This window comes from Aestuariivirga sp. (assembly GCF_047602625.1).
Taxonomy (GTDB): Bacteria; Pseudomonadota; Alphaproteobacteria; order Rhizobiales; family Aestuariivirgaceae; genus Aestuariivirga.
Map to the genome: position 1 here is coordinate 787,787 of NZ_JASGGV010000001.1, position 56,140 is coordinate 843,926.

Below are 56,140 nucleotides of genomic sequence, written 5' to 3' on the forward strand. Positions count from 1 at the left end.
CGGGTGAAGGAACTTGACCCGCAGATGTTCACCAAATCCGGTATCATGGTGGGCCTGGGCGAAACGCGCGAGCAGGTGATGCAGGTGATGGACGACATGCGCTCCGCCACAATCGATTTCATCACCATCGGCCAATATCTCCAGCCCAGCCGTAAGCACGCCGCCATCGACCGCTTCGTGACGCCCGATGAATTCAAGGGCTATGAAACGATAGCCTATGCCAAGGGCTTCCTGATGGTGGCGGCCAGCCCGCTCACCCGCTCGTCGCACCATGCGGGCGAGGATTTCGCGCGGCTCCGCGCGGCGCGGCAAAACAATTCCGGGCACTGACGAATGAGCACTTTCAAGGTAAGCCGCCACGTTCCTTACACGGTGGACCAGATTTTTGAAGTGGCCAGCAATGTCGGCCACTACAACCAGTTCATTCCGCTGGTGAAAAAATCCATCATCACCAACGCGCAGGACCTGCCGGACGGCCGCCGCAGCTTCATGGCGGACCTGCATTTCGCCTACAAGAAACTCGGCATCTCCGATGTGCTGCGAAGCCATGTCACGGTTGATCCCGCCACCCATTCCGTGAAAGCCACGTCGAACGAGGGGCCGGTGAAATCGCTTGTTTCGGAATGGCGGATCACGCCTGGCGCGAATGGCGGTTCGGATATCACTTTCATGGTGGATTACACGCTCAAGAGCCGGTCGCTGCAATTTCTGCTGTCCGGCATGTTTGATCTTGCGGTGCGCAAGATCATGAATGCGTTTGAGGAGCGGGCAAAGAAGCTCTACGGCTCGCCCGCCGCCGCCTGAGCAAGCCCCAGCCGCAGCGCTGCTGCGACGGATGCCAGCCTGATCCCTTCGCGCGTGAGCGGCCCAAGCGTGAGGCGGGTGTGAAGCGTCGGATGCTTCTGCCGCGCCGCCGCCAGATGCACCAGCCCCACGGGCTTCAACTCCGTTCCGCCGCCCGGCCCAGCGACGCCCGTGACAGACAGCGCCAGCGACGCTGATGGAAAAGCCCTGAGCGTCCCCTCCGCCATGGCGCGAGCCACTTCCTCGCTGACCGCCCCTTGGGCTTTCAGCAGGCTTTCAGGCACGCCAATGAGCCGCGACTTGGCTTCGTTGGAATAGGTGATGAAGCCGGCGTCCACCACGTCGGAGGAGCCCGGAATGGCGGTGAGCACACCGCCGATCAATCCCCCGGTGCAGCTTTCCGCTGTGGCGATGTGCAGGCCCCGCATGCGGCACGCTTCGAGCAGGGCCTGTGCATCACGCAACAAATCGGCGCTGAACATCATGGCAGCCGCACCGTTGCCGTCGCAAAGGCCATGATGCCTTCGCCGCGCCCGATGGCGCCCAGCCTTTCCGTGGTCGTCGCCTTGATGGCGATGCGGTCTGTGGTGATGCCGAGCAGGGGGCAGAGCAAGGCCTTCATGGCCGGAATATGCGGTGAAATCTTCGGCGCTTCGGCCAGGATTGTAATATCCACATTGGCAATGACGCCGCCCCGCGCGCGCAGCTTTTCCACCGCCGCGCCGAGGAAAATGGAGGAGGCAGCGCCTTTCCATTGCGGATCGCTGGGCGGAAAATGCACGCCGATGTCGCTCTCGCCAAGCGCGCCGAAAATCGCATCGGTGAGCGCGTGCAGCGCCGCGTCGGCGTCGGAATGGCCTTTAAGTTTCCTGCTGAACGGAATGGCCACGCCACATAGTGTTACCGCTTCACCCGGCGCAAAGGGATGAATGTCGATGCCCTGGCCCACGCGGATGTCCGGGAGCTGCGCAAATTGCGCTGAGGTCAGGCTGCGGTCCGCCGCCACAATGTCATCGGCTGTAGTGAGCTTGCGGTTCTCGCTGCGGCCCGCGATCATGGCGATGGCCATGCCCGCATGTTCGGCCACAGACGCATCATCTGTCAGGCCTTCGGTGCCGGAGGAATGCGCCGCCTGATGGGCGGCAAGAATGTCTTCAAACGAAAAACCCTGCGGGGTCTGCGCCGTCCACATGGCGGTCCGGTCCACGGTAGCCTTGATGAAGCCACCGGGCGCCAGCTTCAGCGTTTCCTGAACGGGCATTCCGGGGATGACGGCCTTGTGCCGGTCCAGCCACGCGATGACATGGCTGATCAAATCCTGCGAGGCGAAGGGCCGCGCGGCATCGTGGATGAGCACCTTGGCAGGCGCATGGGGCATCAGCGCTTCAAGGCCAAGGCGGCAGGAGTCCTGCCGTGTCATACCGCCGGTGACGGGTGGCGCGAATTCGAGGCCTTCCGTGGCGGCGGCAAACAGATCCTCATGGCCTTCGCCAATCACCGGCTGCACGCGGGAAATGCCGGGATGACCGGTAAATGCCTTCAGCGTCCACCAGATGACGGGCTTGCCGCCAATCATCTGGTATTGCTTCGGCACCTCGCCGCCCGCCCGCAGGCCTGATCCGCCCGCGACAATCACCGCCGCTACCGTCATCTCTCCGTCCTGCTACCCCCAGCGCAGGTATTTCACGCCTCGCCACCCTGGGCAATGTACTCCTGATCGAGGCTGGGGAGAGCCTCTCCGCGCAACGTCGCCTCAAAGGCGCGCAGGCGTTTGTAGATGGAAATCATGCGGATGATGTCTGTCCATGAATTGACCAGATATTGGAAGGAGCCCCGCACTTGATCGAAGGCTCCGATAATACGCTGTAGGGGTCCGAGCGTTATTTTGCCCGCTATGATGGTAGGGGCGAGAACCAGATAGGGGAAGATGTTGTCCGTCTGGAGATAGATGATCCGGCCGATATTGAAATAGAGATAGTTGAAGTAAAGACGAAAATAATTGTGACGAACATTGGCGAAAAGCTGATGAATCGTGGGAGGCTGGGCCCGCGCCGGGTCATCTTCGCCCAGCACAAGTTCCTTGCGGTAAGCGGCTTCCACGCGCTGGTTGCGGAATTCCAGTCCCGGCAATTTGACACCAATGAGGGCAAGAAATCCCGTACCGAACAATGACCAGACAATCGATGCAGTGACGAGGGGATAGGGAATCGAACCCACAATTGGCAACTCCGATACTACGGGCTCCAGCGAATGCAAAACAGGCAAAAACGCTATCAGCGTCATTATGGAATTTATAAAACTTACTCCAAGATCTTCAAGATTCTGCGCAAATCGCATCGTGTCTTCCTGCACACGCTGCGAAGCGCCTTCAATTGTTCTCAACTCACTCCAATTAGCGAGATAATAGTTGTTCATTGCCATTCGCCAGCGAAACACATAGTGGGAAACAAAAAAACTTGTGAGGACCGCGACGACTACAGCAATCAAAGCGATCCACGCAAAAACCATCATTTGGCCGATGTATTCCTGCCCTGTCACGACGCGGCTTTTGCTTACCGCCGCTTGGATCATGTCATAGAATGGGCCATACCAGTCATTGATGGCGACGCTCACCTCCACCTGAAAATAGGTGACGAACATGATGAGTGCTGATCCGAGGACAGACCACATGAAGTAGGGGTGCGGATCAATCCGCCACCAGACAGCAGCAAAAATCGCCACGGCAGCAGAAAAATAAATATAGAAATAGAGAAATGGTTTGGTGAGGAATTTCATGACACCGATCACCGGCGGTGTTCCGTCCGGCGGATTCTCCAATCCAATGAAATGCCCCGCTTCTTTAAAAAAGAAAAACCACATCAGCACGCAGGCAATGGTCCACAGGGCGGCGGACCAGAAGAAGGCCCGTGGCGAAGGGAAGAATGAAACGAACATCCGGGAATTGGCCTTTCAGGCTGGAGAGAACAGTGAATCACCTTTAGATAGTTCAGCAGCCTGCGGCAACCGGGCGCAAGCTGAATACGGAGTCATGAATGGCCTTGCCGGATGGCTTTTCTCAGGCGGTGGAACGCTGGCTGGCAGAGGCCGGGAGAGGCGGCGCGCGCGGTGGCGCGCGGCAGCTTTCCACGACCTACCGTGCCGGCGGTACCTCGGAAGGAATCGATCTCGCCGCCTATCTGGTCACCCGGCTGCCCGCCACCTACGCCGCTGTCTCCACTGTCCTGAGCGAGGTGCAGCGGCTTCGCCCCGCGTTTGCGCCAAAATCGCTTGTTGATGCGGGCTCTGGCCCCGGGACGGCTGCCTGGGCGGCCTCAGCCTGCTGGAGCAGCCTTGAGAAATTTGAACTGCTTGATAACAACCGTGATTTCCTGACGCTGGCGCAATCCCTGGCACTTGAGGGTGGTCTGGCCGGCATGAAAGGCGAGATGGGCTCGCTGCTGCATGCCGGGGCGAAGGCCGATCTGGTGATTGCCGCTTATGCGCTGGCGGAAATTCCGCTGAACAGAATGCCGGAAGCGGCAGATGCCTTGTGGGCCCGTGCGCAGGAGACCCTTGTGCTTGTCGAGCCCGGAACACCCTCAGGCTTCGCCCGCATCCGCGCCACACGGGAAAGGCTCTTGAGACTCGGTGCTTCCGTCATCGGGCCATGCCCACATGAAAACACATGCCCGTTGGAAGGCGCGGACTGGTGCCATTTTTCGGTCCGCCTGCCGCGGTCCCGCGCCCACATGCACGCCAAGGCGGCCACAGTCCCCTTTGAGGATGAGAAATTCGCGTGGGCGGCCTTTAGCCGTGAGCGGGCCGCTGCCAGCCCTCCGCGGATCATCGCGCCTCCCGTTTACACAAAAGCGGCGCTAGCGCTCCGCCTCTGCACGGAACAGGGAATCGCCATGCGCCACGTGCCGCGGCGAGACAAGGATGCGTTCCGGAGCGTGCGCCACCTTGGCTGGGGCGATACAATGGGGAGCGCATGAAGATCGCCGTCCATGTTGGGCTGCACCGGGCAGCCTCAACGGCCTTGCAACGCTATCTGGAGGATCACCGGACGGCGCTGGAAGCGGAGGGGGTATTTCTGCTCACCGACCTCTCATCAGGCGCCCAGCCTTCTCTGCTTGGTGTTCTGGTGGGTGATACGCTCCAGGCCGACAGCGCCGAAGCAATCGCACTGATGGTGGAAGAAGAGCTTGAACGCCTCTCCCGCACCTGGCGCGCTGTCGTCATTTCAGACGAGAACCTGACTGGCCTGATGCCCGGCCTGAACGGACCGGCCTTTTCCAAGCTCGAGCCGTTGGTTCAGGTGCTTCGGAATATTGCCAATCGGCACGAGCTTCTGCCGGTGCTGGTTCTCCGCGAACACACGGCTTGGCTGACATCCCTCTACCGGATTGCCCAATTGCGCGGACAAACCATTGATTTCATGACGTTTACGCAAGAAGTTTTGCCGCCTTCCACAGGTTTCAGGCCTGTGGTGGAGCAGCTATCCGGAATTGCTGCGCCACTGATCCACTCGCTGGACGGACTGAGGCTTGACGGAGGGCGGAGGCTGTTGGCGTCGCTGGAATTGTTCCTGGCCTGCACGGCCTTCCCTGACAAGGCTCTAGGGCGGGCCAATATGGTGCCGCCTTCAATCCTGCTGACCTTGCATCAGCAGCTCGCGGCTCTGGATGCGCGGATAGAGTTGAAGGAACGGCCGGGCCTGCAGCGCCTTCTGGTCCGACTCGCAAGACAGAACGTGCAAGAGGCTGGCGATCTCCAAACCGCATCCAGAGTGCTGGCCAGGCATGCCGTGCGGCCCACAGGCAAAACCGCCGTTGAGCCATTCCTCAGCCTGCGGCAAGCCAGGGCGCTCCTCACCCGGAGCCTCAGGGTGGCCGGGAGCCCTCTTGCCAGTCCGGAGGAAATCGCGATGCTGCAGCATCGCCATGCCGCCGACCGCCAGTGGCTGGCCGAACACCACATCATCTTCAAGGAGACCACCCCATGACACGCACGCTCATTTCCTCCGGCTCGAAGTTCGAAGCCGAAATCGGCTATTCCCGCGCTGTCGTGGATGGCGACATGTGCTGGGTTTCCGGAACCACGGGCTTCAATTATGCCGCCCAAACCATTTCGGAGCGGGTGGAGGACCAAGCCGAGCAGACACTGAAGAATATTGACGCTGCATTACAAAAAGCCGGATTTGCCATGGCTGACATTGTGCGCGTTAACTATATTCTCCCAGCGGCGGGAGATTTTGAAGCGTGCTGGCCGGTATTGCGCAAATACTTCGGCGATATCCGCCCGGCTTCCACGATGATCGTCGCAGAACTCATCGATTCCCGCATGAAAATCGAGATCGAAGTGACCGCCAAAAAGCGCTGAACCGCAGCTTGACAGGGGGTAGGGTGTCCTCTATCACCCGCCCCCGTGAATTGCGGGTGTAGCTCAGTTGGTTAGAGCGTCGGCCTGTCACGCCGAAGGTCGCGGGTTCGAGCCCCGTCACTCGCGCCACTCCAGAAGATGGAGGGCGGCACGCAATTCTACCCTCCAGAAGAGTTAATTGCCTACCCTTACGGAAGCGGCTTCCCGTTAGTCTTATCTAAACGCCGTTAAGCTTATGGTTGCACCGAATTGTTGACATGACGCAACGGTACGCATTACAAGCCCATTCAACTCAACATAGAAGCAAATTGCTTCACTCGGAGGCCCAATGAACAATTTCGGTATTGCAGTGTCTTTTGCGGCACTGGCTCTTCTTGCGGTGCCGGCCTCGGCCGCAAGCATCCACACGGAATTCTATTATTCCGGCACCGGTGGCACCAATGACGGCGAAGGGCTTTACGGAACCGCTCCAACAGCGTTTAACGGCACGGAAGCAGAATTCGGCGTATGTCGACTTCAGCTACCAGACCAATGATCCGAATTCATTCGGCCAAAATGCAACCCACGACCTTGTGGCCTCGCAGGACGTTTACTGGAGCGAAGAGCCGCACACACTCGCCCAGGGCCTGTTCAGCGATTGGGCATATGACAACGCCAATTTCGGCACCGGCAGCCTTCAGATCACGCTCAGCGCCAACCCGGGTTATGCGCTGACCAACGTATCGTTCAGCGCCTTCTGCGCCCGCGCATCCGGTTGCGCCAGCGAGAGCTACAGTTTCTACAGTGTCGTCGGCAACACTTGGACGCTTCTGTCGTCGGGTACTCTTGCGGCCTTCACGTCCACTGACGTGACCAATGGCACACTGTTCACGGTGGCGACGGCCGTTTCGGAAGCCGCGAAGATCGTCTTCCAGATCGGCTCCGATGGCTATGTCGGCATCGACAACGTGAAGTATGATGTGAGCCCCATCCCGCTTCCGGGCGCCATGGTGTTGCTCGGCTCGGCGCTGGCCGGCGTGGCGGGCATTGGATACCGCCGCCGCAAGGATCAGGCTGCCGCCTGATCTTTCCACATTGATCCTTTCAGCCGCCGGTCCCCGTGACCGGCGGTTTTGTTTTGCGCTGCGACAATTTACGGCTTTGCCTGAGCGCAGTGCAGGGCTACCGATGCGTTATGCACCGCTCGCCCGAAATGCTTGCGGCTCATGGTGCGGTGCGCTACCTAACACGGCGAAATCTTGTCCTCCCAGCGACGGACGCAAGGCAGGCTACATGAACGACCTCCTGAAAGACTATCTGCCGATTGTGATTTTCATGGCTGTTGCAGCGGGAATCGGCATCGCGCTGCTCATTACACCGCTCATCATCGCCTTCCGCGATCCCGATCCTGAAAAGCTGTCTGCCTATGAATGCGGCTTCGATGCCTTTGACGACGCCCGCATGAAGTTCGACGTGCGATTCTATCTCGTCTCCATCCTCTTCATCATCTTCGACCTCGAAGTGGCCTTCCTGTTTCCCTGGGCGATCTCTCTGAAGGAAGTCGGCGTCCCGGGCTTCTGGTCGATGATGGTATTCCTTGGCGTTCTCACCATCGGCTTCATCTATGAATGGCGGAAAGGGGCCCTCGAATGGGATTGATCGAACGCGCCACCCCCGCCCAGCAGGATTATTTCTCGGCCATCAACGCCGAGCTGGCCGACAAGGGCTTCCTCGTCGCGGCCTCGGATGACCTCATCACCTGGGCCCGCACCGGTTCGCTGATGTGGATGACCTTCGGCCTCGCCTGTTGCGCCGTTGAAATGATGCAGACGTCGATGCCCCGCTATGACGTGGAGCGCTTCGGTTTTGCGCCTCGCGCTTCGCCCCGCCAGTCGGATGTGATGATCGTCGCCGGCACGCTCACCAACAAGATGGCCCCCGCGCTCCGCAAGGTCTACGACCAGATGCCGGAGCCGCGCTACGTGATTTCCATGGGCTCCTGCGCCAATGGCGGCGGCTATTATCACTACAGCTATTCCGTGGTGCGCGGCTGCGACCGCATCGTGCCCGTGGACATCTATATTCCGGGCTGCCCGCCCACCGCGGAGGCGCTGCTTTACGGCATCCTGCAGCTTCAGAAAAAAATCCGCCGCACTGGCACGATCGAGCGCTGACCATGGCAGACACCCTTGAAGCACTTGGCGAACACATCGCCGCAGCGCTTGGCGCTTCCGTCACCGGCACGATGATGGCATTCGGGGAACTGACCGTCAGCGCGAAGGCGGAGGATATTGTCCGCGTCCTCACCTTCCTGCGCGATGACCCAGAATGCGGCTTCGTCTGCTTCACCGACATTTGCGGCGCGGACTACCCCGAGCGTGAAAAGCGTTTTGACGTGGTCTATCACCTGTTGGCGCCCTACAAGAACCGCCGCATCCGCGTGAAAGTCGAGACCGATGAGGACACCGCCGTGCCGACGGCGATCCCGGTGTTTCCGGCCGCCAACTGGTATGAGCGCGAGACCTACGATCTTTACGGTGTGCTGTTTTCCGATCACCCGGATCTCCGCCGCATCCTCACTGACTACGGTTTCGCCGGCCATCCGCTCCGTAAGGATTTCCCGCTCACCGGCTTGGTGGAGGTGCGCTACGACGACGAAGCCAAGCGCGTCGTCTATGAGCCCGTGAAGCTGGTGCAGGAATTCCGGTCGTTCGATTATCTCTCGCCCTGGGAAGGCTCTGACTACATCATCCCGGGCGACGAAAAGGCGAAGACATGACCGAAGCCGCACCTTCCTCCACCCGCAACTTCTCGATTAACTTCGGGCCGCAGCATCCAGCGGCGCACGGCGTGCTACGCCTTGTGCTGGAACTTGACGGCGAGGTGTGCACGCGCGTCGATCCGCACATCGGGCTGCTTCACCGGGGTACCGAGAAGCTGATCGAATACAAGACCTATCTGCAGGCCGTACCCTATTTCGACCGCCTCGACTACGTGGCGCCGATGAACCAGGAACATGCCTACGCACTGGCCGTGGAACGCCTGCTTGGCATCGAAGTGCCGAAGCGCGGGCAATTGATCCGTGTGCTCTATTCTGAGATCGGCCGCCTTCTATCGCATCTTCTGAACGTTACCACGCAGGCCATGGACGTGGGCGCGCTCACCCCTCCGCTGTGGGGCTTCGAGGAGCGCGAGAAGCTGATGGTGTTCTATGAGCGGGCCTCAGGCTCGCGCATGCACGCCGCCTATGTGCGCCCCGGCGGGGTCCATCAGGACATTCCGCAGAAACTGGTCGATGACATCGGCGACTTCTGCGCGCATCACAACAAGGTGCTGGACGACATCGAAGGCCTTCTCACCGAAAACCGCATCTTCAAGCAGCGCAACGTCGATATCGGCGTCGTGTCGTTAAAGGAATGTTTCGAGTGGGGTTTCTCCGGCGTCATGGTGAGAGGCTCAGGAGCGGCGTGGGACCTGCGCAAGGCGCAACCCTATGAATGCTATTCTGAACTCGATTTCGATATTCCCATCGGCAAGAACGGCGACTGCTACGACCGCTATCTCATCCGCATGCAGGAAATGCGCGAAAGTGTGAAGATCATGCAGCAATGCGTGGAGCGGCTTTCGGGCACGGAAAAAACTGGCCCGGTCTCGTCCACGGATGGCAAGGTGGTGCCGCCCAAGCGCGGCGAGATGAAGCGCTCGATGGAAGCGCTGATCCATCACTTCAAGCTCTATACCGAAGGCTACAAGGTGCCGGCGGGCGAGGTCTATGCCGCCGTTGAAGCGCCCAAGGGCGAGTTCGGCGTCTATCTGGTGAGCGACGGCACCAACCGGCCTTACCGTTGCAAGATCAGGGCGCCGGGATATGCGCATCTGCAGGCCATGGACCACATCTGCCGCGGCCACATGCTGGCCGACGTCTCTGCCGTACTCGGCTCTCTCGATATTGTGTTTGGTGAGGTGGACCGGTGAGCGTACGCCGTCTCGATCCCGTTCAGCCCGACAGCTTCGCATTCAGTGCGGAGAATCTTGCCTGGGCGAAGAAGACCATTTCCAAATATCCGGAAGGCAAGCAGGCCTCTGCCGTGATCCCGCTGTTGTGGCGGGCGCAGGAGCAGAATGACGGCTGGGTCACGCGCCCGGCCATTGAATATGTCGCAAGCATGCTGGGCATGTCCGACATCCGCGTGCTGGAAGTCGCAACCTTCTACACCATGTTCCAGCTCTCGCCGGTGGGGAAGAAGGCGCACATCCAGGTGTGCGGCACCACGCCCTGCATGCTGCGGGGCGCAGAGGATTTGAAGGCGGTATGCCAGCACCGCATCCATCACGAGCCGCATCACCTCAACGCCGATGGCTCGCTCTCATGGGAAGAGGTGGAATGCCTCGGTTCCTGCGTGAATGCGCCGATGATCCAGATATTCAAGGACACCTACGAGGATCTGACGCCGGAAAGCCTCGAAAAGCTGATTGACGACATTGAAGCAGGCCGCCCTATCAAGCCAGGCCCGCAAAATGGCCGCCAGCATTCGGCCCCTGAAGGTGGTCCCATTGCCCTGACCGATCCATCCCTTTACGCGGGCCAGAGGACATTCGTGCGCGTGGAGCCTCCGCCGCCGCCGCCTCCCGCAGAAACAACGCCCCCGGCATCGGCTGCGCCGGCAGCGCCAGCACCTATCGCCACTATTCCTGCCGGAACGCCGGCTCCCGCTGCTGCCGCTCCCAAACCGGAAGAGATTCGCCTGGTCACCGCCGCTGCGGTCGCGGCAGATGCTGCGAAGGCCGCGGTGAAGCCGGATGCGCCCAAGCCTGTCACCACGCCGCGCCCGTCGACGGAGGTCAAGGCCGTCGAGATCACCAATCCCGGTGCGCCAAAGCCGATCAAAATCGAAGATCACCTTGGCAAGCCCATGCATGCGCCAGTCGCGGCGAAGCCCAAGGCAGAACCCAAGCCCCGGCCGGAAGGCCAGCCTGAACTGTTCAAGAAGCCGCGCACCGGCTCCAAGGCCGATGACCTCAAGCTCATCTGGGGCGTTGGTCCAGCGCTGGAGAAGCTGCTGAACAAGATGGGCGTCTGGCATTTCGACCAAATCGCTTCCTGGACGGCCAAGGAACTGGCCTGGGTGGATGAGCGGCTTGAGGGCTTCAAGGGCCGCGCCAAGCGCGACGACTGGATCAGCCAGTCCAAAAAACTCGCCACGGGCTGGCGGCCGGACAATCCGGTCGGCGAAAAGCCGAAAAAGAAGAAGTGAAACGACGCCATGCTCGCTGACAAGGATCGCATCTTCACCAATCTCTACGGCCTCCATGACTGGGGGCTGGACGGGGCGCGCAAACGCGGCTGCTGGGTGGACACCAAGTCGTTCATCGACAAGGGCCGCGACTGGATGGTGAACGAGATCAAGGCCTCGGGCCTGCGCGGACGCGGCGGGGCAGGGTTCCCCACCGGCCTCAAATGGTCGTTCATGCCGAAGGTGATCGGCGAGCGCCCGCATTATCTGGTGGTGAACGCCGACGAGTCGGAGCCCGGCACCTGCAAGGACCGTGAAATTCTGAGGCACGATCCGCACCTGCTGGTGGAAGGCTGCCTGCTGGCGGGCGCGGCCATGGGCTGCCATACAGCCGTCGTCTATGTGCGCGGCGAATTCATCCGCGAGCGCGAGCATTTTCAGGCCGCCGTCGATCAGGCCTATGAGGCGCGCCTGATCGGCAAGAACAATGTGCATGGTTGGGACTTTGACATCATCGTACACCATGGTGCGGGCGCCTATATCTGCGGCGAAGAGACCGCGATGCTGGAAAGCATCGAGGGCAAGAAGGGCCAGCCCCGCATGAAGCCGCCATTCCCGGCCAATGTTGGTCTCTATGGCGCGCCCACCACTGTGAACAACGTGGAATCGATTGCCGTCTCGGGAACCATCATGCGGCGGGGCGCTTCGTGGTTCTCCGCCATTGGCCGACCCAACAATGTCGGCACCAAGCTCTTCTGCATTTCCGGCCATGTGAACAGGCCCTGCAATGTGGAAGAGGAAATGGGCATTCCCTTCCGCGAACTGATCGAGAAACATGCCGGCGGCGTGCGCGGCGGCTGGGACAATCTGCTGGCGGTGATCCCCGGTGGCTCCTCCGTGCGCATGGTGCCTGCCGCCCAGATCATCGACACGCCGATGGATTTTGACTCTTTGTCCAAGCTCCGCTCGGGCCTCGGCACCGCGGCGGTGATCGTGATGGACAAGTCCACCGACCTGATCCGGGCCATCGCCCGCCTGTCCAAGTTCTACATGCATGAAAGCTGCGGCCAGTGCACGCCCTGCCGTGAGGGCACGGGCTGGATGTGGCGCGTGATGACGCGCATGGCCGAAGGCCGCGCCGAAAAGCGCGAGATCGACATGCTGCTCGATGTCACGAAGCAGATCGAAGGCCACACCATTTGCGCGCTGGGCGATGCGGCGGCCTGGCCCATTCAGGGCCTCATCACGCATTTCCGCAATGTCATCGAAGAGCGGATCGACCAATACGCGTCCAACCCCGATCACGACGGCGCGGTGCGCCGCATCGCCGCCGAATAGGTAAGCCCGGATGCCAAAGATCAAAATTGACGGCGTGGAACTGGAAGTCGAAAACGGCGTGACGCTGCTGCAGGCCTGCGAGCAGGCGGGCGCCGAGGTGCCGCGCTTCTGCTATCACGAGCGCCTGTCGATTGCCGGTAATTGCCGCATGTGCCTCGTGGAAGTGAAGGGCGGCCCGCCAAAGCCGCAAGCCTCCTGCGCCATGTCGGTCAATGATCTCCGCCCCGGCCCCAATGGCGAACCGCCGGAAGTTTTCACCAAGACTCCGATGGTGAAAAAGGCCCGCGAGGGCGTGATGGAATTCCTGCTCATCAACCATCCGCTGGATTGCCCGATCTGCGATCAGGGCGGCGAATGCGACCTGCAAGACCAGGCCATGGCCTACGGCATCTCCAAGAACCGCTTCCATGAAAACAAACGGGCGGTGGAGGAGAAATATCTGGGGCCGCTCGTCAAGACCGAGATGACGCGCTGCATCCAGTGCACGCGCTGCGTCCGCTTCACGACCGAAGTGGGCGGCATTGAAGAGATGGGCGCCACGGGCCGTGGCGAAGACATGGAAATCACCACCTATCTCAACAAGGCGATTTCCTCCGAACTTCAGGGCAACATCATCGATCTGTGCCCGGTTGGTGCGCTCACCTCCGCGCCCTATGAATTCAAGGCGAGGCCCTGGGAACTGCGCAAAACGGAAACCATCGACGCCATGGACGCCGTGGGATCGAACATCCGCGTCGATGCGCGGGGCCGCGAAGTGATGCGCATCCTGCCGCGCACCAATGACGATGTGAACGAGGAATGGATTTCCGACAAGACGCGCTTTGTGTGGGATGGCCTGCGCAACCAGAGGCTCGACAGGCCCTATATCCGTGAATTTGGCAAGCTGCGTGCCGCCACATGGCCGGAAGCGTTTCTCCGCATCGCGCAGAAGTTCAAGGCGGCGGCGCCGGAGCGCATCGGCATTATCCTTGGCGATCTGGTGGGCGCGGAAGAAGCGTTTTCCGTTCGTCAGTTGGCTGAGCAACTGGGCATCAAGAATATCGACTGCCGCCAGGACGGATCGCCTTTGGGCGAGCAGGGCGGCCGCGCCGGCTATCTCTTCAACTCCGGCATCTCAGCCATCGAAGAGGCGGATGCCATCATGCTGATCGGCGCCAACCCTCGCGTAGAGGCGCCGGTGCTGAACGCCCGCATCCGCAAGCGGGTGCTGAAGGGCGGCTGCCTGATTGGCGTCATCGGCGAGCGTGCCGATCTTACCTATTCCTACAACTATCTGGGCGCCGGGCCGGATACACTTGCCACCTTTGAAACCCATGAAGCCGCCAAGGCGCAGAAGCCCATGTTCATCATCGGGCAGGGGGCGCTCGCCCGGCCTGATGGCGCAGCGGTGCTGGCCTCCGCCTACAAGGCTGCCGTGTCACTTGGCGTCATCAAGGATGGCTGGAACGGCTTCAATATCCTGCACACCGCAGCCGGCCGCGTGGGCGCCCTGGACGTGTGTGCCCTTCCGGCGAAGGATGGCGGGAAATCTGCTCCCGAAATTCTGAACTCGGCGAAGAATGGCGAGTTGGACGTGCTGTTCCTGCTGGGGGCCGACGAGATCGACACCACGGCGCTCGGCAACACCTTCGTGATCTATCAGGGCACCCACGGCGATGCCGGTGCGCATCGCGCTGATGTGATCCTCCCCGGCGCGGCCTATACGGAAAAATCCGTAACCTATGTGAACACCGAAGGCCGCCCGCAGATGGCGCGGCGCGCCTCTTTCCCGCCTGGCGATGCGAAAGAGGATTGGGCCATCCTACGCGCGCTGTCGGATTCGCTGTCTGCCACGCTGCCGTGGAACAATCTGGAGGAACTACGCGCCGCCATGTATCGCGTAGCGCCGCATCTGGCGCGGCTCGACCAGCGCACACCCGCTGACCCGGCCCAACTTTCGGAACTTGCAAACGCAGCAGGGAAAGCGTCCTCCGAACCGTTCCGGTCTCCCGTTACCGATTTCTATTTCACCAACCCCATCGCCCGCGCGTCACGCATCATGGCTGAATGTTCGGCCCTGAAGAATACGCGCGCGCTGGAAGCCGCGGAGTGAAATGATGACAAGCATTCCTTCCGCGCCCCGCCGATCCTCGAATACAGGCATTGCCGCGCTCGCCGCATTGATCGCGCTTGTCTGCATCGCGGCGCTTGGCTGGGCCATCTACGAAAGCGGCGTTATCGGCATCATCCGCACATGGATGTATGACACGGTGCTCGGCACCATCGTTCGCTATCTCCTCGAGAGCGTTCTCCTGTTGGTCATTTTGCTGGTGGGCGTGGCCTTTCTCATCCTCTTCGACCGCAAGGTGTGGGCGGCGGTGCAGATGCGGCGCGGACCGAATGTGGTGGGACCGTGGGGGCTGTTCCAGTCTTTCGCCGACTTGCTGAAATTCGTGTTCAAGGAAGTCGTCATTCCCGATGGCGCCAACAAGGGCATCTTCATCATTGCCCCGCTGGTGACGTCCGTTCTAGCGCTCGCCGCTTGGGCCGTGGTGCCGGTGGCCGATGGCTGGGCCATTGCCAACATCAACGTCGGCATCCTCTATCTTTTCGCGCTTTCATCGCTGGGTGTCTATGGCGTGATCATGGGCGGCTGGGCGTCGAACTCGAAATATCCCTTCCTGTCGGCGTTGCGCTCGGCTGCGCAAATGGTCTCCTATGAAGTCTCGATCGGCTTCGTCATCATCACCGTGCTGCTGTGCGCGGGGTCACTGAACCTCGGCGATATCGTGCATTCGCAGAAGACGGGCCTTGGCACGATGCTCGGCCTGCCGAACTCGTTCCTCGACTGGTACTTCATTCCGCTCTTCCCGATGTTCATCGTCTTCTTCGTCTCGGCGCTGGCGGAAACCAACCGCCCGCCCTTCGATCTGGTGGAAGCTGAATCCGAACTCGTGGCGGGTTTCATGGTGGAATATTCCTCCACGCCCTATCTGCTGTTCATGCTCGGGGAATATGTGGCGATCACGTTGATGTGCGCCATGACGTCGATCCTGTTCCTGGGGGGCTGGCTGCCGATCATCGACATTCCGCCGCTGAGCTGGATCCCTGGCGTGATCTGGTTCCTCATCAAGCTGCTCTTCGTGTTCTTCATGTTCGCCATGGTGAAGGCCATCGTGCCGCGCTACCGCTATGACCAGTTGATGCGGCTGGGCTGGAAAGTGTTCCTGCCGCTGTCGCTGTTCTGGGTGGCCCTCACGGCTGGCGTTCTGGTGGCATTCGGATGGGCGCCATGATCAGTCTCGGCGGCATCATTCTGTCGGTGGTGTTCCTTGGCCTCGGGCTTCTGGAATTGGCGCTGGTGCAGCGTTTCGTCTATCCGCCGCTGCGCTGGCGGCATGAAAAGGCCAAGCTCACGCAATCGCAGGGCATGGATCCCGGCCTGATTATGCTGCTTGTGCGCGTGCAGTCGCTGTTGGTCATGCCTGTGCTCGGATATGTGCTGGGCAGCCGGTTCAAGGGTTTGATGGGGTGATCGAGAGATGAAAGTCGCAGCCGCAGCCCGCTCGCTCTTCCTCAAGGAATTCGCTTCCGCCACTGTGATGGCGATGCGCTATTTCTTCGCGCCCAAAGCCACCCTCAACTATCCCAATGAAAAGGGCATGCTGTCGCCGCGCTTCCGCGGTGAGCACGCGCTCCGCCGCTATCCCAATGGCGAGGAGCGCTGCATTGCCTGCAAGCTTTGCGAGGCGATCTGCCCTGCGCAGGCCATCACCATCGAAGCAGGCCCCCGCCGCAATGACGGCACGCGCCGCACCACCCGCTATGACATCGACATGGTGAAATGCATCTATTGCGGCTTCTGCCAGGAAGCCTGCCCGGTGGATGCCATCGTCGAAGGGCCGAATTTCGAATTCGCCACGGAAACACGCGAGGAACTGTTGTTCAACAAGCAGAAGCTTTTGGACAACGGCGACCGCTGGGAGCGCGAGATCGCGGCGAACCTCGCCGCCGACGCGCCCTATCGCTGAGGATTGAACGATGGCCGCTGTATTCTTCTTCTATCTCTTCTCGGCCCTCGCGGTGGCCTCCGCCGTGATGGTGATATCCTCGCGCAACCCCGTGCATTCGGTGCTGTTCCTCATCCTCTGCTTCTTCAATGCGGCAGGGTTGTTTATTCTGATGGGCGCGGAATTCCTGGCGATGATCCTTGTCGTCGTCTATGTCGGCGCGGTCGCCGTGCTGTTCCTCTTCGTGGTGATGATGCTCGACGTCGAATTCGTGGAACTGCGGCAGGGCATGCTCAATTATCTGCCGGTTGGCGGCGTGATCGGGCTGATCGTATTGGGCGAACTCATCCTCGCGGTGGGCGGCTGGATCATTGACCCAGCCAGCCTGCGCACCGCGTCTCCCACGCCTTCAGACGTAACCAACACGCAGGCACTGGGCCACGTTCTCTACACGGACTATATCTATTATTTCGAGGCCGCGGGGCTGATCCTGCTGGTCGCCATGGTCGGCGCCATTGTGCTGACGCTCCGCCACAAGGCCGGCGTCAAGCGCCAGTCGATCGAGGCGCAGGTGGCGCGCGGGCCTGCAACAGCCATCGAAGTCATCAAGGTCAAACCGGGGCAGGGCATCTGATCATGGCCATCGGGCTTTCGCATTACCTCACCGTCGCCGCGATCCTCTTCACCATCGGCATCTTCGGCATCTTCCTGAACCGCAAGAACGTGATCGTCATCCTGATGTCGATTGAACTCATGCTGCTGGCCGTGAACATCAATCTCGTGGCCTTCTCAACCGCGCTGAATGATCTGGTGGGGCAAGTCTTCGCGCTGCTGGTGCTCACCGTGGCGGCGGGCGAAGCGGCCATCGGGCTTGCCATTCTCGTTACCTATTTCCGCAACCGCGGCTCGATCGCGGTTGAAGACATCAATCTCATGAAGGGCTGACGGGGAATGCTGTACGCCATCGTCTTCCTGCCGCTGCTCGGCGCTTTGATCGCCGGGCTCTTTGGCACCAGCCTGTTCAGGAACATGGGCAGCGATGCCGATGTCTATGGCGATCATCACGCACCAGCCGACGCCCATGCAGCTCATACTAGCCATGATGACCACGGACATGGCCATGGCGGTCATTACGATGGCCCCATGTGGCCTATGTATCTCACGACCGCGCTGCTGGTCCTCGCCGCGATATTGAGCTGGGTGCTGTTCATCGATGTACTGCGCCTGCCGGGGCAGGAGACGGTACATGCCCCGGTCTTCGCATGGATCACCTCGGGCACGCTGCAGGCGCCGTGGACGATCCGCTTCGATGCGCTCACCGCCGTGATGCTGGTGGTGGTGAACACGGTCTCGGCTCTGGTGCATGTCTATTCCATCGGCTACATGAGCCACGATCCGCACCAGCCGCGCTTCTTCGCCTATCTGTCGCTCTTCACCTTCGCCATGCTCACGCTGGTAACGGCGGATAATCTCGTCCAGATGTTCTTCGGCTGGGAGGGCGTCGGCCTCGCATCCTATCTGCTCATCGGCTTCTGGTATGAGCGGCCTTCTGCCTGCGCCGCCGCCATCAAGGCTTTCGTCGTCAACCGTGTCGGCGATTTCGGCTTTTCGCTTGGCATTTTCGGCTGCTTCCTCGTGTTCGGGTCGGTAGACTTCGACACGATCTTCAGCGCCGCGCCGGGGGCCGTCGGCAAGACCATGCATTTCCTGAGCTGGCAGCCCGATACGCTCACCGTTTTGTGCCTGCTGCTGTTCATGGGGGCGATGGGCAAGTCCGCCCAGTTTCTGCTCCACACATGGTTGCCGGACGCCATGGAAGGCCCAACCCCCGTCTCAGCACTGATTCACGCCGCGACCATGGTGACGGCAGGCGTCTTCATGGTGGCAAGGCTTTCGCCACTGTTTGAACTCGCCCCTTACGCCAAGGATGTGGTGGTGGTGATCGGCGCCATCACGGCCTTCTTCGCGGCAACGGTCGGCCTCGTACAGAACGACATCAAGCGCGTCATCGCCTATTCGACCTGTTCCCAGCTTGGCTACATGTTCGTGGCGCTGGGCATGGGTGCTTATGGGGCGGGCGTGTTCCACCTCTTCACCCACGCCTTCTTCAAGGCGCTGCTGTTCTTAGGCTCCGGCTCTGTCATCCACGCCATGTCTGGCGAGCAGGACATGCGCAAGATGGGCGGCCTCGCGCCCTACATCCGCATCACCTTCATCATGATGGTGATCGGCAATCTGGCGCTCACGGGCTTTCCCTTCACGGCGGGCTATTATTCCAAGGACGCGATCATCGAATCCGCTTTCGTGGGCGGGTCAGGCTTTGCCTTTGTGCTGCTCGTCATCGCGGCTTTCTGCACCTCCTTCTATTCATGGCGGCTCGCCTTCATGACCTTCACCGGCGTAAAACATGCGGACAAGGAAACCATGGACCATGTGCATGAAAGCCCGCCGATCATGCTGGTGCCTCTGTTCATCCTGGCGCTGGGCGCCATTTGTGCCGGCTTCGTCTTCAAGGACTGGTTCATCGGCGAGCGCGCCCACGAATTCTGGCATGGCGCTGTCGCCAACGGCCCGGTCATGGAGGAAATGGAAAAGGAAGGCGCCGTGCCGCTATGGGTGAAATGGTCGCCTTTCGTGGTGATGGTGCTGGGCTTCCTGCTGGCCGTCCTGTTCTATATCCGTGACACGGCGCTTCCGGCGAAACTCGCGGCGCAAAACGAGCCGCTCTACAAGTTCCTGCTCAACAAGTGGTACTTCGACGAGCTTTACAATCTGATCTTCGTGCGCCCCGCCATGTGGCTTGGCCGTTTCTTCTGGAAGAAGGGCGACGGCATGGTGATCGATGGCCTCGGCCCCGATGGCGTCACCGCCCGCGTGGTTGACGTCACGCGCGGCGTGGTGCGGCTGCAGACGGGATATGTCTACCATTACGCCTTCGCCATGCTGATCGGCGTGGCGGTGCTGATTTCATGGTTTCTCTTCAAGGGCGGACACTGATGGGCTGGCCTATCCTCTCGCTGGTAACCTTCCTGCCGCTGGTGGGCGTGCTCTTCCTGCTGGTGCAGCGGGGGGAAGATGAAACCGCGCTCCGCAACATCCGCTATGGCGCGCTGTGGACGACGATCATCACCTTCTTCGTTTCTCTGCTGATCTGGATCGAATTCGATCCCACGGCGCAGGGGTTCCAGTTCGTGGAAACCCACAAATGGCTGGGTGACGCCGCGACCTACCGCATGGGCGTGGACGGCATTTCCATGCCCTTCGTGATCCTCACCACATTCCTCATGCCCATCTGCATTCTCGCCAGCTGGCACGTGAAGACGCGCGTGCGGGAATACATGATCGCCTTCCTCGTGCTGGAAACGCTGATGATCGGCGTCTTCTGCGCGCTTGATCTGGTGCTGTTCTATCTCTTCTTCGAGGCGGGCCTCATTCCGATGTTCCTGATCATCGGCATCTGGGGCGGCCCGCGCCGCGTCTACGCGTCCTTCAAGTTCTTCCTCTATACGCTGCTCGGCTCGGTGCTGATGCTGCTGGCCATCATCGCCATGTATTGGCATGCCGGCACGACTGACATCGCGGCGCTGCTGACGCGGCATCCCGGCTTCCCGGCTGAAATGCAGACGTGGCTGTGGCTCGCCTTCTTCGCCTCGTTCGCGGTGAAGATGCCGATGTGGCCGGTCCACACCTGGCTTCCTGATGCACACGTCGAAGCGCCAACCGCTGGCTCGGTGATCCTGGCGGCCATCCTCCTCAAGATGGGCGGCTATGGTTTCCTGCGTTTCTCGCTGCCCATGTTCCCGGACGCCAGCGTCTATTTCCAGCCGCTCGTTTACACGCTCTCGGTCGTCGCCATCGTCTACACATCGCTTGTGGCGCTGATGCAGGAGGATATGAAGAAGCTCATTGCCTATTCCTCCGTGGCGCATATGGGTTTCGTCACCATGGGCATCTTCGCCATGACGCGGCAATCGGTCGATGGCGCGATGTTCCAGATGATCAGCCACGGGCTTGTCTCGGGCGCATTGTTCCTGTGCGTCGGCGTCATCTATGACCGCATGCACACGCGCGAAATCGCCGCCTATGGCGGACTGGTGAACCGCATGCCGCTTTACGCCACTGTGTTCATGCTGTTCACCATGGCGAATGTCGGCCTTCCCGGAACGTCGGGCTTCGTGGGTGAGTTCCTCTCATTACTTGGGACTTTCAAGAGCAACACCTGGGTGGCCTTCTTCGCCACGCTGGGCGTGATCCTGTCGGCTGCCTATGCGTTGTGGCTCTATCGCCGTGTCATATTCGGCAAACTCGAGAAGTCCTCGCTTGCCCATATCGCCGACATGACGCCGCGCGAACTGATGACGCTCGGGCCGCTGGCGGTGCTCACGCTGTTCTTCGGTTTTTATCCTTCGCCCATTCTCGGCATTTTCGGGAACGCGGTCGAAAACCTTCTCAAACCCGTGCAAGCTGCGGCTGCCGCCGCGCACCAGCTTGCCGTGGCATTGCAATAGGGGTCTGACGGATGTCGTTTCTCACCCAGGCCGGAGCTGGAGCGGTTCTTCCCGAAATCGTGCTGGCCCTCTGCGCCATGGCGCTTCTGCTGTTCGGCACCGTCCGTAAGGACGACGCCGGAAACACCGTCACGCTGGGCGCGATTTTAGCGCTGGCGCTTGCCGCCGTGCTGGTCCTCTTCGTCGGCAATGCCACGGCGTTTCACGGGGCTTTCGTGGTGGATGACTTCGCCCGTGTGCTGAAGGTGGTGACGCTGTTCGGCTCCGCCGTGGCGCTGGTGCTTTCGGTGCATTTCCTCAAGCGCGAGAAGGTGGCGGCATTTGAATATCCCGTGCTGGTGCTGCTCGCCTCCACCGGCATGATGATGATGATCTCGGCCAATTCGCTGATCGCCCTTTACATGGGTCTCGAATTGCAGTCGCTGGCGCTTTATGTCGTGGCGGCGATCAATCGCGACAGCGCGCGTTCCTCCGAGGCTGGCCTCAAATATTTCGTCTTGGGCGCCCTCTCGTCCGGCATGCTGCTCTATGGCTCCTCGCTGGTCTATGGCTTCACCGGTTCGGTGAATTTCCCCGATATTGCCGCCGTGATCGCCAAGGAAGGCGCAGGGATCGGCGTAATCTTTGGCCTCGTGTTTGTGCTGGCTGGCCTCGCCTTCAAGATTTCCGCTGTGCCCTTCCACATGTGGACACCCGATGTCTATGAAGGCGCGCCCACGCCGGTAACGGCGTTCTTCGCCTCGGCTCCCAAGCTCGCCGCCATGGCGCTGATGATCCGCGTGACGATGACGCCCTTCGGGCCTGCCACGCATCAATGGCAGCAGATCATCGTGGTGATTGCTCTTGCCTCAATGGTGCTGGGTGCTTTCGCGGCCATCGGGCAGAGCAATATCAAGCGCCTGCTCGCCTATTCTTCGATCGGCCACATGGGCTTCGCACTTGTGGGCCTCGCCGCCGGCACGCAACAGGGCGTTCGCGGCACGGTCATCTATATGATCATCTATGTGCTGATGACGCTCGGCACCTTCGCCTGCGTCATCGCCATGCGGCGTAACGGGCGGCAGGTAGAACAGATTTCCGACCTTGCGGGATTGTCGCGCACCAACAAGGGGCTGGCCTTTGTTCTGTCCATGCTGATGTTTTCGCTGGCCGGCATTCCACCGCTCGCCGGATTCTTCGCCAAATATTTCGCCTTCATGGCGGCGGTGCAGGCGGGGCTTTATGTGCTCGCGGTGCTGGGCGTGATCGCCAGCGTGGTGGGCGCTTACTACTATTTGCGCATCGTCAAGGTCATGTATTTCGACGAGCCTGCAGAAGCCTTCGATCCCATGGATGGAGAGGTGAAGCTGGTAGCCTATGCGGCGGGCGCTTTCGTGCTGCTGTTTGTGGTGTTCGCCAGCCCGCTGCTGGATTTTGCGGATACGGCGGCGCAGGCGTTTCCCCTCCATTGATGCTGGACAGCGGGCACCGCATTCTTCATTTCGAGCGGATCGATTCCACCAATGCGGAAGCGCGGCGTCTCACCCAAGCTGGCGAGGCAGGGCCTCTGTGGATTGTGGCCGATGAGCAGACGGGCGGGCGAGGGCGGCTCGGCCGCTCTTGGGTATCGGAGCCGGGGAACCTCTATGCAACACTCCTGTTTTCGACGTCCGCAGGGCCCGAGGCTGCCGCACAAGTGAGCTTCGTAGCCGCTCTGGCGGTGCATGAGGCCGTGTCAACACTTTTGCCTCACCGGCACACCGCAATCAAATGGCCCAATGACGTTTTGGTCGATGGGGCGAAAATCTGCGGCATCCTTGCGGAAGTAGCAGGAAACGCGCCCGTTGTGCTGGCACTCGGCTGCGGCCTTAACATCGCACATTTCCCCGAAGGCACGCCGTATCCGGTCACATCTCTGGTGACGGAGGGTGCATCTGCTGCAGTCCCTGAGGTTTTTGAAGCCCTCGACGCCAGTTTTTCGCGTCACCTGGCGATCTGGAACGATGGCGCAGGCTTCGGACACATCCGCAAGCTTTGGGAACAGAATGCGATTGGATTGGGCGAAGCGGTGACCATTCACTCCGGTGATCAGCAGATATCAGGCCTTTTTGACGGCCTCGCCCTCGACGGCGCTCTGATCGTTTCGCTTGCCAATGGCACACACAGGACCATCCACGCCGGAGACGTGCGCTTTGCCGCCGTCGAGGCGCTTAGACAGAGACGCGCATGAACGCCAAACGCAAAACCAGCCGTCCCGAAGAACTTGTATTCCTGCCGCTGGGCGGCACGGGCGAGATCGGCATGAACTGCTATTGCTATGGCGTCGGCACAGCGGATGATCGCCAATGGCTGATGGTCGATCTGGGCGTGAAGTTTGGCGATGACGCTGATCCGGGCATTGATGTGGTGCTGCCGGATGTGGGCTTCATCGCCAGCAACCGGAAGAACCTCGCAGGCCTGGTTCTCACCCACGCGCATGAGGATCATCTCGGCGCGGTCGCATGGCTTTGGCCGCAACTGGAATGCCCTGTCTATTGCACGCCCTTTTGCGCGCAGGTGTTGAATCTGAAGTTGAAGGAGGCCGGTCTCGACGGTGACGTGAAGGTCATCACCGTGCCGCAGGGTGGCCGCGTGGATATTGGCCCTTTCGATGTGGAATTCGTTTCCGTCACCCACTCAATACCGGAGCCGACGGCGCTCTGCATCCGCACCAAGCTCGGCACGGTTCTCCATTCCGGTGACTGGAAGATCGATGCCTATCCGGGATTCGGCAAAGGCATGGATGAAAAGCGCCTGCGTGAAATCGGCGAGGAGGGCGTAGACGTTCTGGTATGTGACTCCACAAATGTGCTTCGCGAAGGCCATTCGCCATCCGAGACAGATGTGGCAGCCACGCTGAATGACATTGTGCGCAATGCAAAGGCGCGCGTCGCCATCACCACCTTCGCCTCCCATGTGGGGCGCATCGCAACGGCTGTCGCAGCCGCCCGCGCCAATGGCCGCGAGGTGGTGATCGCCGGCCGCGCCATGCGCAACACCATCGAAGCCGCGCGCGCCTGCGGCTATCTCAAGAATGCAGGGGAGTTTCTTGACGATGAGGAGTTCGGCTACCTCCCCAACGACAAGATCATGCTGCTGTGCACCGGAAGCCAGGGCGAGCCGCGCGCTGCCATAGCCCGCATCGCCGAAGACCAGCACCCCAACATTTCGTTGGATGCGGGTGACCTCGTGATCTTCTCGTCCAAGACGATTCCGGGCAACGAGAAAGACGTAAGCCGGATTCTCAATAATCTCGCCAAGCTCGATGTCGATGTCATCACCTCCGATGACGCACTCGTCCACACCTCGGGCCATCCCCGTCAGGAGGAGTTGAAGAAGCTATATGGCTGGCTGAGACCACGCGCCGTTGTGGCAATGCACGGCGAACCGCGCCATCTCCGCCAGCAGGCGATCTTCGCGCGCGAATGCGGCATCGCCGAAACATTGATCCCGCAGGATGGCCACATCGCAAGGCTTTGCCCCGGACCGGTAGAAAACATAGACGAGGCGCCTGCAGGCAGGCTGCACGTCGACGGGCGGCTGATCGTGCCGGTGGAGGATGGCCCGGCAAAGGCGCGCCGCAAGCTCTCCTTCGTCGGCATCGTGTTCGTTGCCGTGGTGATCAACGCCAAAATGGAACTGGCCGATGATCCGCAGGTGATCGCCGATGGCCTGCCGGAAGGCTTCGAGGACGAGCTTCTGGAAGCCGTGGAGCAGGGCTTTGCCTCGATCCCCAAGCCCCGCCGCAAGGATGACGACAAGGTGGCCGAGTCCATCCGCACTGCCGTCCGCCGCGCGGCGGATCAGGCCTGGGGCAAGAAACCCATCGTGAAAGTGGCCGTCAGCCGGGTGTAATGGATCGTCCGAATTGCCGGCCTGATCGGCTATAGTCGCCCGCGAATCATGAGCAAGCCTGTAAAGCCCCCCGAAACGCCGAAGGAAGCCGAGCGCATCGAACTGAAGGATGCGCTGGAAGAGCGCTATCTCGCCTATGCGCTGTCCACCATCATGCACCGGGCGCTGCCCGATGTGCGCGATGGCTTGAAGCCGGTGCATCGCCGGATTCTGCATGTGATGCGCAATCTCCGGCTGGATCCCGGAACCGGATTCCGCAAGTCGGCCAAGATCGTTGGCGACGTGATGGGCAGTTTTCATCCCCACGGCAATCTGGCGATTTATGATGCGCTGGTGCGTTTGGCGCAGGATTTTGCCTCGCGCTATCCGCTCGTCGACGGGCAAGGCAATTTTGGCAACATCGATGGCGACAACGCGGCGGCCGACCGTTACACCGAAGCGCGCATGACCGAAGTGGCCCGCCTGCTCCTGGACGGGCTGGACGAGGACACGGTCGATTTCCGTCCCAATTACGATGGCCGCGAAACCGAGCCAGTCGTGTTGCCGGGCGCTTTTCCGAACCTGCTCGCGAACGGCTCGTCCGGCATTGCCGTGGGCATGGCCACCTCCATTCCGCCGCACAACGCTGCGGAACTGTGCGACGCGGCGCTGCATCTTATCAAAACGCCAAATGCGACCGACGACAAGCTCGTCTCTTTCGTGCAGGGCCCCGATTTTCCGACCGGCGGCATCATTGTGGATGACCGCGCCTCCATTCTTGAGGCCTACAAGACGGGCCGCGGCGGCTTCCGCGTGCGCGCCCGCTGGGCGCAGGAGGATGTGGGGCGCGGCGGCTGGCAGGTCGTTGTCACCGAAATTCCCTATCAGGTGCAGAAAGGCCGGCTGATCGAAAAGATTGCCGAACTTCTCACCGCCAAGAAACTTCCGCTGCTGGCCGACGTGAGGGACGAAAGCGCGGAAGACGTGCGCATCGTGTTTGAGCCGCGCAGCCGCACCGTTGATCCGCAGTTGATGATGGAGCAGCTTTTCAAGAACACCGAGCTTGAGGCGCGCATTCCCCTCAATATGAATGTGCTGTCGGGCGGCAAGGTACCGAAGGTGATGTCGCTCAAGGAGGTCCTCCGGGAGTGGTTGGATCACCGCAAGCAAGTGCTGGTCCGCCGCACCAATTTCCGCCTTGCCGAAATTGGCCGCCGCCTGGAAATTCTTGCCGGCTATCTCATCGCTTATCTGAACCTCGATGAGGTGATCCGCATCATCCGCGAGGAGGATGAGCCCAAACCCGCTTTGATGGCGCGGTTCAAGCTCACGGACACGCAGGCCGAAGCGATCCTCAACATGCGGCTGCGCGCGCTCCGCAAGCTCGAGGAAATGGAAATCCGTACCGAGCATGCAAGCCTTACCAAGGAGCAGAAGGAGTTGAAAGGCCTGCTCTCCGACGATGATGCCCAGTGGCAGCGCATCGCTGCGGAAGTGAAGGATGTAAAAGAAAAATTCTCCAAAAAGACCGAACTTGGCCGCCGCCGCACCGATTTCGCCGAAGCGCCGGATATCGACATCGATTTCGAAGAGCAGTTGATGGAGAAGGAGCCGATCACTGTCGTCTGCTCCGACAAGGGCTGGATCCGCGCCATGAAGGGCCACATGGAGGATACCTCAAGCCTCACCTACAAGGACGGCGACCAGGGCAAGTTTGCGTTCCCGGCGCAGACGACAGACAAGATCATGCTGTTCTCCTCATCGGGCAAGTTTTTCACGCTGGAGGGCGGCAAGCTGCCGGGAGGGCGCGGGCATGGTGAACCGGTGCGCCTGATGTGCGATCTCAATGCCGCTGACACCATAGTGGCACTCTTTGTTTATCAACCTGGCGCGAAGCGATTGCTGGCGTCGACAGAAGGCGATGGCTTCATCATCAGCGAAGATGAATGTGTGGCCAATACCCGCAAGGGCAAGCAGGTGCTGAACGTCAAGGCACCCGTGGAGGCGCTGGTGTGCGCACCTGTTGACGAGACTGCAAACACCATTGCCACCGTCGGCGACAATCGCAAGCTGCTGCTGTTTCCGCGTGCCGAATTGCCCGAAATGGCGCGCGGCAAGGGCGTCAGACTGCAGAAGTTCAAGGATGGCGGATTGTCCGATGCCTGTGCTTTTGCGCTGAAAGAGGGGCTGTCATGGATCGACAGTTCGGGGCGTACATGGACCGTCACCGATCTCAAGGAGTGGATGGGCGAGCGCGCCCAGGCTGGCCGCCTGCCGCCCAAAGGTTTCCCCAAGACGAACAAGTTTGCCTGACAGGCGAAGACGGGCAGGGCACGTCCCCAGCATAGTCGAGCATTGAGTTGCGCTTGTCGTTAACAGATCGCTTTTTACCTATTTACCTTATTTCTGGCACACTCAACTTTACACAACTTGCTGCACCTTCCAGTCGAACGTGACATTAAACGCCCAATTCCTGGAGCGTTCTATGACTCGTTTTGCAGCAGTAACCGTAGCTTTGGCATGTTTCGCATGCTGCATGGTCGTCCCCGCAAGTGCGGATACGCTCCAGATAACATCGGCGGCGTTGTCGGCCATGCCCTTGCCAGGAGCAGGTTGGTTCTTTGCATCCAGCCTTGGCTGCATTGGGTATCTCGGCCGCACGCGAATCAAATCCTGATCTTGAATTTCCGCGGCAACCACCTCGCGAGTTTGCCAAGACGGGTTGACTAAAAGGTCATGCTCCAATAGTCAGCTATCTATGACTGACCGTTCAGTAACAAAAACATCCCGCCACCGCCGACCAAAAGCGCGACCGGGAGAAATCCTCGCCGCAGCACTCGAACTGTTCTCAGAACGGGGCTTTTCCGCCACCCGAATGGAAGACATATCCGATCGCGCAGGGATCAGCAAAGCCGCAATCTATTTATATTTCAAAGACAAGCTGACCCTTCTTCAGACTCTTGTGCAAGAAACGGTGACCATTAATCTCACCAAGGCCAGGGAAATGGCAGAACACCATGCCGGTCCCGTCTCACCTCTCATTTCCAGCATAGTGGAATTCATGGCGGGACGCGTGGAAACGAGCCCCATGCCAGACATACTAAAACTGGTCATTGCCGAGAGCAGATCGCATCCCGAAATCGGCCGCTATTATTTGGAAAATGTCGTGAACCAGGGGGTCCATTTCCTTGAGGGGTTGGTGCAGAGAGGCATTCAATCCGGTGAATTCCGCAAGGTTGACCCTGCGCTTACCGTGCGAACCCTGTTTGCCCCCATGCTTGTGGCGTCGATCTGGAAAACAGTGTTCCAACCCCTCGGTGCCGAACCCTTGGACATCCAGATTTTCCTTCAGCTCAGCAATGACGTGCTGTTGAGGGGGCTCAAACCCTAGGCCCCATAGCCACCCGCAATGGCGCGACACTTGATTAATTGTCATACAAAAGTTTCACATTTCGCCTTGACGCACTGCAGCATCGGTCTATCTTGCCAAAGAAATAACCATCTATAGGAAACGCTCAATAAATGGGCATCCAGATTGGCCCAATTAAAACCCGGAACCGGGTTTTCCTGGCTCCCATGTCGGGCGTCACGGATGAGCCGTTTCGCGCCGTTTCCCATGCCCACGGCGCAGGGTTGGTCGTGTCTGAAATGGTGGCGGGTGAAGAGCTTGCCAAATCGAGGCCGGATATGGTGCGGAGGGCAACCGGTGCCGACAAGCTTTCCCCCTTTGTGATCCAGCTTGCGGGGCGTGAAGCGCACTGGATGGGCGAGGGCGCGCGCATTGCGCAGGATCTCGGCGCCGACATTATCGATATCAACATGGGTTGCCCGGCCCGGCAGGTGACGGGCGGGCTTTCTGGTTCGGCACTGATGCGCGATCTCGATCACGCAATATCTCTTGTGGAAGCGTCGGTTTCCGTTGCCCGCGTCCCAGTTACACTCAAGATGCGGCTGGGGTGGGATCACAATCAGCTCAATGCGCCGGAACTGGCGCGGCGTGCAGAAGCGGCCGGCGTCGCGATGATCACCGTACACGGCCGCACGCGCTGCCAGTTTTATACCGGCAAGGCCGATTGGAGCGCCATTGCGCGGGTCCGCGAGGCGATCTCCATTCCGCTCATCGCCAATGGCGATGCCGAAAGCGTTGCGGATGCGCGCGCAATGCTGACTGCTTCGGGCGCCGATGGCATCATGATAGGCCGCGCGGCCTATGGCCGCCCGTGGTGGCCGGGCGTTATCGCCAACCAACTTGATCCGGGGAGTGGAATTGCACTGCCATCGCTTCAGGCGGAAGCAGTGATCGTGCAGGCCCATCACCAGTCAATTCTCGCCTATCATGGCCCGCATCATGGCAATCGCATCGCGCGTAAGCATATCGGCTGGGTAATCACCAGGCTGAATGAACGCAGGTTGATCAGCGATGAAGCAATGGCGCAAGCCCGCGCCGGACTGCTCGGAACGCCTGACAACACGCGTGTGGCCGATGGCCTGGCGCAGCTCTATGAAAATCTGTTCCGGCGGGAAGCGGCATGAATATCGCGCTCGAAAGCGGCATCACGGTGCCATTGCCCAAGAATGTGATCGATTCGCTTCCCAATCCGTTGGTCGTGGTGGACGACGAAGACCGCATCTGCCTTGCTAACGGTGCGGCGGAAAATTTCTTCCATGCCAGCAGCGCCATGCTCGTGCGCTTGCGGCTGGGTGACCTCGTGCCGTTTTCCAGTCCAGTTATAAATGCGGTGGCGCAGGCGCGCGATACAGCCGGCGTTGTCAATGAATATGCAGTGGGGGTAGGAACGCCACGCTTCGGCGGCGAACGCATTGTTGATGTGCAGACTGCGTTGATGGCTGATGACTCGCGCTTCGTCCTGGTTATGCTGCTTGAACGCTCCATGGCCCATAAGATCGATCGGCAACTCACGTCTCGGGGCGCGGCGCGGTCTGTATCTGGCATGGCCTCCATGCTGGCGCATGAGATCAAGAATCCGCTGGCGGGGATTCGCGGTGCCGCGCAACTTCTGGAGCCCGGACTGGATGATGAAGACCGGACGCTGACCAGACTCATCTGCGAAGAAACAGACCGCATTCGCGATCTTGTCGATCAGATGGAAGTCTTTTCAGACGAACGGCCGCTCGATCGTGCGCCTGTGAACATCCATGCTGTTCTGGAAAGAGTGAAACAGCTCACTATTGTGAGCCTTCCGGGCGGTGTCACCGTGCGTGAGGACTATGATCCTTCGCTGCCTCCTGTGTTCGGCAACAAGGATCAATTGGTGCAGGTGTTCCTCAATCTCGCCAAGAACGCCGCTGAAGCCATCGAAATGGGCGGTGAGGCAGGCGAGATCATGTTCACGACCGCATTCAGGCCCGGCATCCGGCTCACCGTGCCAGGCACCAATGAAAGAATCACGCTGCCGCTTGAGGTCTGCGTACATGACACTGGGCCGGGGATTCCCGAAGAACTGCGGCCTAATATTTTCGATCCATTTGTCACGACAAAACCAAGCGGCCGCGGTTTGGGATTGGCGCTTGTCGCCAAGCTGGTGCGCGATCACGGCGGCATTGTTGAATGTGTCGGCCGCAGCCGTGGCACGACGTTCCGCGTCCTGCTGCCAATGTTGCGCACGCAAGCCGCACCTTCTCAAGGAGATACATCCGCATGAGCGCCAAGACCGTTCTTATTGCCGACGACGACAGCGCTGTGCGCACCGTGCTCACCCAGGCGCTGAGCCGGGCCGGCTATAGTGTGCGCTCGACAGCGACGGCCACTGCACTCTGGAGATGGGTCAGCGAAGGGCAGGGCGATGCCGTCGTCACCGATGTGGTGCTGCCCGATGAGAACGCCTTCGATGTTCTGCCGCGCATCAAGAAGCTCAGGCCCAATCTGCCGGTGATCGTGATGAGCGCCAAGAACACCATCATGACGGCGATCACAGCGGCCGAGCGCGGTGCCTACGACTATTTGCCGAAACCATTTGACCTCAGCCAGCTTGTGCAGACAGTCGGGCGGGCCCTTGAACAATCGGCGCGCCCGATGCCGGCCAACAACAATGCGTCGGTTGAAAACCTGCCCATCGTTGGCCGCTCCGCCGCCATGCAGGAAATCTACCGTCTCATTGCGAGGCTTACCCAGACGGACTTGACCGTGATGATCGTAGGCGAAAGCGGCACCGGCAAGGAATTGGTTGCGCGCGCGCTACATGATTACGGGCGCCGCCGCAAAGGGCCTTTCGTGGCCGTGAATATGGCTGCGATTCCGCGCGAGCTAATTGAGTCCGAGTTGTTTGGCCATGAGAAGGGAGCCTTTACGGGTGCCACGGCGCGGGTCGCCGGCCGCTTCGAACAGGCAGAAGGCGGCAGCCTGTTCCTTGACGAGATCGGCGACATGCCTCTCGAGGCACAGACACGGCTTCTGCGCGTACTGCAACAGGGCGAATATACCGCCGTTGGGGGCAACGCTCCCATCAAGACCAACGTGCGCATCATCGCGGCCACGCATCGCGATCTCCGCCAGTTGATCACACAAGGCCAGTTCCGCGAAGATCTGTTCTTCCGCCTGAATGTCGTGCCGCTGCGCCTGCCGCCTTTGCGCGAGCGGACGGAAGACATCCCCGATCTGGTGCGGCACTTCCTTGGACGCACCGTGAAGGAGGGATTGCCCCGCAAGGAACTGACCGGCGATGCCATTGAGCGCCTGAAACAATACCGCTGGCCAGGCAACATCCGCGAGCTTGAAAATCTTCTGCGGCGGCTGGTTGCCATTGAACTGGAGGATGTCATCCCGGTAAACGCCGTAGACCGTGAGCTGACATCTACGCCTATTGTTCAACCCGGTGACGCGAACGGCACTGAGAATCTTAATCTGCAGGAATTTGCAGAGGCTTATCTGGCGCGTTACTTCTCCGGTTTCGGTATGCAATTGCCGCCTGCCGGGCTGTATGATCGTATCCTGGCGGAAATCGAGCCGCCGCTTTTACGTGCGGCTCTGGCAGCCACATCAGGAAACCAGCTTCGCGCCGCCGACCTTTTGGGGATCAATCGTAACACTCTGCGCGTTAAGCTGCGCGACAGGAACATAAAGGTCATCAGAGGGTTGTGACCGGTTCCGACTGACTGTCGCAAATCGGCCACATTTGGTGTTGATTTCGTGCAACAGATAATGTTGTACGGACCGAATGGCTGAGCGCCCTGACAACAGGCTTTCCCAACGCCTCAGAAAACTGACAGGCTGGACCGGGCTTTCGCTCGTGATCCTGGGTGTTGTGACGGGCCTTGGCACATTCACAGTTCTGACCGGATTGACGCCAGTCAAGCCGACCCCGGAAATTACCATTCTCCTTCTTGTTGCCAATGGCGCCCTGCTGTTCGTGATGGCTCTCATGGTGCTGGGGCAGGTGGCATTCCTGTTCATCGAGCGCGCGCGGGGCACCGCTGGAGCGGGCCTCCATCTGCGGCTGGTGCTCCTGTTTAGCCTCATGGCGCTTCTTCCAGCCATCGTTCTGGCCGTGTTTGCATCGGTGACGTTGAATAGAGGCCTCGACACATGGTTTTCTGAACGCACGCGCGCCATCGTCGACTCGGCAGTGAATGTCGCGGAAGCCTATCTCCGTGATCACACCGAAGCCACGCGCGGGGATGTTGCCGGTGTGGCGGCGGATCTTTCGCAACAACATGATCTTTTCATCAGTGACCGCTCGGCCTTCGTACGCCGCGCGGCGCGGCATGCCGCGCTTCGCGGCCTTGTTGGACTGTTTATATTCGACCCCAAGGACAAGCGAATTGACGTAAAAGTGACGCTTAATGACAAGGTTGAATTTCTGGCGCCTGATCCGGAGGAATTGGCCCGCGCAGACAAAGGTGAGTTGGTGGTCATGCCTCCGGGGCCTGGGGGAAATATCGTCCGTGCACTGATAAGTTTGCAGAATTTTCCCGGTGAGTATCTTTATATTTACCGGGTCATAAATCCTTCAGTTCTCGATCAGCTCGCGAAAACCCGTGATGCCAAGGCAGAATACGACCGGCTCATGTCGCAACGCGTTGGCGTGCAACTCACTTTCGGGCTCATGTATGCGGTTGTGGGATTTGTGTTCCTGCTTGCTGCTGTCTGGACGGGACTGTGGTTCTCTGACCGCCTCGTGGCGCCCGTTGTGCGCCTGCTCGATGCCGCAAGGCGGGTCTCGCACGGCGATCTGGACAGCAAGGTGAGCGTAGTCGACGGGCCGGCCGATCTTCAAACGCTCTCCCGCACCTTCAATCTGATGACGGGCCACATCAAGGAACAGCGCGACGAACTTGTCTCTGCCAATCAGGCACTCGACATGCGCCGCAGGTTCACGGAAGCAATGCTTGCCGGAGTAAGTGCAGGGGTGATCGGCGTTGATGAATCAGGGATTATTTCCCTGGTTAACCGGTCTGCCCTCGAGTTGCTGCACAAAACCGAGGATGATCTTCTCGGGCACACCATCACGGATGTGCTACCGGATTTTACCCCTCTGTTCGAGCAGGCAATTTCACGCGCCTCACGGTTTGCGGAAGCACAAGTGGACATTGCGCAGGAAGGCCAGCCACGAAGCTATTTCGCGCGTGTCACCACGGAAGCGGCAGATGACGAACGCCACGGCCATGTGCTGACGTTCGACGACGTCACAGATCTTGTTTCGGCGCAGCGCAACTCCGCCTGGGCCGATATTGCGAGGCGCATCGCTCATGAGATCAAAAACCCGCTGACGCCTATTCAGTTGTCTGCAGAGCGGCTCAAACGGAAATACGGGAGCCAGATCGTTCAGGACCGGCAGATTTTCGATCAGTGCACGGACACCATCATCCGGCAGGTCGGTGATATTGGCAGGATGGTGGATGAATTCTCTTCTTTTGCGCGAATGCCGAAGGCCCTTCCAGAACCCCAGCAACTGGCCAACGTGGTGCGCGAAGCTACCGTGCTGCAACGCGTTTCATCCTCCGATGTCGATATCGAACTCGACGTAAAGCCCGGAGAATTCACATTCCCGTTTGATCGCCGCCTGATCACGCAAGCGGTCACCAATTTGGTGAAAAACGCGAGAGAGGCCATAGAAGGCCGCCAGCAGCAGTCACCAGAACCTCGCGGGCATATTCTTGTCGAGGCTGGAATGCAGGGGCACGCGCCATTCATCCGCGTTACTGACAATGGCATCGGCTTGCCCAAGGAAAACCGCCACCGGCTTGCCGAGCCCTACATGACGACGCGCGAGAAGGGCACTGGCCTTGGCCTTGCTATCGTGAAGCGCATCATGGAAGAACACGGCGGAAAACTCGTTCTGGAAGATGCCCCGCCAGATTTTTCAGGTGGCACCGGAGCCCGTATCACGCTCCTGTTCGATGCGCTGGCCGCCGCCGAAACCACTCCCGCTTGATGGATGCAACATATGGCTGCTGACATTCTGATCGTTGATGATGAAGCCGATATCCGCGAATTGATCGCCGGAATTCTCCAGGATGAAGGCTATGAGACGAGGCTGGCTCACAACAGCGATGCTGCATTGGCTGAAATCAGCCAGCGGCGCCCGTCTTTGATCGTTCTGGATATTTGGCTTCAGGGTTCCCGCCTCGACGGCCTCGATCTTCTGGCGGCGATCAAGGAGAAACATCCTGAGGTTCCGGTGATCATTATTTCGGGCCATGGCAATATCGAAACGGCCGTATCAGCCATTAAGCGCGGTGCTTATGAATATATCGAAAAGCCGTTCAAGGCCGACCGCCTGCTCCTTGTCGTCGGGCGCGCGCTCGAAACATCGAGGCTGAGACGCGAAAACGAAGAACTCAAGGGCAGGGCGGGGGCGGATGTCGAACTTTTGGGTTCATCTTCCGCGATGCGCCAGCTTCGGCAACTGCTCAAGAAAATCGCCCCGGCCAATAGCCGCGTTCTCATTTCCGGCCCCATGGGCGCTGGCAAGGAATTGGCCGCGCGGACTTTGCACGCCCTCTCTGCGCGTGCGGCTGGCCCATTCGTCACGTTGAGCGCCGCCACGATGGCGCCGGAACGCATGGAGGAGGAGCTTTTTGGCGTCGAAGACGGGGCAGGCTCCGCGCGCCGGGTGGGCGCTCTGGAAGAAGCCCATGGCGGCACCCTCTATATCGACGAGCTGGCGGACATGCCGATCGAAACGCAGGGGAAGGTGCTGCGCGTTCTCGTCGATCAGACCTTCCAGCGCGTAGGCGGTGCGAAAAAAGTAAAGGTGGATGTCCGGATTGTTTCCTCCACCAGCCGTGATTTGCAGCAGCTGATTTCAGCCGGGCGCTTTCGGGAAGATCTCTATCACCGCCTGGGTGTGGTCCCCGTTCAGGTGCCCGGTTTGGGCGAACGGCGGGAGGATATTCCCGAACTCACCTCGCATTTCGCGCGCAGTTATTCCGTGTCGGCAGGTCAGCCGCTCAGGCGTTTCGCGGAAGATGTGATCGCCATGCTGCAAACACGCGAATGGCCCGGAAACGTCCGTGAACTGAAAAACAATGTTGAGCGCTTCATGATCCTTGCATCCGGCGATCCAGCGAGCGAAATCACTGGCGCGAACCTTCCGCAAGAAACAGCGGCGCCAAGCTCCGGCACCGGCTCTTTCGGCATGGAGAACATTCTGGTGCTACCGCTTCGCGAGGCCCGGGAAGTGTTCGAGCGTGATTATATCACCGCGCAACTCGGCCGCTTTGGCGGCAATATCTCGCGCACGTCGCAATTTATCGGCATGGAGCGGTCAGCGCTTCACCGCAAGATCAAGCTCCTTGGCCTCGCAACGCGCGGGGACGAAGAGACGGAGTAGCAAAATTTGGCATCCCGCCCACTTGTGGTATCGTGATGCTTCCACTGGCCCCAAAACGGAAGAGAAGACGAAATGGCCCAAGAAAAACAGCAAAATCTGCAGGACACGTTCCTCAATCATGTGCGCAAGCAGAAAGTCCCCGTCACGGTTTTTTTGGTGAACGGCGTGAAACTGCAGGGCGTCATCACCTGGTTCGATAATTTCTGCGTGCTGCTGCGCCGGGATGGCATGTCGCAGCTCGTTTACAAACACGCTATTTCCACCATCATGCCGGGTGGCTCCATCAGCCTGTTTGACGAAGAGAGCAACGGCTAGTGTCCTCAGCCAAGCGCCCGAAGCAGGGCGGGGGCGTCGATTTCCAGATCGAAGGCCCAGTCTTTACGCGTGCCTTGGTTCTTCATGTCGAGCGGAAGACGCGTGGCGATGTGAAGGCACAGGATCGCGATGCCGAGTCTCGCTTGGCCGAAGCGGTGGGCCTCGCGCAGGCGATCAATCTCGATATTGCCGCCGCCATCATCGCACCGCTGAATGAGCCGCGCCCGGCGACACTCCTCGGCGCCGGTAAAGTCGAGGAAATCGCCGCTGCCGTAAAAGACGCGGACGCGGAGGTGGTTGTGGTCAACGCGGCGCTCACGCCCATCCAGCAGCGTAATCTTGAGAAGGCATGGGACGCCAAGGTGCTGGACCGCACCGGCCTCATTCTCGAAATTTTCGGCCGGAGAGCTTCCACGAGGGAAGGTACGCTTCAGGTGGAACTCGCGCATCTGCAGTACCAGAGAAGCCGCCTCGTCCGTTCATGGACCCATCTCGAGCGGCAGCGCGGCGGTTTCGGCTTTCTCGGCGGCCCAGGTGAAAGCCAGTTGGAAGCCGACCGGCGACTCATTGAGGAGCGGATTGCGCGCATTGAGAAACAGCTCGCATCGGTAGCCAAGACTCGCGCGCTTCACCGCAAGGGCAGGGCGCGCGTGCCCTATCCGGTCGTGGCGTTTGTAGGCTATACCAACGCCGGAAAGTCTACACTCTTTAATCGCCTCAGCGGCGCGGCCGTGCTGGCGAAGGATCTCTTGTTCGCGACGCTCGATCCCACCATGCGCGTCATCACCCTCCCGCATGGCCGCAAGGTGATCCTGTCCGATACGGTGGGCTTCATTTCCGACCTTCCGACGTCGCTGATCGCGGCGTTCCGCGCCACGCTTGAGGAGGTGCTGGAAGCCGACGTCATTCTCCACGTGCGCGATATTTCTCATGCGGAAACGGAAGCACAGGCTGAGGACGTCAACCGTGTGCTCGATGAGCTGGGTATCGATGAGGTCCGCCGCAGCAAGGTGATCGAGGTGTGGAACAAGCTGGATCTGCTGGAACCTGAAGCCCGGCAGGCCCGCGAGGCGCAGGCCGCGCGCCGAGATGGAACTGTGCTCATATCAGCCGTCACCGGCGAAGGGACCGGCAGGCTGCTGGCTCTGGTTGAAGACCGCCTGGGCACTGATGGCAAGATCTATGACATTTCGCTGGCGCCCGAAGATGGTCAGGGCCAGGCTTGGCTCCATGAGCGCGGCGAAGTGCTGGAGCGCAAGAGTTTCGCCGATGGCCGGATGCGCTTTGCCGTGCGGCTGACGGCGGACGTCGCCGGCCAGGCGAAGGCACGGTTCGGAAGAGCCATGCGCCTCAGGGCCGAGCGAAAAAAGGCGGCGGAGTAGGGCACCCTACTTCGGTTCCAGCCTTTTCGCCTCGTTCCACAGCCCATCCATTTCCGCGAGATTCGAGTCTTTTGGGCCGCGGCCGTCTTCTGCCAACCGCTGCTCGATATGGGCGAAGCGGCGCTCGAACTTGGCATTTGTGCCACGTACGGCAGCTTCGGGGTCGATTCCCATGTGCCGCGCCACATTCGCCAAGGCGAAGAGCAGGTCTCCGAATTCCTCCGGCTTCCTGTCGTCTGGGGCTACTCTGAATTCCGCCAGTTCCTCGGCAATCTTGTCGTAGACATTTTCGACCGAGGGCCAGTCGAATCCCACCCGCGCCGCCTTGGCTTGCAGCTTCACGGCACGCGTCAGGGCAGGCAGGCCCACCGGCACGGAGGCCAGAATGCCGCCTTGAGGCTTGCCGGCACGCTCCTTCGCCTTGTTGTCTTCCCAGAAGCCCTTGGCCAGCGTGGCATTGCGCGCCGTCTCATCGCCAAACACATGCGGATGGCGGCGGATCATCTTCTTGCAGACGGCTTCGATCACGTCATCCAGCGTGAAACTGCCTTCCTCGGATGCCAACTGTGAATGGTAGACGACCTGCAGCAGAAGGTCGCCCAGTTCCTCGCACAGCTCCGCGCGCGAACCTTTGGTGATGGCATCGGCCACCTCATAGGCTTCCTCGATGGTGTAGGGCGCGATCGTCTCGAAACTCTGTTCAAGGTCCCAAGGGCAGCCGGTCACCGGCGTCCGCAGGGCCTCCATGATGGCGCGGAGGGTTTCAAGCTTCCGGGGATCCGCCAATGTGATGTCAGTCATTCGCATAATATATATTATGGAATATTTTGAGATGGGTGTGTTCGGCGATATTCTTCAGCTTTTTCAGACACTTTGATCTAAGTCTCCATCGCTCACTTCAATGGTGCCTGCTTCGGCCATTGGCGCGGCGTGCAGACTGGAACGCGGTTGCCGTCCTTGTTCCACTGCTGGTCCACGCAGCCAAACCAGTATGGCGTTTCCTTCGCCCATTGCGTGTCGCCGAACTTCGCCTTGAGCAGTTCCTGCGCCGGCTTGGAGAAGCTCTCGTGGCTGCCATCCCAGCGGCAGCCATAGCGCGTGGCGCGCACGGCCAGCGCCAGAGCCTCCGGCGCGCCATCGGCTCCCTTGCTGGCCTTGCCCCAGCGGATGGCCGACTGCGCCAGCGTGCGCGGCGCGCTGCCCATGGCGCCCAATGCCGCCATTTCCTTCCAGTCGATAGTCTTCACCAGCGGATGGCTCTTGAGGATCATCTCGCGCGCGGCATCGACCTTGGCGCGCATGGCTTCGTCATAGACGGGCTTCAGATCACGGTTGCCATAGCTGTCATAGTCGGCGGTGCCCAGAGCCTCGTCGAAGGACGTGCGCAAGCCGCCAAGCTGCCGGTTCATGTTGAACGGGCACCACCAGTTCTTGTCGTTGGGATCATAGGAATCGAGCGCGCCGAAGTCGGTGCCTGAATCATCTCCGCCCATCATGATGCCGGGGGCATTCACGAGAATGCCATAGCGCGGGTTGCGCAATATGGTTAACAACCGCTGGCGTTCAGCACTGGCCGAGGGGTAATCGACAGCCGCCTTATTGGCCGCCGCCTTAAGTTCGGGATTGAGCGCATAGAGCTTTGCCGTCTGCGCATCGGATTGGGTGATACCGCGGGCATAGCCGCGTGTCCAAGCCGTGCGCCCTAGCAAGGCCTTCTCGGATTCCGAAAACATCGGGTCATCCGCAAGCGCCCACAGCGACGCTGCGGGCTGGAAGTTGAGCAGCGTGTTGGCCGTCTTGGTGGAGTTCAGAGCCAGCGCCTGTTTCCAATGCGCCTCATCCTCGGCAATCCAGCCCATGAAATTCGAGAACGTGTCCTGGGTCTGCTGCCTTCCATCCTCTGGCAATCCGGCAAAAAAAGCGGGCGTCAGAAGCCTGTCGCGGAACAGGCGTGCATTTGTAAGATTACCCTGCCCCAGCAGCAATTGCGCCAGCCCGCCAAGCGCTCCCTGATAATATGCGGAAGCGGATTTGAACGGCACATTCTCGAGTTCGGCAATCGCCTCGTCGGCGTGGCCGGATTGCGCCGAGACGCGCACCGCATGGGCGAGCAGGAGGCCCGCCGCAGCGGTCTGCGGATCGCTGCCGCAGCTCTGTTCCGCCGCCGCCATGGCGGCATGCGCTTCGTCCCACAACTTGGCGCGGGTCGCGTCGTCGGGCCTTGCGGTCAGCGCATCCAGCATGGCGCGGGCTGGCGCGGGAATGCCGTCAGCGGCAGGCTTGATGGCTTCGGCCTTGCCGATGATCTCGGCCATGCGGTTCAGCCACTTATCACCTGCGAGGCTCCAGGGGCCTGCCTGATAGGCCTGATTGGCCGATTGCCCGGCCATGATCCACAGCGCAATCGGGTGTTGCCGCGAGGCATCGACCAGTGCTTTTGAAATCGTCGGATTTTCCGGCAGCTTGCCATCAAGCCACCAGTCATCATCCTTGCCGCGCACGCCCGCGAAGCCCAGGTCATAGAGCGCGTTGGCATATTCGGTTTGGGCTTGCGGCGTTTTGGTGATGTCGGCCACCGGCTGCTCGATGGTGGCGATGGTGCGGTTGATGAGCGCCGTCCAGCCTTCAGCCGTATCTGCGAGGTTGGCGATATAGCCCAAGAGCTCGCGCGTAATGCTGTGCACGCTAGCGAGGCTGGGATCGGCCAAGATGGCATTGGCTTCCGTCCGCGCCGCATCAAGCTGTTTGCTGTTGGCCAGCAGGTTCGCCACATTGTAGCGCGCCGCAGCGCGGTGTTCTGAATCCGATGCACCGATCGCCTTGAATTCATCAATTGCTTTCGTCTTGTCGCGATAGAAAGCCACTGAAGCCTGTTGGTAGGCGCGGTCATCCGCCTGCATCTTGGCGAGGGCTGGATGAATTTGGATGGGATCGGGAATGGAAAGATCCGTGCTGTTGGGTTCGGAGCAGGCCTGCAGCACCCTGCTCTGCACGGTAAGCCATTGCCGCACATATTTGCTTTCGCGGCCAAGCGAATTCACGCGCTCTTTTAGAACCTGGAGCGGATAGCCGATGCGGCATTCATAGCCCACATCTGTGAGCGCCTTGTCATCGGGCGCGATTTGCTTGACGAGATTGTCCCAGTCCTGCTGTTGCTGCCACGTGTCGCCAAAGCCGCCATAGCCCTGCTCGACTCCGGGGTCGCCAAGGCCTTTCAGAACGCGCCAGCTGCGCGGGCTGAAGGGATCGCGCGCATAAGTGTCGATTGCCACCGAAAGTTTTTCCGGCGCGCAGGAATCGGCGCCGAGAACCGGTGCGGTGAGACACGCAAAAGCCAGCAAAGCGGCGGTGAAACGCTGGAGCATTGAACCCTCCCGAAACTACAGATCGACAACCATTCCGTCATAGGCCGGTTCCGCGTTTGGCGGAAGCTCGCGCTTCAGTGTCTCGAAATCGAGATCGACATGCATGTTGGTGATGATGGCGCGGCGCGGTTTGAGCTTTTCGATCCAGCCTAGTGTTTCAGCCAAGCTCAGGTGGCTAGGATGCCGCGTATAGCGGAGCGCATCGACGATCCACAGATCGAGGCCCTCAAGCGCCGCAAGGCTTTCATCGGGGATGCCGTTGAGATCGGGCGTATAAGCCGTGCCACCAAAGCGGAACCCCAGCGCATCGATATTGCCGTGATGCACGCGAAACGGCAGCGCCGGAATGCTGCCGCCTGCACCTGTCACTTCCACCGGCACGCCTGCTTCAAGCCGGTTCAGCGCCGCCACCGGTGGATAATCGCTACCGGGTGCCGTGAAGAAACAATAGGTGAAACGCGACGACAGCATCTGCCCGGTCGGTTCATCCGCCCAGAGTTCCACGCGCTTGCGGCGCAGAAGGTAAAACGCGCGCAGATCGTCAATGCCGTGGGTATGGTCGGCATGTTCATGGGTATAGAGCACACCATCAATATCGCGGATATTGGCGGACAGCATCTGCTCGCGGAGATCGGGAGAGGTGTCGATCAGCACCCGCGTGATGCCGCTCTCCCCTTGTTGCGCGACAAGAACCGAACAGCGGCGGCGGCGGTTTTTCGGATTGGACGGATCACATGCACCCCAGTCGCCGCCAATCCGGGGCACGCCGCCGGAAGAGCCGCAGCCCAGGATGGTGAGTGTTTGCGTCATGCAGGGCGTGTCGCTTTCGAGAACAGGCGGAAGAAATTGTCTGTGGTGACTGCGGCCATCTCCTCGGCGCTCACGCCTTTCACCTTCGCAAGGGTCTCCAGCGTTTTCACGACGAAAGCAGGTTCGTTCGATTTGCCCCGATAGGGTACGGGCGCGAGATAGGGCGCATCGGTTTCTACCAGCAGCCGGTCCATCGGAATTTCGGCAGCCGCCTCGCGCAGATTTTCCGCCGTCTTGTAGGTGAGAATGCCGGAGAAGGAGACATAGCCGCCCATCGGCAGCACCCGGCGCGCCAGCGACACATCCGAGGTGAAACAATGAAGCAGCGGCTTGAACGCGCCCTTGGCCATTTCCTCTTCCAGAATCCGCGCGGTGTCGTCCTCGGCTTCGCGCGTGTGGATCACCAACGGCAGTCCCGTTTCGCGCGCTGCCGCGATGTGCTGGCGAAACCCCTGCGCCTGCGCATCGCGCGGACTGAGATTGTAGTGATAATCGAGCCCGGCCTCGCCAATGCCGACAACCTTGGGGTCGTCCGCCAGCCGCACCAGTTCGGAAACCGGCAGATCCAGCTCCTCATGCGCGTGATGAGGATGAGTTCCTACGGTACAGAAAACATTGGTGTTTTCATGTGCAATGCGCCGGAGATTGGGAAAGCGGGAAACCAGGGTGGAGATGGCCACTATGGTTTTGACTCCCGCCTGCTCCGCGCGGGCGAGAATGTCGGGCAGATGATCGGCAAGCCCCTCGTAGTCGAGGTGGCAATGGCTGTCGACGATCATGCTCAAGCCTTCGCCGCCTCGCCCGCTTCCACATAGCGCGGGAAGATACCCGAAGGCGCGGGGAGCGGCAGGCCACTGACAAGACGGGTGCCAAGATCGGCGAAGCTGCGCTTGTCCATAGGCATCGCCAGAAGATCAAGCAATTTTGCCGCGGAACCCGGAACATAGGGTTGGATCAGGATGGCAATAATACGCACCACCTCAGCCGTGACATAGAGCACCGTTTCCATGCGCGCCGGATCAGTCTTTTTCAGCGCCCACGGTTCCTGCCCGGCGAAATAGCGGTCACCTTCAGCGACCACGCGCCAGATCGCATCGAGCGCCTTGCTCATCGCAAAACTCTCATGATGCGCACGAACCTCATCGAGCAGGCCATCTGCGGCAGCGAGCATGGCCTTATCCGTGTCGTTCAACGGCCCTTGCGCCGGCACCACGCCGCCGCAGTTTTTGGCGATCATTGACAGTGAGCGCTGCGCCAGATTGCCGATGCCATTGGCAAGATCGGCATTGATCCGCGCCACGATGGCTTCGTGGCTGTAATTGCCGTCCTGGCCGAACGGCACTTCACGCAGGAAGAAATAGCGCGTCTGGTCCACGCCATAGTCGCGCACCAAATCCGCTGGCGCCACCACGTTGCCGAGCGACTTCGACATTTTCTCGCCGCGGCTGAACAGGAAGCCATGCACGACGATCTGCTTCGGCACCGGCAACTTGGCCGACATGAGGAAGGCAGGCCAGTAAATGGCGTGAAAGCGTGTGATGTCCTTGCCGATCACATGAGCATCCGCAGGCCAGTATTTGGCGCGCGGCGCATTGGCATCGGGGAAGCCGGTGGCGGAAAGATAATTCGTCAGCGCATCCACCCACACATACATCACGTGCTTGGGATTTCCTGGCACCGGAATGCCCCAGTCGAACGTGGTGCGGCTGATCGAAAGATCGGTAAGCCCACGCTTCACGAAGGAAACAATTTCGTTCTTGTAAGCCTCGGGCGTTACAAAATCGGGATGCGCGGCATAGTGCGCCAGCAGACGGTCGGCATAGGCGGAGAGCTTAAAAAAATAGCTTTCCTCCTCCACCCATTCAACGGGCGTTCCGGTCTTCGCCGCGAAACGGCGATCGTCACGCACCTCGGTTTCGCTCTCGTCGTAATAGGCTTCATCGCGCACCGAGTACCAGCCGGAATATTTCGACAGGTAGATATCGCCATTGGCCTCCATGCGCCGCCAGATTTCCTGCACGGAAATGCGGTGGCGCTCTTCGGTGGTGCGGAGAATATCGTCGGCGCGGGCATTCAGCGTGTCGCCCATCTCCTCGAAGAGTGCGGCCGTGCGGTCGGCAAGCTGCTGGGGCGTGATGCCTTCGCGCGCCGCCGTCTGCTGCATCTTCTGGCCATGCTCGTCCATGCCGGTCACGAACAGCGTGTCATAGCCGTCAAGCCGCTTGAAGCGCGCCAGCGCATCGGTGGCGATCCGCTCATAGGCATGGCCGATGTGCGGCGCCCCATTGGCATAGGGAATGGCGGTGGTGATGTAGAACTTTGACATTTAGGCTCAACTGCTTGATTTCAGGAAGCCTTCAGGGCCTCGTCGAGCTTGAGCAGCGCATCGGCGACCGTCTGGCGGCGGTCGAGGTTTAGGGCATCCGCCTGGCGAAGGGAATAGACGATCTCGTCATGCGCCTTAGCCATTTCAGCGCCTCCGCCTCCCAGTGCCCGCGCCCGTGCCTGCTCTCCCATCCAATTGACGAAGAGATCGCAGAACACGGCAAAGTCCTCAGCCGTTTCCCGCGCCCCGAAACTGAGTGCAATCTCCGCGACCTTAGCGGGTGGAAAGCGCATATTCGACTGCAAGCGCGAAAATATCTGAGCGCCTTTGGAACCCACGAGATCAAACGCCCGGCCCGGGCTCCCCTGCGAGAGGCTGGCCGCCTGCCGCAGTTTGTCTTCCGGCTCACCGGCAACAGGCGGAAGGTCTTGGAGAACGGATAATGTCTCGCCCTCGGTCAGAGGCTGCATATCCAGCCGGATGCAGCGCGAGCGGATGGTGCGCAGCAATGCACCGGGATTATGCGACACCAGCAGGAATACCGACTTCTCCGGCGGCTCTTCGATGATCTTGAGCAGCGCATTTGCGGATGGAGCATTCAGATCATCGGTGGCATCCACCACCGCCACCCGATAGCCGCCGCCGGCCGAAGTGCGGGCAAAAAACTCTGGGACTATCCGCGCATCATCGACAGCAATGCCGGTCTTAATCTTCTTGGCCTTGAAATCAACGCCGCGCTCGATCACCAGCAGATCGGGATGAGCGCCGGTTGCAATCCAGTGCGCGGCTTGTGAACCGGCGTCGACGTTCAGGCCATCGCGCCTGTCATCTGGCCGCGCCAGCAGAAAACGGGCGAAGCGATAGGCAAGTGTCGCCTTGCCGATGCCCTTGTTGCCGGCCAGCAGCCAGGCATGATGAAGCCGGTCCGACTGGTGCACTTTCAGCAGCTTCTGTTCAGCATTCTCATGGCCCACAAGCGACAGGCGGCGGCGCGGATGCCACTCCACATCGCGCGGATCCTTGAAGTCCTCAGCCACCGATCACCCGCCAGACCTGCGCCGCCACGCCGTCAACGTCCTGAGACGCATCGATCACATGGCAGCGCGCCGGTTCTTTCCCCGCAATGTCGAGAAATCCGTCCCGCAACAGGCGGTGGAACGCCAGTCCCTTGCGCTCGTAGCGATCTTCCGCCTTGGCGTCGGCACGTGCCTTCGCCCGCGCAAGGCCCACTTCCGGATCGAGATCGAAGATCAGTGTGACGTCAGGACGCGTGGCGCCCACAATTCCCTGTTCCAGCGCATCAATAAGGCCCATGTTGCATCCGCCCGCATAGCCCTGATAGGCGCGCGTGGAATCCATGAAGCGGTCGCAGATTACCACCGCGCCGCGTTTCAGCACGGGCCGGATCACCGCCTTCAGATGACTGTCACGCGCGGCATAATTCAGCAGCGCCTCGGCTTCGGGAGTCCAGCGCGCCGTATCGCCCGAAACGAGCAAAGCCCTCACAGCCTCAGCCTCTGCCGTGCCACCAGGCTCGCGGGTTTCCACCACATCGCGGCCCATCGCCCGCAGGCGTTCCGCGGCGCGTTTCACCTGCGTGGATTTGCCAGCCCCCTCGCCGCCTTCAAAGGTGATGAACATCAGCTTCCGAACGCCATGATCATCAGGCTGTCGAGCGCCCTGCTCCACATCGAGCGGTCTACGTCGACGCCGCTGGCCGCCAGAACGGGAATATCGGCAATGATATCGCCCTGCACAATCACGCGAACGGAACCAACTGTGTCACCTGCTTTGACGGGCGCCATGAGGGGGCCAGTGTAGGCAAGCCGCACCTCCACGGTCTGTTGCTCCGCGGGCGAAAGCGCCACGCGGAAATCATCCGCCGTCACCAGATCAACCGACCGCGCTGTTCCGCCCCACACGGTCGCCTTTCCAACTTTCTCGCCCTTCTCATAGAGCGAGAATTCCTGAAACTGCCCAAACCCCCAATCGAGCAGTTTTTGCGCCTCGGCCTTGCGGTCGGTGATCGATGACAGCCCGGCGATCACCATGATGAGGCGGCGGCCATCATGGTTGGCAGAGCCGACGAGGCCATAACCCGCTTCCTTGGTGTAACCCGTCTTCATGCCGTCAGCGCCCGGATAGTCCTGCAGCAGCGGATTGCGGTTCTGCTGGGTGATCTTGTTCCAGGTGAAAGACGGCTGGCTGTAATATTTATAATACTCCGGAAAATTCTGGATGATGTAGCGCGCCAGGATGGAAAGGTCGCGCACGCTCATGCGGTGGTCCGGATCGGGAAGGCCGGTGGCGTTCTTGAACACCGCGTTTTTCAGACCCAGTTCCTTCGCCCGTTTCGTCATCCGTTCGGCGAAAGCCTGCTCGCTCCCCGCCATGCCTTCGGCAATGGCGATGCAGGCATCGTTCGCCGATTGCACGATGACGCCCTGAATGAGATCGGACAGCTTCACGCGGGAATTGAGTTCCGCATACATGGTGGAACCACCAGATGATGCGCCACCATTCCGCCAGGCATTCTCGCTGATGGTGAACTCCTGGTCCATCGTCAGCTTGCCGGCTTTCAGCGCCTCGAACACCATGACCATCGTCATGAGCTTGCTCATGGAAGCAGGTGGAATGGCGGTATCCGCATCCTTCTCGAACATCACATGGCCCGAGCGGGAGTTGATCAGGATGGCTTCCAGCGCCTTGGTTTCAAACGGCGCGGGCGGCGTTTGCGCCGCTGCTCCGCCTGTGAATACGGACAGAGCCGCCAGCAGCAAAAACAGGGTGCGGATCATTGCCTGAAATTACCGGCCCTGCCCCACAATTGCAACGCGGAGCGTGCGTGGGCTACAGCGCCGCCTGCTGGCTATGGGCCACAACGACATGAGCATCGGGATGACCGAGCGAAACGGCTTGATCCAGCGCCGTATCGGCATCGCTGCGGTCGGCCAGCGGGCCGATGCGCACGCGGTAAAGCGGCGCGCCATTGCCCGTCACCTCAAGCACCTGCACGGGCCAAGCGGCGGCCAATGAGTTACGGGCCTTTTCCGCGTTCCGGGGATCGCCGAAAGAGCCGATTTGCACGTAGTAATCGTCTTCCATGCCCGAGGAAGGTGCAGGAGCCGCAGTTTGCGCCGGAGGCTGATAGGCAACGACGGTGACGGGCGGGGCCTGAATGACAGTTTTCTGCTTCGCCGGTTTGGGAGATGCCGCCGCAAGCTGGATATTGCCGCGCGGCAGCCGGCTGTCACGGTCAGCGGCGGCGATCATGCGCTTCATGGAGATGCCGCGCGAGAGCTCATCATTCATCGCCATCAGATGGCTGCCGTTATCGTTGAGCGGCGCGGGGCCGATGTACTGTACGCGAACCGAAGCAGTTCCCTTGTTCTGATAGCCCAGAACTTCCGCTGCGCCCTTGGAGAGATCAATTACACGGGTGCCGACGAAGGGCCCGCGGTCATTCACGCGCACCACCACCTGACGGCCATTCTCCAGATTGGTGACCTTCACATAGCAAGGCAACGGCAGGGTGGCATGCGCCGCAGTCAGTTTCGCCATGTCGAACCATTCGCCATTCGAGGTCATGCGGCGGTGAAACTGCGGCCCGTACCACGATGCCACGCCCTGCTTGTCGTAGTTCTCATCCTCGCGCGGCGTGAAAGTGCGCCCGGCAACCTGATAAGGCTTGCCGACCATGTAGCGTCCGCCGCCCATCGGAATGGGGCCTTTGCCTTTGTAATAAGGACTGCCCTTGCCTGCGAACGGATCAAGCTTTGCGGTTTTGGTCGGTCCTGACGAACATCCCGCCAGCGCAATGCCAACGGCCAGAAGGCACATCCAGACGACACCAACTCGGCGCATATTACCACCCCATACCCATGCGCGATTCCGGGCGCCGTCCCCACGTGACCGGAAATCAACAGCCTGAGTATTTGCGCCGCCCTCGTTAACGGCGGGTGTGCGGGTATGGTTAATAATCCGTGAGCGGATTACTGGTCGGCGGATGCAGCCGCGAGGCGCCGCTCATTGGTGACGGCGGCGCTGTTCCCCTTGGCAGCCGCCTGATGATAATAGTCGGCGGCCTTCTTGGCGTCCTTTTCGACGCCCCAACCCATCTCGTACATGCCGCCCAGATTGTTCAGGCCCCAGGGGTCGCCCTGCGCGCTGGCCTCCTGGAACAGCTTGAAAGCTTGTGCCAGATCGCGCGTCACGCCCTTGCCGTTCAGATACATGACGCCGAGATTGTTCTGCGCATCGGCGAGTTTCAGGTCTGCCGCCTTGCGATACCACTCTACGGCCTTCGCGGGATCCGCCGGCACGCCCTGCCCATTCTGATAGAGCTGCCCCAGCGCATTCATCGCCTTGGCGTTACCCTTGGATGCCGCATCCTGATAGAGCTTGGCCGAGGTGGCGAAATCCTGTTTCAACCCCTTGGCGCCCTTTGCCACGATTCGGGCCAGCCGGTATTGCGCCTCGACATTGCCCTGAAGCGCCGCCAGCCGGTAGAATTTCGCGGCTTCGGCAGGGTTCAAATCGGCGCCATCGGAGCCGGATTCATAGGCCTCAGCCACCGAAAGCTGGGCATCCTCGTCTCCCACCTGCGCGAGTTTCAGCCGCTTGTCGAACGGCACAGCATTGACGGATTGCGCCAGAACGGGCGAAACCGCCAGCAAGACGGCCAGACATGCACCAAGGGTCTTTCTCATCACCACGCCACTCCAACCCCGTCCCGAGGAGATTCTAGACCAGCCATGCCCTCCCGGCAATTGTGCGGGAGGGCCAATTCGGATAGCTTTGGATACCCAACAAAAGGAAACGCGCATGAGCAACGTCACCTCGCTGAAATCCGCCCAATCCATTGACAAGGACGAGTGGCAAATGCGTGTCGACCTTGCGGCGGCATTCCGGCTGTCAGCCCGCAATGACTGGCACGAAGGGGTGGCGAACCATCTGAGCCTCGCCGTATCGCCTGACGGCAAGAAGTTCCTGATAAATCCGCGCTGGATGCATTTCAGCCGCATCAAGGCTTCCGATCTCATGCTGCTGGACGTGGAAGACAAATCCACCATGGACCGCCCGGACGCGCCCGATCTCACCGCCTGGTGCCTGCATGGCCGCCTGCACGCCGCCCTTCCGCAGGCGCGCTGCATCATCCATCTTCATCCGATTTATGGCACCGTCCTTGCCTCACTGGCCAACCCGGATATTCTTCCGATCGACCAGAATACCGCGCGCTTCTACAACCGCATTGCCTTCGACATGGGCTATGGCGGCATGGCTAATACGGATGAGGAAGGCGACCGCCTTGCCCGTCTCATGGGCAACAAGCGCATCATGATGATGGGCAACCACGGGGTGCTTGTCTGCGCCGCCACCGTGGCCGAGGCTTATGATCTCACATATTACCTGGAGCGTGCCTCTCGTAACCTGGTGCTTTCTTATCAGACAGGCCAGCCATTACATGTGATGACGCCCGATGTTGCCGAGAAGACCGCGCAGGAGTGGGAAGCCGACCGCGAGCAGTTCCTCGCCCATTTTGCGGAAATGAAGCGCATCCTCGACCATGAGGACGCCTCCTACGCCAACTGACCGGCTTGACCGTTCAGGAACGTCCGCCTAAACCCACCCCGCCGGTTCCATCCGGAGGGGTGGCAGAGCGGTCGATTGCGGCGGTCTTGAAAACCGTTGAGGGTTCACGCCCTCCGGGGGTTCGAATCCCTCCCCCTCCGCCAAACACCGCCGATTGCCCTCTATGGCGCGATATTGCCGCCGATCACCGCCTCCCACCGGATGAGATAGCAAATCGCCAATTCTACGCTACAGCCCTACATAACTTGAGCGCAGCGACGGCAAGGCAGCTTCCGACCCATCTCGGCCATAGGGCAGGCACGCCGACCTTCTCCAAAGCGGACGCTGTAGTGGTAGGTCAGCGGGTCAGTTAACGGACCCGAGACCGTCAGCCTCGGCCATTTGATGCAAATCGTTCATCGAAAATCTCTCGATGCGGTTCTCATTGTAGAAGACAAGTATGATGATGGGATCATTCAGTTCTGGCGTGCCCTTCGGCAGCTCGGCCAGAGCGAAGCTTTCAAAAGGCCCTCCGTATAGGCTGATCATGACAGACAGGAGCCTGGAGTCGTCATTGCCGGAGTTCGCAGGAGTGATGCAGAAAACGTGAACACCGGGCAACTGGTTGGCTTCCCCTAGTTGGTTCGACGGATGCCGGTCGGCATGGATTTTCAGTACATGCCCTTTGCCGGTAAGGGCATAGCTTTTCGTTTCCGCGAACTCGGGACGCCGTACAAAGTCAGGGTCGAAGAGATAGGCAGCCAGATTGATGCCTATCTTGGTCAGCACGCGGTCATGGACGGCAATCGACATCGCGAGCTTAAGGTGCACGCCCTCACTCTCAATCTCGATCGGCACTGCACCCTCCGGAACGACGACGGCGCCGCCGTTCCGCCGGAGAAGTGTCAGAACCCCCCGAGCATCGTTAAGGTCAACGACCGCGCAGACGAGTTGCCCCTGGTTGCGCCGGTAGATGCGGGGTGTCAACCTTGATGCCGAGCGGGCGGTCGACGGCATAATCAGTTCCTCGACCCACACGACGCCATCCTTTGTGTTCGGGGCCTTGGCGGATATTTGGACGGGAGAAGCGACGTACTCCTCCGTCGTCGCGTTCCAGGTCAGCGGTGTATGCTCGTAGGCCACCTCAAGTCCGACCTTGATCTTGCGGATTAGAAGAAGATCGCCAGCCAGCGAGGCCTGCAAGGAAGATAGGAACGCACGTCCAGTGGCGACATCCTGCATATGCGCCGACAGGGTACCCGGGCTCTCCAGAACGACCTGCGGGAGAATGACCGGCTCGAACCCTTGCCGAAGATCCTGGTTTAGGAAGATGCCCTTCGCACGATCCTCCATAAGGGTCTGCTGTGTGTTCAGCGTCGGAGCGCCCGTCTTCCTGCCGCGCCCTCGCGTCTTCTCTTGATGAAATAAACGGGCAATGGCGACAGGCGAGGAGCGTAGAAATTTCGCCTCTAGTTTGGAGAAGACCTTCGTGTTGCAGTCTCCACAGACGCAGTCCCTAAGCATCCACCCCTTGTCATCTCCTCCAAGCCCAGCGGACACAACGTGCTCATCGGTGAACGGCTTGGCTTCGTCGCAGTAGATGCATCTGCTCATGAGAGTTCTAGCTTTCGATTGAGATCCATACAGGTTGCGGCAAATACTTCCGCGTTCAAGGCAGCCATGAAATGCACGAGTCGGTTAGGCTGGGACCACGCTCACGTCGAGTGGGGCGCAATTAGCAACTGTTCGCTCATTCCGGCGGTTTGCTCCAGCGAGCGTTCACCTATTCACTTCTAAATCCGAAAGCTGCCTGTCTGGTTTCCACCCCTATTCCGGCCATCCGCTTGTGCCTGAATTTAGCGGGCTATAGCGTAGATGTAGTTCTCTGTTTCGTCGTTCTCAGCCCGCCATTTTGGCCGAAAGCCCCAATCGTGTGAACGGTTTTCCGCCGAAACCCGCCGATTGCGCTCTACGGCGTCATTGAGAACAAGATAACTGCGCCGCCTGCTCGATGAGCGCAACGACAGCGTCGGCTTGCGACACCGGGCTCATATGGCTCGCGGCGACTGTGAGTGTCTGAGCTTTCATCCGCGCGGCCAAGAAGGTTTGAAGCTCTGGCGTGAGTGCCCGGTCGTTCTCTGACAGCAGATAGAATGACGGCTTGTTGCGCCATGCGGCGCCGGTCAGCTTCTCGCCGAACGAGCGCAGCGCAATCGGTTTCTGCGTCGCGGCCAGTACAGCTACCAATTCAGGCGGCAGATCGCCGGCAAGACCATTGCCATAATGGTCGGGATCAAACCACAGGAAGCCGCGATCATCCGGGCGCGCGCCCTCCATCCCCGGTGGCGGCGGACCATGGCGCTGAAGGTCCGCGACCGATTCGCCCGCGTCGGGAGCCAGGGCGGCGATATAGACCAGCGCCTGTACGCGTTCGTCGTTGCCCGCCTCGGTGACGACGGCGCCGCCCCAGCTGTGGCCGACAAGAATGACGGGTCGATCCTGCCGCGCGATGACCACGCGGGTGCTCGCGACATCCTCGGCCAGCGATGTCAGTGGCAGTTGTACCGCCGTCACCGGAGAGCCCCGTGCCTGGAGCCGACCGATCACGTCGCGCCAGATGGAGCCGTCAGTGAAGGCCCCATGGACCAGAATGATAGCGGGGCTCATCTTTCCTCTTTCTCTGTGGCGACTATTGCAGGGTCACGCGCCATACCACATACGCCAGAGTAGGCCGTCGCGCCTCACGAAATGATGCCAGAGGGCCGCGCCAACATGGGAAAGCAGGAGGGCGATCAGCAGATTCGCTCCAATTCCATGCGGAATCCGCGGCGCATAGTCGTGAAAGTCCGGAAGCACCGCTCCCGCCTGTCCAAGGATGGCCGGGGCCGCGCCGCTTAGAGCAATCATTCCGATGCCACTGGCGAACATGCCGATGAGGGCGACATAGAGGGCGTAATGAACCGCCTTTGCAGCCCGGTCCTGCCAGAGAGCCGTGTCGGCGATCGGCAGCGGCTTGCGGTCGATGAACATCCACCAGAACAGTCGAAGCAGCGTCAGAACCAGGGCGGCGATGGCGACCGGAACATGCACGCGCAGGATCGCGGCCTTGGCAGCCGCTTCAGAGGTGTCGGCGGCCCTGAACCCGGATATCAGCAGGATCAGGATAAGGATGGCTGACAGCCAATGGATCGTCACCGGGACGGCGCCGTAGCGCTCAGGCCTGCTCTTCATCATCAAGGTTTGCCTCCAGTCTTGTCTTGAGCGCGACCATGACACGACGGGCCGCATCGAGATCGTCCTGGACAATGCCCCGGCACAAGGCATTGGCCCGAGGCGCGTAGAGACGCAGCGCCTCGTCATAGACTTGCCGCCCCTTTTGCGTGAGCACGACGAGATTTGCCCGCTTGTGATGCGGGTTCGGCTCGAACGCGACGATGTCGTCCTGTTCCAGAGCATTGACGATGCGCTGCACATTCTGGCGGCTCGCGCCGAGGTCGCGGGCCAGCCAGGCGACAGGTTGCGGCCGCTCGGCATAGGCAATCACGCCAAGAATCTGCCAGCGTGCGCTGGTCAGGCCAAGCGGTGCGACCATCCGGTCGCCCCAGGTCAGCGTCAGATTGTTCACCCGGAACAGGGTGAGGATGAGATCGGTCAAAGTGTTTTCGGCGGGGCTGCGTACGTCGTCGCTCATGTGCTCTATATAACCCTATTGACATTATAGTGTCAATTATGCATCTTACTGACTATACGGCCACAATGCCTGAAGAGCAACCCAACGGAGATCACCATGTCCATGCTCAAACCACTCGATCCCGCCTTTCCGATCCAGAGCCAGCTTTCGATCGACGCCAGTCCCGTCATCCTCGTGAATGTGTTCACCCTGGCGGCTGCCGACGAAGCCGCGTTCCTGGCCGCCTGGGAAGACGACGCCGCCTTCATGAAGGCGCAGCCCGGTTTCATCTCGACCCAGCTTCACCGTGCGATCGGGCCCAGCCCGACCTATCTGAACTACGCCGTCTGGCAGTCGACGGCGGATTTCAGCGCGGCCTTCAGCCACCCGACCTTCCGGGGCAAGCTGGCCGCCTACCCGTCCTCCGCAGTCGCCCTGCCGCATCTGTTCCAGAAGGTCGCCGTATCCGGCATCTGCACCGCCTGACGGCATAGGTTCCCGATCATGAAAAAGATCATCCACCCGATCGCCGGCGCATTGGCGCTGCTGACCATCTTGACCTTCTGGATGTCGACGGCGCTGTCGGAACTCTTCGGCTCGACCGCGACCATCGTCGCGGTCAAATCGGCCATCCCCTGGGGGTTCCTGCTGCTCATCCCGGCGCTGGCCGTGACCGGAGGCTCTGGCCTGTCGCTCGCGAAAGGCGCGCGCGGCGGGCTGATCGGCGCCAAGCTGAAGCGGATGCCATTCATCGCTGCAAACGGGCTGCTGGTCCTGATCCCGGCGGCTCTGTTCCTGGCCTCGAAGGCCAAGGCCGGGGCATTCGACAGCAGTTTCTATACCGTGCAGGTGATCGAGCTCCTCGCCGGCCCCGTCAACATGACCCTGCTGGGGTTGAACATGCGGGACGGCTTCCGCCTGAGCGGGCGCATGACGCGTACGAAGCAGGCGGCCGTCGACATGCCCTTGCTGGCACAGGACAGGGTGGCCGAGGGCACGATGGCCTTTCGCTTTGCCAAGCCGGCCGACTTTACCCATAAGGCCGGACAGTTCGCCACTTTCACGCTGATCAATCCGGCCGAAACCGATGACGAAGGCACTGCCCGCACCTTCACTATCGCCAGCGCGCCCTACGAGCCCGAACTGATGATCGCCACCCACATGCGCGACAGCGCCTTCAAGCGCAGTCTGGCGAAGCTGCCGGCAAAGGCTGTCGTTCGTGTCTCGGATGTCGGCGGCGCCCTGACGCTGGATGGCGATGCGGCGCGGCCCGCCGTTTTCATTGCAGGCGGGATCGGCATCACGCCATTCCTGTCCATTTTACGACATGTTGCGCACGAAAAGCAGACCCGAAACATAACGCTGTTCTACTCGAATCGGCGCCTGCAGGATGCCGCCTTCCTGACCGAGCTGGAGGCGATCGCCTCGGCCGATATCGGCCTGACCTTCGTGCCAGCAATGACGGCAACCGAGATTTCCGGGCAAGGGTGGGTTGGTGAGACTGGACGAATCGACGAGGCGATGCTGCGGCGCCATATCCCGGACCTCAAGGCGCCAATCTATTCTCTCGCCGGTCCCCCGGCGATGGTTGAAGCAGTGCGCAACCTGCTGAGCAAACTTGGCGTGCCGCGCCGGGATATTCGTTTCGAGGCGTTCCGTGGATATTGAGTGAAGCCAGCGCGCAGAGCGCAATCGGAAAGGGACTTATGCTGCAAAGCCCGAAATAGCCGCCGAAACTCGCCGATTACCGCATATCATGAATACTTATATAAGTATCAGATAGTTATGATGATTTTGTAGTTCTCATCTTCGTCGGGCGCTGCCCGCCAGAACATAGTTTCGATCAAGCCACGGGCTGTTGCATCGCCGGGAGTTTTTCCCGTTTTTGCGCCGCCATGGAATTGTTGCTAGGCTGCCTCCATGAAAAAACTCTTTTTGAGCGGTGTATTGCTTGCCGTTTGGGCTATTGCCCAAGGCCCCGCGCAGGCTGCCAGTTTTGACTGCACGCTGAAAACGCTTGCGCCGGACGAGAAAGCCATCTGCGCCAACCGGGACTTGAACGATGCCGATGTTCAGATGGTCACCACCCTCAACTTGCTCTCGGGGCTTATGATGATGGGAGGCCGGGGCGCATTGTGGGATGATCAGGCGGCGTGGCTGAAACAGCGGCAAGCCTGTGGTGGTGATATCGCCTGCATCCGCAAGGCTTATGCCTCGCGGCTCAATGCACTTCAGGGCATCTATGATGGGCTGAACAAGCCGCTGTGATTGTTCAATGATGCGCTTTGTATATTTTAGTTTACTCCTGATCGTCTCTGCATTGGCTTCGCCATTGCAGGCGGCCGCCAACGGCCCGCCTATGGCGAATGCTGTCGTGCTGATCATCCGTCATGCCGACAAGCCTGAAGACGGGTCGCAGCTTTCGCCGGATGGTGAAAGGCGCGCCGAGGCCTATGTGCAATATTTCAATCCCTTCAAGGCCGCCGGCGATTCCGTGACACCGGATATGCTGATCGCCACGGCGGACAGCGGCAACAGCGAGCGCCCCAGGTTGACTCTGGAGCCCCTGAGCAAGGCCATCGGCGTTTCCATCAACACTGAGTTCGCCAATCATCAGGAAAAAGACCTGGCTGCCTACCTGTTTCAGGCGCAGCACGGCAGAGTCATTCTCATTGCTTGGCATCATGGACGCATTCCGCAGCTGATCGCGGCGCTTGGCGGCGATCCCTTCCGGTTTTTTCCTGACGGGCGCTGGCCGGATGATGTCTATGACAAGGTCATCGTCCTGCGCTTCGATGCAGCCGGGCAGTTTGCCTCGCAGCAAATGGTGCAAGAGCCGTTTT

Annotated in this window: 56 protein-coding genes and 2 tRNA genes (2 of these 58 cut by a window edge); 40 read left to right on the forward strand and 18 right to left on the reverse strand. The window is 60.3% G+C overall.

The window, feature by feature from the left end:
• On the forward strand, positions 1-330 hold the end of the coding sequence (gene lipA / locus QM694_RS04060) for a lipoyl synthase (RefSeq protein WP_415005652.1). It extends 621 nt beyond the left edge of the window; only the last 330 of its 951 coding nucleotides appear in the window; its start codon lies beyond the left edge, outside the window; the stop codon is at positions 328-330.
• Positions 331-333: 3 nt separating this feature from the next.
• The gene (locus QM694_RS04065) at positions 334-804 is read left to right on the forward strand and encodes a type II toxin-antitoxin system RatA family toxin (RefSeq protein WP_415005653.1); all 471 of its coding nucleotides are present in this window, start codon (positions 334-336) and stop codon (positions 802-804) included.
• Here the strand turns inward: QM694_RS04065 and QM694_RS04070 are convergent.
• From QM694_RS04070 to sbmA, 3 genes are read right to left on the reverse strand one after another with little or no spacing between them, the layout of a single operon-like run.
• A complete protein-coding gene (locus tag QM694_RS04070) occupies positions 780-1,289 on the reverse strand; it encodes a CinA family protein (protein ID WP_415005654.1) in 510 nt (169 codons plus the stop codon). The two genes, QM694_RS04065 and QM694_RS04070, sit on opposite strands and share 25 nt — an antisense overlap.
• Complete coding sequence (locus QM694_RS04075) at positions 1,286-2,455, reverse strand: bifunctional 2-C-methyl-D-erythritol 4-phosphate cytidylyltransferase/2-C-methyl-D-erythritol 2,4-cyclodiphosphate synthase (protein ID WP_415005655.1); 1,170 nt, start codon at positions 2,453-2,455, stop codon at positions 1,286-1,288. The genes QM694_RS04070 and QM694_RS04075 overlap by 4 nt, the downstream gene beginning before the upstream one ends.
• A 32-nt stretch (positions 2,456-2,487) precedes the next feature.
• Positions 2,488-3,738 (reverse strand): peptide antibiotic transporter SbmA, encoded by a 1,251-nt coding sequence (sbmA, locus tag QM694_RS04080; protein WP_415005656.1) that lies wholly within the window; start codon positions 3,736-3,738, stop codon positions 2,488-2,490.
• Positions 3,739-3,836: 98 nt separating this feature from the next.
• Between sbmA and QM694_RS04085 the strand changes: the two genes are divergently transcribed.
• The 24 genes from QM694_RS04085 to parC all read left to right on the forward strand — a co-directional run bounded on the left by QM694_RS04085 (position 3,837) and on the right by parC (position 27,378).
• Complete coding sequence (locus QM694_RS04085) at positions 3,837-4,778, forward strand: small ribosomal subunit Rsm22 family protein (protein ID WP_415005657.1); 942 nt, start codon at positions 3,837-3,839, stop codon at positions 4,776-4,778.
• Entirely contained in the window at positions 4,775-5,788 is a 1,014-nt protein-coding gene (locus QM694_RS04090; RefSeq protein WP_415005658.1) for a hypothetical protein, read from the forward strand. The genes QM694_RS04085 and QM694_RS04090 overlap by 4 nt, the downstream gene beginning before the upstream one ends.
• Positions 5,785-6,165, forward strand: coding sequence for a RidA family protein (locus QM694_RS04095; RefSeq protein WP_415005659.1), 381 nt, complete (start codon positions 5,785-5,787; stop codon positions 6,163-6,165). Before QM694_RS04090 ends, QM694_RS04095 begins: the two co-directional genes overlap by 4 nt.
• Positions 6,166-6,217: 52 nt before the next feature.
• Positions 6,218-6,294, forward strand: a tRNA-Asp gene (locus QM694_RS04100).
• A 199-nt stretch (positions 6,295-6,493) separates the two neighbouring features.
• Entirely contained in the window at positions 6,494-6,700 is a 207-nt protein-coding gene (locus QM694_RS04105; protein ID WP_415005660.1) for a hypothetical protein, read from the forward strand.
• A 37-nt stretch (positions 6,701-6,737) separates the two neighbouring features.
• Positions 6,738-7,229 carry a PEP-CTERM sorting domain-containing protein gene (locus QM694_RS04110; RefSeq protein WP_415005661.1) on the forward strand — a complete coding sequence of 164 codons (492 nt, stop codon included), beginning with the start codon at positions 6,738-6,740 and terminating at the stop codon, positions 7,227-7,229.
• A 208-nt stretch (positions 7,230-7,437) separates the two neighbouring features.
• Positions 7,438-7,803, forward strand: coding sequence for an NADH-quinone oxidoreductase subunit A (locus QM694_RS04115; RefSeq protein WP_415005662.1), 366 nt, complete (start codon positions 7,438-7,440; stop codon positions 7,801-7,803).
• Entirely contained in the window at positions 7,794-8,318 is a 525-nt protein-coding gene (locus QM694_RS04120; RefSeq protein WP_415005663.1) for a NuoB/complex I 20 kDa subunit family protein, read from the forward strand. Before QM694_RS04115 ends, QM694_RS04120 begins: the two co-directional genes overlap by 10 nt.
• 2 nt (positions 8,319-8,320) lie before the next feature.
• A complete protein-coding gene (locus tag QM694_RS04125) occupies positions 8,321-8,923 on the forward strand; it encodes an NADH-quinone oxidoreductase subunit C (protein WP_415005664.1) in 603 nt (200 codons plus the stop codon).
• Positions 8,920-10,119 (forward strand): NADH-quinone oxidoreductase subunit D, encoded by a 1,200-nt coding sequence (locus tag QM694_RS04130; RefSeq protein ID WP_415005665.1) that lies wholly within the window; start codon positions 8,920-8,922, stop codon positions 10,117-10,119. Before QM694_RS04125 ends, QM694_RS04130 begins: the two co-directional genes overlap by 4 nt.
• The gene (nuoE, locus tag QM694_RS04135; RefSeq protein ID WP_415005666.1) at positions 10,116-11,399 is read left to right on the forward strand and encodes an NADH-quinone oxidoreductase subunit NuoE; all 1,284 of its coding nucleotides are present in this window, start codon (positions 10,116-10,118) and stop codon (positions 11,397-11,399) included. Before QM694_RS04130 ends, nuoE begins: the two co-directional genes overlap by 4 nt.
• 9 nt (positions 11,400-11,408) lie before the next feature.
• On the forward strand, positions 11,409-12,716 hold the full coding sequence (gene nuoF, locus QM694_RS04140; RefSeq protein WP_415005667.1) for an NADH-quinone oxidoreductase subunit NuoF: 1,308 nt from the start codon (positions 11,409-11,411) through the stop codon (positions 12,714-12,716).
• Between the two features lie 10 nt (positions 12,717-12,726).
• Positions 12,727-14,808: an NADH-quinone oxidoreductase subunit NuoG gene (gene nuoG, locus QM694_RS04145; protein WP_415005668.1), complete on the forward strand. Its 2,082-nt coding sequence runs from the start codon at positions 12,727-12,729 to the stop codon at positions 14,806-14,808.
• A gap of 145 nt (positions 14,809-14,953) precedes the next feature.
• A complete protein-coding gene (gene nuoH, locus QM694_RS04150; protein WP_415005767.1) occupies positions 14,954-15,991 on the forward strand; it encodes an NADH-quinone oxidoreductase subunit NuoH in 1,038 nt (345 codons plus the stop codon).
• Positions 15,988-16,230 carry a hypothetical protein gene (locus tag QM694_RS04155; RefSeq protein ID WP_415005669.1) on the forward strand — a complete coding sequence of 81 codons (243 nt, stop codon included), beginning with the start codon at positions 15,988-15,990 and terminating at the stop codon, positions 16,228-16,230. Before nuoH ends, QM694_RS04155 begins: the two co-directional genes overlap by 4 nt.
• 7 nt (positions 16,231-16,237) lie before the next feature.
• Positions 16,238-16,726, forward strand: a complete 489-nt coding sequence (nuoI, locus tag QM694_RS04160) for an NADH-quinone oxidoreductase subunit NuoI (RefSeq protein ID WP_415005670.1) — start codon at positions 16,238-16,240, stop codon at positions 16,724-16,726.
• Positions 16,727-16,736: 10 nt separating this feature from the next.
• Entirely contained in the window at positions 16,737-17,339 is a 603-nt protein-coding gene (locus QM694_RS04165) for an NADH-quinone oxidoreductase subunit J (RefSeq protein ID WP_415005671.1), read from the forward strand.
• Positions 17,340-17,341: 2 nt separating this feature from the next.
• The gene (nuoK, locus tag QM694_RS04170; RefSeq protein WP_415005672.1) at positions 17,342-17,650 is read left to right on the forward strand and encodes an NADH-quinone oxidoreductase subunit NuoK; all 309 of its coding nucleotides are present in this window, start codon (positions 17,342-17,344) and stop codon (positions 17,648-17,650) included.
• A 6-nt stretch (positions 17,651-17,656) separates the two neighbouring features.
• Positions 17,657-19,702, forward strand: coding sequence for an NADH-quinone oxidoreductase subunit L (gene nuoL / locus QM694_RS04175; RefSeq protein WP_415005673.1), 2,046 nt, complete (start codon positions 17,657-17,659; stop codon positions 19,700-19,702).
• Complete coding sequence (locus tag QM694_RS04180) at positions 19,699-21,213, forward strand: NADH-quinone oxidoreductase subunit M (RefSeq protein WP_415005768.1); 1,515 nt, start codon at positions 19,699-19,701, stop codon at positions 21,211-21,213. The genes nuoL and QM694_RS04180 overlap by 4 nt, the downstream gene beginning before the upstream one ends.
• A gap of 11 nt (positions 21,214-21,224) precedes the next feature.
• A complete protein-coding gene (gene nuoN, locus QM694_RS04185; protein ID WP_415005674.1) occupies positions 21,225-22,664 on the forward strand; it encodes an NADH-quinone oxidoreductase subunit NuoN in 1,440 nt (479 codons plus the stop codon).
• Entirely contained in the window at positions 22,664-23,422 is a 759-nt protein-coding gene (locus tag QM694_RS04190; RefSeq protein ID WP_415005675.1) for a biotin--[acetyl-CoA-carboxylase] ligase, read from the forward strand. The genes nuoN and QM694_RS04190 overlap by 1 nt, the downstream gene beginning before the upstream one ends.
• Positions 23,419-25,086 (forward strand): ribonuclease J, encoded by a 1,668-nt coding sequence (locus tag QM694_RS04195; RefSeq protein ID WP_415005676.1) that lies wholly within the window; start codon positions 23,419-23,421, stop codon positions 25,084-25,086. Before QM694_RS04190 ends, QM694_RS04195 begins: the two co-directional genes overlap by 4 nt.
• 48 nt (positions 25,087-25,134) lie before the next feature.
• A complete protein-coding gene (gene parC, locus QM694_RS04200) occupies positions 25,135-27,378 on the forward strand; it encodes a DNA topoisomerase IV subunit A (protein WP_415005677.1) in 2,244 nt (747 codons plus the stop codon).
• Positions 27,379-27,486: 108 nt separating this feature from the next.
• On the opposite strand, the gene QM694_RS04205 is transcribed toward parC, so the two are convergent.
• Positions 27,487-27,660, reverse strand: coding sequence for a hypothetical protein (locus QM694_RS04205; RefSeq protein ID WP_415005678.1), 174 nt, complete (start codon positions 27,658-27,660; stop codon positions 27,487-27,489).
• A 163-nt stretch (positions 27,661-27,823) separates the two neighbouring features.
• On the opposite strand from QM694_RS04205, the gene QM694_RS04210 reads away from it, so the two are divergent.
• The 8 genes from QM694_RS04210 (at position 27,824) to hflX (ending at position 37,555) form a co-directional block, all read left to right on the forward strand.
• On the forward strand, positions 27,824-28,456 hold the full coding sequence (locus tag QM694_RS04210) for a TetR family transcriptional regulator (protein WP_415005679.1): 633 nt from the start codon (positions 27,824-27,826) through the stop codon (positions 28,454-28,456).
• 131 nt (positions 28,457-28,587) lie between these two features.
• Entirely contained in the window at positions 28,588-29,598 is a 1,011-nt protein-coding gene (gene dusB, locus QM694_RS04215) for a tRNA dihydrouridine synthase DusB (protein WP_415005680.1), read from the forward strand.
• On the forward strand, positions 29,595-30,728 hold the full coding sequence (locus QM694_RS04220; RefSeq protein ID WP_415005681.1) for a two-component system sensor histidine kinase NtrB: 1,134 nt from the start codon (positions 29,595-29,597) through the stop codon (positions 30,726-30,728). Before dusB ends, QM694_RS04220 begins: the two co-directional genes overlap by 4 nt.
• A complete protein-coding gene (gene ntrC, locus QM694_RS04225) occupies positions 30,725-32,164 on the forward strand; it encodes a nitrogen regulation protein NR(I) (RefSeq protein ID WP_415005682.1) in 1,440 nt (479 codons plus the stop codon). Before QM694_RS04220 ends, ntrC begins: the two co-directional genes overlap by 4 nt.
• Positions 32,165-32,240: 76 nt before the next feature.
• On the forward strand, positions 32,241-34,457 hold the full coding sequence (locus QM694_RS04230) for an ATP-binding protein (RefSeq protein ID WP_415005683.1): 2,217 nt from the start codon (positions 32,241-32,243) through the stop codon (positions 34,455-34,457).
• A gap of 12 nt (positions 34,458-34,469) precedes the next feature.
• Positions 34,470-35,858, forward strand: a complete 1,389-nt coding sequence (locus QM694_RS04235) for a sigma-54-dependent transcriptional regulator (protein WP_415005684.1) — start codon at positions 34,470-34,472, stop codon at positions 35,856-35,858.
• A gap of 72 nt (positions 35,859-35,930) precedes the next feature.
• Entirely contained in the window at positions 35,931-36,173 is a 243-nt protein-coding gene (gene hfq, locus QM694_RS04240; protein WP_415005685.1) for an RNA chaperone Hfq, read from the forward strand.
• The gene (hflX, locus tag QM694_RS04245) at positions 36,173-37,555 is read left to right on the forward strand and encodes a GTPase HflX (protein ID WP_415005686.1); all 1,383 of its coding nucleotides are present in this window, start codon (positions 36,173-36,175) and stop codon (positions 37,553-37,555) included. The genes hfq and hflX overlap by 1 nt, the downstream gene beginning before the upstream one ends.
• Positions 37,556-37,561: 6 nt before the next feature.
• On the opposite strand, the gene mazG is transcribed toward hflX, so the two are convergent.
• The 10 genes from mazG to QM694_RS04295 all read right to left on the reverse strand — a co-directional run bounded on the left by mazG (position 37,562) and on the right by QM694_RS04295 (position 48,765).
• The gene (mazG, locus tag QM694_RS04250) at positions 37,562-38,341 is read right to left on the reverse strand and encodes a nucleoside triphosphate pyrophosphohydrolase (protein ID WP_415005769.1); all 780 of its coding nucleotides are present in this window, start codon (positions 38,339-38,341) and stop codon (positions 37,562-37,564) included.
• A gap of 107 nt (positions 38,342-38,448) precedes the next feature.
• Positions 38,449-40,920, reverse strand: coding sequence for a hypothetical protein (locus QM694_RS04255; RefSeq protein WP_415005687.1), 2,472 nt, complete (start codon positions 40,918-40,920; stop codon positions 38,449-38,451).
• A 15-nt stretch (positions 40,921-40,935) separates the two neighbouring features.
• Positions 40,936-41,730 carry an MBL fold metallo-hydrolase gene (locus QM694_RS04260; protein ID WP_415005688.1) on the reverse strand — a complete coding sequence of 265 codons (795 nt, stop codon included), beginning with the start codon at positions 41,728-41,730 and terminating at the stop codon, positions 40,936-40,938.
• Entirely contained in the window at positions 41,727-42,509 is a 783-nt protein-coding gene (locus QM694_RS04265; RefSeq protein WP_415005689.1) for a TatD family hydrolase, read from the reverse strand. The genes QM694_RS04260 and QM694_RS04265 overlap by 4 nt, the downstream gene beginning before the upstream one ends.
• 2 nt (positions 42,510-42,511) lie before the next feature.
• On the reverse strand, positions 42,512-44,056 hold the full coding sequence (gene metG / locus QM694_RS04270; RefSeq protein ID WP_415005690.1) for a methionine--tRNA ligase: 1,545 nt from the start codon (positions 44,054-44,056) through the stop codon (positions 42,512-42,514).
• Positions 44,057-44,076: 20 nt separating this feature from the next.
• A complete protein-coding gene (locus QM694_RS04275) occupies positions 44,077-45,093 on the reverse strand; it encodes a DNA polymerase III subunit delta' (protein WP_415005691.1) in 1,017 nt (338 codons plus the stop codon).
• Positions 45,086-45,697 (reverse strand): dTMP kinase, encoded by a 612-nt coding sequence (gene tmk / locus QM694_RS04280; RefSeq protein WP_415005692.1) that lies wholly within the window; start codon positions 45,695-45,697, stop codon positions 45,086-45,088. The genes QM694_RS04275 and tmk overlap by 8 nt, the downstream gene beginning before the upstream one ends.
• Complete coding sequence (locus QM694_RS04285; RefSeq protein ID WP_415005693.1) at positions 45,697-46,854, reverse strand: D-alanyl-D-alanine carboxypeptidase family protein; 1,158 nt, start codon at positions 46,852-46,854, stop codon at positions 45,697-45,699. Before QM694_RS04285 ends, tmk begins: the two co-directional genes overlap by 1 nt.
• Before the next feature lie 52 nt (positions 46,855-46,906).
• A complete protein-coding gene (locus QM694_RS04290) occupies positions 46,907-47,920 on the reverse strand; it encodes a septal ring lytic transglycosylase RlpA family protein (RefSeq protein WP_415005694.1) in 1,014 nt (337 codons plus the stop codon).
• A gap of 128 nt (positions 47,921-48,048) precedes the next feature.
• Positions 48,049-48,765 carry a tetratricopeptide repeat protein gene (locus QM694_RS04295; protein ID WP_415005695.1) on the reverse strand — a complete coding sequence of 239 codons (717 nt, stop codon included), beginning with the start codon at positions 48,763-48,765 and terminating at the stop codon, positions 48,049-48,051.
• A 115-nt stretch (positions 48,766-48,880) separates the two neighbouring features.
• Here QM694_RS04295 and QM694_RS04300 point away from each other — a divergent pair, with 115 nt between their 5' ends.
• Both QM694_RS04300 and QM694_RS04305 read left to right on the forward strand, forming a co-directional pair.
• Positions 48,881-49,648: a class II aldolase and adducin N-terminal domain-containing protein gene (locus QM694_RS04300; RefSeq protein ID WP_415005696.1), complete on the forward strand. Its 768-nt coding sequence runs from the start codon at positions 48,881-48,883 to the stop codon at positions 49,646-49,648.
• A 53-nt stretch (positions 49,649-49,701) separates the two neighbouring features.
• Positions 49,702-49,791, forward strand: a tRNA-Ser gene (locus tag QM694_RS04305).
• A 202-nt stretch (positions 49,792-49,993) separates the two neighbouring features.
• Here QM694_RS04305 and QM694_RS04310 read toward each other — a convergent pair.
• From QM694_RS04310 to QM694_RS04325, 4 genes are all read right to left on the reverse strand, one after another.
• A complete protein-coding gene (locus QM694_RS04310) occupies positions 49,994-51,241 on the reverse strand; it encodes a hypothetical protein (RefSeq protein WP_415005697.1) in 1,248 nt (415 codons plus the stop codon).
• A 363-nt stretch (positions 51,242-51,604) separates the two neighbouring features.
• Positions 51,605-52,294 carry an alpha/beta fold hydrolase gene (locus tag QM694_RS04315; RefSeq protein ID WP_415005698.1) on the reverse strand — a complete coding sequence of 230 codons (690 nt, stop codon included), beginning with the start codon at positions 52,292-52,294 and terminating at the stop codon, positions 51,605-51,607.
• A gap of 33 nt (positions 52,295-52,327) precedes the next feature.
• Complete coding sequence (locus QM694_RS04320; protein WP_415005699.1) at positions 52,328-52,861, reverse strand: cytochrome b; 534 nt, start codon at positions 52,859-52,861, stop codon at positions 52,328-52,330.
• Positions 52,842-53,318, reverse strand: coding sequence for a MarR family winged helix-turn-helix transcriptional regulator (locus QM694_RS04325; RefSeq protein ID WP_415005700.1), 477 nt, complete (start codon positions 53,316-53,318; stop codon positions 52,842-52,844). Before QM694_RS04325 ends, QM694_RS04320 begins: the two co-directional genes overlap by 20 nt.
• Positions 53,319-53,414: 96 nt before the next feature.
• On the opposite strand from QM694_RS04325, the gene QM694_RS04330 reads away from it, so the two are divergent.
• The 4 genes from QM694_RS04330 to QM694_RS04345 all read left to right on the forward strand — a co-directional run.
• Positions 53,415-53,783: an antibiotic biosynthesis monooxygenase family protein gene (locus tag QM694_RS04330; protein WP_415005701.1), complete on the forward strand. Its 369-nt coding sequence runs from the start codon at positions 53,415-53,417 to the stop codon at positions 53,781-53,783.
• A gap of 18 nt (positions 53,784-53,801) precedes the next feature.
• Positions 53,802-54,965 carry an FAD-dependent oxidoreductase gene (locus QM694_RS04335; RefSeq protein WP_415005702.1) on the forward strand — a complete coding sequence of 388 codons (1,164 nt, stop codon included), beginning with the start codon at positions 53,802-53,804 and terminating at the stop codon, positions 54,963-54,965.
• A gap of 252 nt (positions 54,966-55,217) precedes the next feature.
• Complete coding sequence (locus tag QM694_RS04340) at positions 55,218-55,565, forward strand: lysozyme inhibitor LprI family protein (protein ID WP_415005703.1); 348 nt, start codon at positions 55,218-55,220, stop codon at positions 55,563-55,565.
• Between the two features lie 7 nt (positions 55,566-55,572).
• On the forward strand, positions 55,573-56,140 hold the 5' portion of the coding sequence (locus QM694_RS04345) for a flagellar basal body-associated protein FliL (RefSeq protein ID WP_415005704.1). Its footprint extends 2 nt past the window's final position; the window shows 568 of its 570 coding nt (coding positions 1-568); the start codon lies at positions 55,573-55,575; its stop codon straddles the right edge of the window (only 1 of its three bases is visible, at position 56,140).

What these genes read in the sequence shown, in the direction of transcription:
- QM694_RS04165 (WP_415005671.1), top strand. Translation starts at nt 16,737, where the DNA reads ATGGCCGCTGTATTCTTCTTCTATCTCTTCTCGGCCCTCGCGGTGGCC.
- QM694_RS04125 (WP_415005664.1), top strand. Translation starts at nt 8,321, where the DNA reads ATGGCAGACACCCTTGAAGCACTTGGCGAACACATCGCCGCAGCGCTT.
- nuoG (WP_415005668.1), top strand. Translation starts at nt 12,727, where the DNA reads ATGCCAAAGATCAAAATTGACGGCGTGGAACTGGAAGTCGAAAACGGC.
- QM694_RS04130 (WP_415005665.1), top strand. Translation starts at nt 8,920, where the DNA reads ATGACCGAAGCCGCACCTTCCTCCACCCGCAACTTCTCGATTAACTTC.
- QM694_RS04285 (WP_415005693.1), bottom strand. Translation starts at nt 46,854, where the DNA reads ATGATCCGCACCCTGTTTTTGCTGCTGGCGGCTCTGTCCGTATTCACA.
- QM694_RS04090 (WP_415005658.1), top strand. Translation starts at nt 4,775, where the DNA reads ATGAAGATCGCCGTCCATGTTGGGCTGCACCGGGCAGCCTCAACGGCC.
- QM694_RS04235 (WP_415005684.1), top strand. Translation starts at nt 34,470, where the DNA reads ATGGCTGCTGACATTCTGATCGTTGATGATGAAGCCGATATCCGCGAA.
- dusB (WP_415005680.1), top strand. Translation starts at nt 28,588, where the DNA reads ATGGGCATCCAGATTGGCCCAATTAAAACCCGGAACCGGGTTTTCCTG.
- nuoH (WP_415005767.1), top strand. Translation starts at nt 14,954, where the DNA reads ATGTATGACACGGTGCTCGGCACCATCGTTCGCTATCTCCTCGAGAGC.
- QM694_RS04190 (WP_415005675.1), top strand. Translation starts at nt 22,664, where the DNA reads ATGCTGGACAGCGGGCACCGCATTCTTCATTTCGAGCGGATCGATTCC.
- QM694_RS04325 (WP_415005700.1), bottom strand. Translation starts at nt 53,318, where the DNA reads ATGAGCGACGACGTACGCAGCCCCGCCGAAAACACTTTGACCGATCTC.
- QM694_RS04320 (WP_415005699.1), bottom strand. Translation starts at nt 52,861, where the DNA reads ATGATGAAGAGCAGGCCTGAGCGCTACGGCGCCGTCCCGGTGACGATC.
- QM694_RS04315 (WP_415005698.1), bottom strand. Translation starts at nt 52,294, where the DNA reads ATGAGCCCCGCTATCATTCTGGTCCATGGGGCCTTCACTGACGGCTCC.
- nuoK (WP_415005672.1), top strand. Translation starts at nt 17,342, where the DNA reads ATGGCCATCGGGCTTTCGCATTACCTCACCGTCGCCGCGATCCTCTTC.
- QM694_RS04230 (WP_415005683.1), top strand. Translation starts at nt 32,241, where the DNA reads ATGGCTGAGCGCCCTGACAACAGGCTTTCCCAACGCCTCAGAAAACTG.
- QM694_RS04295 (WP_415005695.1), bottom strand. Translation starts at nt 48,765, where the DNA reads ATGAGAAAGACCCTTGGTGCATGTCTGGCCGTCTTGCTGGCGGTTTCG.
- QM694_RS04075 (WP_415005655.1), bottom strand. Translation starts at nt 2,455, where the DNA reads ATGACGGTAGCGGCGGTGATTGTCGCGGGCGGATCAGGCCTGCGGGCG.
- QM694_RS04290 (WP_415005694.1), bottom strand. Translation starts at nt 47,920, where the DNA reads ATGCGCCGAGTTGGTGTCGTCTGGATGTGCCTTCTGGCCGTTGGCATT.
- QM694_RS04260 (WP_415005688.1), bottom strand. Translation starts at nt 41,730, where the DNA reads ATGACGCAAACACTCACCATCCTGGGCTGCGGCTCTTCCGGCGGCGTG.
- hfq (WP_415005685.1), top strand. Translation starts at nt 35,931, where the DNA reads ATGGCCCAAGAAAAACAGCAAAATCTGCAGGACACGTTCCTCAATCAT.
- QM694_RS04330 (WP_415005701.1), top strand. Translation starts at nt 53,415, where the DNA reads ATGTCCATGCTCAAACCACTCGATCCCGCCTTTCCGATCCAGAGCCAG.
- nuoF (WP_415005667.1), top strand. Translation starts at nt 11,409, where the DNA reads ATGCTCGCTGACAAGGATCGCATCTTCACCAATCTCTACGGCCTCCAT.
- QM694_RS04105 (WP_415005660.1), top strand. Translation starts at nt 6,494, where the DNA reads ATGAACAATTTCGGTATTGCAGTGTCTTTTGCGGCACTGGCTCTTCTT.
- sbmA (WP_415005656.1), bottom strand. Translation starts at nt 3,738, where the DNA reads ATGTTCGTTTCATTCTTCCCTTCGCCACGGGCCTTCTTCTGGTCCGCC.
- nuoI (WP_415005670.1), top strand. Translation starts at nt 16,238, where the DNA reads ATGAAAGTCGCAGCCGCAGCCCGCTCGCTCTTCCTCAAGGAATTCGCT.
- QM694_RS04065 (WP_415005653.1), top strand. Translation starts at nt 334, where the DNA reads ATGAGCACTTTCAAGGTAAGCCGCCACGTTCCTTACACGGTGGACCAG.
- QM694_RS04095 (WP_415005659.1), top strand. Translation starts at nt 5,785, where the DNA reads ATGACACGCACGCTCATTTCCTCCGGCTCGAAGTTCGAAGCCGAAATC.
- ntrC (WP_415005682.1), top strand. Translation starts at nt 30,725, where the DNA reads ATGAGCGCCAAGACCGTTCTTATTGCCGACGACGACAGCGCTGTGCGC.
- QM694_RS04205 (WP_415005678.1), bottom strand. Translation starts at nt 27,660, where the DNA reads ATGGCCGACAACGCCGCCGATGTTATCTGGAGCGTATCCGCACTTGCG.
- parC (WP_415005677.1), top strand. Translation starts at nt 25,135, where the DNA reads ATGAGCAAGCCTGTAAAGCCCCCCGAAACGCCGAAGGAAGCCGAGCGC.
- QM694_RS04155 (WP_415005669.1), top strand. Translation starts at nt 15,988, where the DNA reads ATGATCAGTCTCGGCGGCATCATTCTGTCGGTGGTGTTCCTTGGCCTC.
- QM694_RS04265 (WP_415005689.1), bottom strand. Translation starts at nt 42,509, where the DNA reads ATGATCGTCGACAGCCATTGCCACCTCGACTACGAGGGGCTTGCCGAT.
- QM694_RS04310 (WP_415005697.1), bottom strand. Translation starts at nt 51,241, where the DNA reads ATGAGCAGATGCATCTACTGCGACGAAGCCAAGCCGTTCACCGATGAG.
- nuoL (WP_415005673.1), top strand. Translation starts at nt 17,657, where the DNA reads ATGCTGTACGCCATCGTCTTCCTGCCGCTGCTCGGCGCTTTGATCGCC.
- QM694_RS04195 (WP_415005676.1), top strand. Translation starts at nt 23,419, where the DNA reads ATGAACGCCAAACGCAAAACCAGCCGTCCCGAAGAACTTGTATTCCTG.
- QM694_RS04070 (WP_415005654.1), bottom strand. Translation starts at nt 1,289, where the DNA reads ATGATGTTCAGCGCCGATTTGTTGCGTGATGCACAGGCCCTGCTCGAA.
- QM694_RS04115 (WP_415005662.1), top strand. Translation starts at nt 7,438, where the DNA reads ATGAACGACCTCCTGAAAGACTATCTGCCGATTGTGATTTTCATGGCT.
- QM694_RS04335 (WP_415005702.1), top strand. Translation starts at nt 53,802, where the DNA reads ATGAAAAAGATCATCCACCCGATCGCCGGCGCATTGGCGCTGCTGACC.
- QM694_RS04300 (WP_415005696.1), top strand. Translation starts at nt 48,881, where the DNA reads ATGAGCAACGTCACCTCGCTGAAATCCGCCCAATCCATTGACAAGGAC.
- QM694_RS04255 (WP_415005687.1), bottom strand. Translation starts at nt 40,920, where the DNA reads ATGCTCCAGCGTTTCACCGCCGCTTTGCTGGCTTTTGCGTGTCTCACC.
- QM694_RS04210 (WP_415005679.1), top strand. Translation starts at nt 27,824, where the DNA reads ATGACTGACCGTTCAGTAACAAAAACATCCCGCCACCGCCGACCAAAA.
- QM694_RS04085 (WP_415005657.1), top strand. Translation starts at nt 3,837, where the DNA reads ATGGCCTTGCCGGATGGCTTTTCTCAGGCGGTGGAACGCTGGCTGGCA.
- metG (WP_415005690.1), bottom strand. Translation starts at nt 44,056, where the DNA reads ATGTCAAAGTTCTACATCACCACCGCCATTCCCTATGCCAATGGGGCG.
- tmk (WP_415005692.1), bottom strand. Translation starts at nt 45,697, where the DNA reads ATGTTCATCACCTTTGAAGGCGGCGAGGGGGCTGGCAAATCCACGCAG.
- QM694_RS04220 (WP_415005681.1), top strand. Translation starts at nt 29,595, where the DNA reads ATGAATATCGCGCTCGAAAGCGGCATCACGGTGCCATTGCCCAAGAAT.
- nuoN (WP_415005674.1), top strand. Translation starts at nt 21,225, where the DNA reads ATGTCGTTTCTCACCCAGGCCGGAGCTGGAGCGGTTCTTCCCGAAATC.
- QM694_RS04120 (WP_415005663.1), top strand. Translation starts at nt 7,794, where the DNA reads ATGGGATTGATCGAACGCGCCACCCCCGCCCAGCAGGATTATTTCTCG.
- QM694_RS04340 (WP_415005703.1), top strand. Translation starts at nt 55,218, where the DNA reads ATGAAAAAACTCTTTTTGAGCGGTGTATTGCTTGCCGTTTGGGCTATT.